We start from the raw sequence: 41,083 nt of genomic DNA on the forward strand, positions 1-41,083 counted from the left end.
GGCCCGGTGACCCGGCGCACCTCCTGCACCGACCAGGCGCCCTTGACCTCGAGCAGCAGGTCCAGGCGCGGACGGACGCGCAGCAGGTCGATCACCTCGGCGAACGTCGGCACCCGCTGCCCCGCGTACGCGGGCGAGAACCACGACCCGGCGTCGAGCAGCCGCACCTCGCGCAGCTCGAGGTCCGTCAGCTTGCCGCTGCCGTTGGTCGTCGCGTCGACGGTGTCGTCGTGCAGGACGACGACCTCGCCGTCCGCGGTGAGACGGACGTCGATCTCGAGCGAGTCCGCCCCCGCGCGCGCGGCGGCCTCGAACGCCGCGAGCGTGTTCTGCGGCGCGACGGCGCTGTTGCCGCGGTGCGCGACGACGCGCGGCCGGAGCGTGCCGTCGGCCTCGCTGAGCCCTGCCGTGCCCGTCACAGGTACGGCTCCACGTTCTCGGTGTACGCCGTCTCGATGCGCGGCGCGATGGCCTCGAACGCCGCCTTCGGGTCGGCGTCCTCGATGACGATCTGCTCCAGCGCCTCGTTGAGCAGCGCGTCGGCGCCCGGCACGAAGACGCGGACGTCGTCCTGCACGCGGGCCTTGTCGGCGAGCTGGTCGACGGCGGTGCGGAACTGCGGCGTCTGCTCGTAGGTCTGCTTCATCGCGTCGCTCTCGACGGCGGACGTGCGCACCGGCATGTAGCCCGTGGCCTGGGAGAACGTCGCCGTGTTCTCGGTGTTCGTGAGGAACTCGAGGAACATCGCCGCCGCGAGCTGCTGCTCCGGCGTCTTCGACGACGGGATGGCGAGGCCGGTGCCGCCGGTCGGGGTGCCGCCACCCTTCGGGCCGTCCGGCAGGTAGGCCGTGCCGACCTCGAACGACGCGGCGTCGAGCGCGCCCTTGAGCGAGCCGGTCGAGCCGATCGTCGAGGCGATCAGGCCGGACGAGAAGTCCGCCATCGCGTCGTCGGCGGAGAGCGTCGCGACGCCCGAGCCGTGGAACAGGTCGCGCACGAACTCGCCGCCCGCGACCGCCTCCGGGGTGTCGAGCGTGAGGTCGAAGCCGTCGGAGTAGGCGCCGTCCTGCCCCCAGATCATGTTCTCGAACCACCACGCGCCCCAGGACGGGCCGGTCGAGAGGCCGAAGGTCGAGCCGCCCTTCGGCACCTCGCCCTTCAGCTTCGCGTCCCACCCGACGAGCTCGTCCCAGGTCTCGGGGCCGCGGTCGGGCAGGCCGGCCTTCGTCCACAGGTCCTTGTTGTAGTAGAAGAGCGGGGTGCTGCGGGCGTACGGCACCGCCCAGTGCTGGTCGTCGTACTCGTAGTCCGCGTAGAGGGCGGGCTGGAAGTCCTCCGCGTCGGCGTCGAGGAACTCCATGACGTCGTCCACGGGCATGATCTGGTCGTTCAGGTGGTACCGGAACCACCACACGTCGGACGCGATGACGAGGTCCGGCAGCTCGTCCGTCTGCGAGGCGGCCTGGAAGCGCTGGGCGACCTCGTCGTAGTCGGCGCCGGCGGTCACGAGGTCGACCTCGATGCCGGACTCCGCGGTGAAGTCGTCGATGAGCTGCTGCTCGAGCTCCTGCGACTGGCCCGGGTGGTTGCTCCACCAGGTGATCTCCTGGGCGGGCTCCACCTGGGACCAGTCGACGGCCTCGGCCGACGCGTCGTCGGTCGCGGTGGCGCCGACGCTCGGGCCGCCGCAGGCGGTGAGGGTGAGGGCCGAGACCGCGGCGAGCGCCGCGACGGCGGTGCGGGTGCGGCGGGCAGGACGGTGGGACACACGTGCTCCTTGGTTCGGGGTGGTGCGGGGGTGGAGGTCGCGGGCGCTCAGCCCGTGACGGCGCCCGCGGTCAGTCCGGCGACGAGCCGTCGCTGGAGGATCAGGAAGACGAGCAGGATGGGCAGCGTCACGACGACCGTCGCGGCCAGCAGGACGCCCCAGTTCGACATGCCGTCGGTGTTCTGCAGCAGCGTGAGGCCGACGGGGAGCGTCATCTTGTCGGCGTGGTCGACGACGAGGAACGGCCAGAGGTAGTCGTTCCACTCGGTCACGACGGAGACCAGCGCGACCGCCGCGAGTGTCGGCGTGCTCATCGGCACGACGAACTTCCACAGCTTGCGCCAGTGCCCGGCGCCGTCGAGCTCGGCCGCCTCGAGGATGGACGCCGGCAGCGTGAGGAAGTGCTGCCGGAACAGGAACGTGCCGAACGCGCTGGCCAGGCCGGGCACGAGGATGCCCTGGTAGGTGTTGAGCCAGCCCAGGCTCGCCACCAGCGTGTAGTTGGGGATGATCGTGATCTGCGGCGGGATCATCAGCGTCGCGATGACCAGCCCGAACACGAGCTTCTTGAACGGGAAGTCGAGGAAGACCAGCGTGTACGCGCAGGCCAGGCCGAGCGCGACCTTGAGGCCCGCGCCGACGACGGTCAGGCCGATGCTGTTCGCCAGCAGCCGGCCGAGCGGGATCGCGCCCGCCGCCTGCGCGTAGTTGTCGAGGCTCGGCGACCCGGGCAGCCACTGCAGCGGCACCTGGTAGAGCTCTTCGGGCGTCTTGAGGCTCGCGAGGAGCAGCCAGACCAGCGGCAGGCCGAGCACGACGGTCGCGAAGAGCATCGTCACGTAGCCGCCGACCTGCGGCGACCGTCGTCGTGCCGGGCGTCCGGGGATCCGCCGGTCGAGCGTGACCGCGCTCATGCGTAGTGCACCTTCCGCTGGACGTACCGCATCTGCACCGCGGTGACGGCGAGCAGCACGAGGAACAGGACGGTGGCGACGGCGGACGCGTACCCGGCGCGGCCGTTCACGAAGCTCTCCTCGTAGATCGAGTACATGAGCGTCGTCGTGGAACCCAGGGGGCCGCCCTGGGTCATCGCCTTGATGATGTCGAACGACTGCAGCGACGCGAGCATCATCGTCACCAGCAGGAAGAACGTGGTCGGCGTGAGCAGCGGCAGCACGATCGAGCGCAGCGTGCGGGCGGGGGACGCGCCGTCGAGCGCGGCGGCGTCGCGCAGGTCCTGCGGCACGGCCTGGAGGCCGGCCAGGTAGATGAGGGCGACGTACCCGAGGTTCTTCCACAGGTAGACGACGATCACCATGACCAGCGGCCACGGGCGCGCCGTGTACCAGGCGGGCGAGTCGAGGCCGACCCAGCCGAGCAGCTCCTGGACCAGGCCGTAGCGCGGGTCGAACATGAACAGCCACAGGATGCCGACGGCGAAGCCGCTCAGCACGTAGGGGGCGAACGCGACCGTGCGCGCGACGCCGCGGCCCCGCAGCCGCCGGTTCAGCAGCAGCGCGAGGCCCAGGCCCAGCACCATCGCGCCGCCGACGGTCGTGACGGTGAAGACGAGCGTCGTGGTGACGATCCGGCCCGTGGTCGGCGCGGTGAACCACTCGACGTAGTTCCCGAGGCCGACGAAGCGGGCGGCGGGAGAGCCGAGGTTCCACTGCAGCGTCGAGAGGTACAGGCTCTCCAGCAGCGGGCGGTAGACGAAGACGAGGATGAGGGCGACGTTCGGGCCCGCGAGCAGCAGCGCCCACAGCAGGGCGTTCCGACGACGGCGGGCGGCGAGCCGGCTGCGCGTGCGGGTGGCGGCGGGTGGTGGGCCTGCGGGCGGGGTGCCCGCCCGGGCCGACGGGGCGTCCGGGAGGCCGGACGGCCGTGGGGTCACGACGGTGGTCACAGCCGCGACTCTAGGAACCGCCCTGTCCGAGATGTCCGGATGAGTCGGGGCGCCGACGAAGCGTTCGGGCAACGTTCATCGGCGCTGTCCCCGCAGGTCACCAGCGCTCCCGGCCCGTCACGCGGGCGTCGGCCGGACGTCAGCCGGGCGACAGGCAGGCGTCAGCCGGGCGTCGCCGCGGGGACACCTGCGCGCGGGTAGGCCCGGGTCTTCTCCGAGGTGCCCATCCCCCACCGCACGGCGCGGGTGGCGAGCGCGCCCGCCGGGCCGCCGAGGGAGCGACGGAACCAGGTGTCGACGTCGAGCTCGTCCCGCGCCCACGCGGGGAGGGTCGAGACCGCGCCGGCGACGAGCAGCGCGTACGGCGGGCGGGCCGCGCGCGGCAGCGGCGGTTCGCGCAGCAGGAAGCGGACCGTGTCGAGCGCGGCCGGCGACGCCTCCAGCTCCGGCCGGTACGCCTCGATCGTCTCGCGCAGCTCGGCCACCGTCCCAGGTACGACGACGGCGCCCAGCGCCCGCGCGACGCGCGCGACCTGCCCCACGTACTCGTCCGCCTCGACCGCCGTGAGCGGCCGCTCCCCGAACCGCTGGTGCGCGGTGAGGAACGAGTCCGCCTCCGCGGCGTGCACCCAGGTCAGCAGGTGCGGGTCGCCCGCCCGGTAGGGCCGCCCGTCCGGCGCCTTGCCGCGCACGCGGTCGTGCACCGACCGGACCCGGTCGATCGCGGCCTGCGCGTCGTCGGCGGTGCCGAACGTCGTCGTCGCGAGGAACGTCGCCGTCCGCTCCAGCCGGCCCCACGGGTCGCCGCGGTAGCCCGAGTGCCCCGCCACGCCCGCCATCGCCAGCGGGTGCAGCGACTGCAGCAGCAGGGCCCGCAGCCCGCCGACGAACATGGACGCGTCCGCGTGCACCCGCCCGACCGGGCCGTCCGGCGGGAACCATCGCGGACCCGGGGTCAGGTGGATCCGGTCGCGCGAGGCCTCCGCCTCCGGGCCCGCGACCTTCTCGAACAGCGCGTCACCCAGCCGCAGCCGCAGCCGCTCCACCGGGTTCGTCGCCGTCGTCATGCCGTCAGTATGGCGCTCAGGTGGTGTAGTCGGCGTTGATCCGGACGTACCCGGCGGTGAGGTCGCAGCCGAACACCGTGAAGTCCCCGGACGCGATGCCGAGGTCGACCTCGATGAGGACGTCGTCGCCCCCGAGGTACTCCTCCACGGCCCGGCGGCGCTCCGGCGTGGGCAGGTCGGGGAAGGTCTCGATGCCACCGAACGCGATCCGCACCCGCTCCTCGAGGATGTCGGGCTCGTCGCACTTGCCCACCGCCATCGCCACGCGGCCCCAGTTCGGGTCGGCGCCGTGCACGGCGGTCTTCACGAGCGGCGAGTTGACCACCGACTTGCCCACCCGCTTGGCCTGCGCGTCGTCGCGGGCACCGGTCACGCGCACCCGGATCAGCGTGGAGGACCCCTCGCCGTCGGACGCGATCGCGGTCACCAGGTCGGTGCAGACCTCCAGGAGCGCCGCGTGGAAGGCGTCGAGGTCGACAGCGCCCGCCAGCCCCGACGCGAAGACCGCCGCCGTGTCCGACGTGGACGTGTCGGTGTCGATGCTCACGGCGTTGTAGGTGCGCTCCACCACGGCGCGGAAGACGCGGTCGAGGTCGTCGGCGGGCACCTCGGCGTCGGTGTAGACGAACGACAGCATGGTCGCCATGTCGGGCTCGATCATGCCGACGCCCTTGGCGATCCCGACGATGCGGGCCTCCCCGACGCGACGCTCGGACACCTTGGGGAGGGTGTCGGTCGTCATGATCGCGCGGGCGACGGCGTCGAGGTCCACCGGACCGGCCGCGGGCAGGGCGGCCAGGCCGTCGCGCATGCCCGCCATCGGGTATGGCACGCCGATGACGCCCGTCGAGGCGACGAGCACCTGCTCCGGGCGGCACCCGGCCGTCCGGGCCGCCCACTCCTGGAGCTCCCGCGCGTCGTCGGCGCCGCGCGCGCCGGTGGCGACGTTCGCGTTGCCGGACACGACGACGACCGCCCGCAGCGCGCGGGTCTCGGCCTCCCGGCTCACGCGCACGCTGGGTCCGGCGAACCGCGACCGCGTGAACACGGCGGACGAGGTGGTGGCTCCGGGGGCGTACACGAGGCTGGCGTCCGGGACGCCGTCCTTGACGCCGACGTTGCCGGTCGTGCCGTGGAATCCGGCGACGGTGGTGGTCATCGTGTGCTCTTCTCGCGGGTCGGGACGGGTTCGTTGTCGATCGGGGCGAGCACGGCGCCGTCAGCGCCCTCGCGGAGGGTGAGCACGCGGTCGCACAGCGACCGCAGGGTACCGAGGTCGTGGCTCACGAGGAGCACGCCCGTCCCCGCCCGCGCGGCGCGGTCGACGACGGCGAGCAGGTCGGCGGCGGTGCCCGCGTCCAGCATGGACGTCGCCTCGTCGAGGACGAGGTACTCCGGCCGCAGGGCCAGGGCCCGCGCGACGCAGGCGCGCTGCAGCTCGCCGCCGGACACCTGGTGGGGGCGGCGCGCGAGCAGCCCGGGGCCCAGCCCGACGTCGCGCGCCAGCGCGACCGCGTCGACCGGCAGCCCGGCCAGGCGCGCCGGCAGCTCGATCGCCTGGCGCAGGGTCAGGCGGTCGTCCACCGCGGTGCGGGGGTGCTGGGACACCCAGCCGACCCGCCGGCGCTGCGCGGGCGGCAGGTCGAGGCCCGCGCCGTCGACGCGCACCCCCGCCACCGCGACGTGCCCGGCGCCGGGCACCTCGAGCTGGGCCAGCACCGACGCGAGGGTCGACTTGCCCACACCGGACGGGCCGGTGAGCCCGACGACCTCGCCCCGTCGGACGGCGAGGTCCGTGGGGCCGAGGACGGCGGCGCCGCCCCGCCGCACGGCCACGGCGTGCGCGGCCAGCGCGGGGGCGCCCGGGTCCAGGGCGGCCGCCTCGCGCGGCGCGGGCGCCACGCCGGCGACGACCTCGTCCGCCCTCCCCCGGGCGACGACCCGCCCGGCGGCCAGGCGCGTGACGGTGCTGCCGCTGCGCCGGGCCAGCGCGAGGTCGTGCGTCACGACCAGCACGCTGTGCCCGGCCCGCGCGTAGGCGGACAGCAGCAGCCCGACCGTCTGCGCCGCGTCGTCGTCGAGCCCGGACGTGGGCTCGTCCACGAGGAGCACGGGCGGGTGGTTGACCATGGCCGCGACGAGGTTCAGCCGCGCGAGCTGGCCACCCGAGAGCTGGTGCGGGTAGCGGCGCAGCCACGCCGGGTCGACGCCGGCGGTGTGGGCGAGATCGACGAGCTGCTGCCCGCCGCCGGTCACGCGGTGCGGGTGCGCGGCGCCGAGTCGTGCCCGGCCCGGCGCCGCCACCCCCTGCGCCTCACGGAGCTGGGCGGCGATCGTCGACGTCGGGGTGAACGCGGCGCCCGCCCCCTGGGGCGCGATCCCGACCAGCCTCCCGCGCACGGCCCGACGGTGGGTGCGGGCCGACGCGGCCAGCAGGTCGACCTGTCGGCGGCCCGCCGTCAGGACGGCGGTGCCGGCGGCACGCGACCGCCGCGGGAGCGCCCCGGTCAGCGCCGACAGCACGGTGGTCTTGCCGGCGCCCGAGGGTCCGAGCAGCACGTGCACCTCGCCGGGGACGAGGTCCAGGTCGACGCCGTCGAGCACCGGCACGTCCCCGTGGGTGACCGTCAGACCCCGCACGGAGACCGAGGCGGGGTCGTGCGCGACGTCGAGGTGCGGGGCGTCAGTCATGGTGCTCCTTCGTCCGGCCTGCCAGGCAGCCGGAGAGACAGACGGTGACGGCGACGAGCAGCCCCGCGGGGGCCGCGAGCGTCCACCACGCCCCGGAGAGCAGCGCCTGCTGCCCCAGGTCGAGGAGCACGCCCAGCGACGGCTCGTGCGGCGGCAGCCCCAGGCCCAGGAACGTCAGCGTGGACTCGTGCCAGACGGCGTGCGGGACCAGCAGGCCCAGCGCCACGGCGAGCTGCGCGGCGACCCGCGGCACCGCGTGGTGGCGCAGCAGCTGGCGCCGGGTGAACCCCTGCGCGACCGCCGCGCGGTAGAAGTCCGACGTCCCGACCGCCAGGAGCTCGGCGCGCACGAGGCGGGCCGTCTGGGTCCAGTGCGTGGCGGCGACCACCAGCACGATGGTGAGGAACGACCCGCGCAGCACGGACGCGACCACGATCCCGAGCAGCAGGTGCGGCACGGCGTTGACGCCGTCCACGACCCGCATCCCCCAGCGGTCCAGGCGCCCGCCCGCCAGCGCGCAGCCGGCGCCCACCAGGGCGCCCACGACCACGGCGCTGGTCGCGCCGGCGAGCGCCGCGAGCAGGGAGATGCGCAGCCCGTGCGCGGAGCGCACGAACAGGTCGCGCCCGGTGAGGTCGGTGCCGAACGGGTGTGCCCACGACGGGCCGGTGGCGCCGGTGGCGTAGTCGACGTGGTCGATGTCGACGGGCAGCAGCGGGACGACCACCGCGTAGGCCACCAGCAGGGCCAGACCCCCGGCGGCGAGCGCGTGCCACGGCACCGGGCGGACCAGCCGGGACGGACGGACGGGGCGGGCGGGGAGCGTGTCAGAGCGCATCGGCGTCCGTCCTCGGGTCGATCCGCACGAGGCAGAGGTCGGCCAGCAGCCCGCCGACCACGGCCACCACGACGAGCAGCACCGTCGACGCCGCGAGCAGCGTGAAGTCCTGGGCGAGCGCGGCGTCGACCAGCGCGCTGCCCAGCCCGGGCCAGGAGAAGATCTCCTCGACGAGCACCGACCCGGCCACGACCTCCGGCAGCCGCGCGCCCGCGATCGCGAGCGTCGGGACGGCCGCCGTCGGCAGCACGTGGCGGAGCAGCACCCGCCACTCCGCGACCCCGCGCAGCCGGGCGGCCTCGGTGGACGGGGTCCGCAGGTGCTCGGCCATGCCCCGGTGCAGGTGGAGCGCCATCCAGGGCAGCTGCGACGCCGCGACGGCGAGCACCGGCAGCACCAGGTGCGTGCCCACCTGCGCGGCCGTCACCGGGGCGCCCGGGTCGGTCAGCCCTCCGGCCGGGAACCAGCCGAGCCCGAGCGACAGCACGCTCATCAGCACCATCGCGACGAGGAACGCCGGCACGGCCGAGAGCGCCCACAGGCCGCCGCTGAGGAGCCGGGCGAGCACCCCGTGCGGGCGCAGTGCGGCCAGCAACGCCACCGGCACGGCGAGGAGGACGGCGACGACCAGCCCGGAGACCATGAGCAGCAACGTCCAGGGCAGCCGCGCCGCCACCACCGCTGCGACGGGCGCCCGGCCGGTCGTGGAGGTGCCGAGGTCTCCGCCGAGCGCCCCGGTGACCCACCGCCACCAGGCGTCGAGCCACGGTGTCCCCGCCACGAGCCCCTCCACGCCGCCGCGCGCCGCGCCGCCCGTGAACTCGTCGCGGGCACCCAGGAACGCCGACGCCGCGTCGGTGGGCGAGGCCGCGGCGAGCGCGAACACGGCCAGGCTCACGAGCACGACGAGCGGCACGGCCCACCCGAGCCGCCGGCCGGTCAGGCGCAGCGCGGCGACGGTCCGCGTCACCGGCGCGTCCAGTGCTGCACGTCGAACCACGGGCCCCACGCCACGCCGTGCTCGTGCGGCTCCAGCACGTGCCCCACGCCGTCCCACGCGTCGAGGCCGCGGGCGACGTACGTGTGCTCGAGCGCGAAGACGGTGACCAGGGGCGGGTTCTCCACGAGCCGCTCCTGCAGCAGCCGGTACGTCGCGGCGCGGGCGTCCGCGTCGGGCTCGCGGCGCGCCTCCTCCAGGAGGCGGTCCACCTCGTCGTCGGCGTAGCCGGACGGGTTGGAGTAGGCGTCGTCGGTGTCGAAGACGGCGTAGTCCGAGTGCAGTTGCCGGTAGACCTGGGCGTCCGGGTCGTACGGCATGTCGCCCCCGCCGAGCACGAAGGCCTTCTGGTCCATCGCGGTGACGGCGTAGGGGCGGTCGACGCCCTCCAGGGAGACGTCGATGCCGAGGCCGGCCAGGTCGGAGGCGAACGCCTGCGCCACGTCGCGGCGCAGCGTGTCCTCGGCGAAGTACATGACCGTGAACGCGAACGAGACCCCGTCCTTGGCGCGGGTGCCGTCCGCCCCGAGCGTCCACCCGGCCTCGTCCAGCAGCGCCGCGGCCGCGTCGGGGTCGTGCTCGAACGTGGCCGTCTGCTCGTAGGCGTCGCCCTGCGCGGGGGTGAACGGCGTGGCGATCGCCTCGCCGTGCCCGGCGAGGATCCCGTCGACCATCGCCTGCCGGTCGGTGGCGAGATTGAGGGCGGTCCGCACGTCCGGGTCGGCGAAGAAGGGCAGCGTCTGCGGCAGCGAGATCGCGCGGAAGTCGCCCGACGGGTTGGTCACGAGCTCCAGACCCGCGACGCCGTCGAGCTCCGTCGCCGTCCTCGGCGAGAGCTGGGCCCCGTCGACGTCGCCGGAGCGGACCCGCTGCGCGCGGGCGTTCTCGTCGGCGACGAACGCCAGGTGGATGGTCGTGACCTCGGGGGTGCCGCCCCACCAGTCCTCGCGCGCCTCCAGCGTCAGGGACTCGCCGCGACGCCACTCGGCGAGCACGTACGGGCCGGTGCCCACCGGCTCGTCCGCGAGGGGCGAGTCGACCACGGTGGCGCCGAGCGCCTCGGAGGCAGGGATGCCCAGCGTGAGCCGCGCCGGCAGGCCCGCGTACGGGTAGGCCAGCTCGAACCGGACGGTGGCGGGGCCGGTGGCCACGACCTCCTCGATCATCGCGTAGTCCGCGCTCATCCAGGACCCCTGGGCCGGGTCGCGCACGGCGTCGTACGCCGCGACCACGTCGTCGGCGTCGAACGCCGAGCCGTCGCTGAAGGTGACGCCCTCGCGGAGGGTGACCGTCCACGTCGTGAGGTCGTCGCCCGGCACCGGCATCTCGGTGGCCAGCCCGGGCTCGAGCTCCCCGTCCTGCCCCACCGCGACGAGCCCGTCGTACAGCTTCGACGTGATGCCCAGGGGGTACTCGAGGGGGTTGAGGGTGTCGTACTCGCCGGTCTCGGCGAGCCGGAGGGTGGTCGCGTCGTCGGTCGTCGTGCCGGCCGGGGCGTCGAGCGCGCAGCCGGACAGCGCGAGGACGACGACGGCGGTGGTGGCCGCCGCGCCACGGCGGCGCGGGCCGGCGGTGCGGGCGGGCAGGGCTGGCTGGGCAGGCTGGGCGGGCTGGGCAGGCGGTGGGGTGCTCAAGAGACGGAGATCCTCGGGTCGGCGACGGACTGCAGGACATCGGCGGCCGTGTTGACGGCAACGTACAGGCCGCCAAGGACGAACGTGACGCCGGCCACGGCGGGGAAGTCGGACACGGGCAGGCTGGCCGACAGGTACGAGCCGAGGCCGCCCCAGGTGAAGACGCCCTCGACGAGCAGCACCCCGCCGAACATGAACCCGAGCTGCAGGGCCCCCATCGACAGGGACGCGCCGAGGGAGTTGCGCAGCACGTGCCCGCGCAGCACCTGCGACTCGGTGAGGCCCTTCGCCGTGGCGGTCCGGACGTGGTCGGAGCGCAGGGTCTCGGTGAGGCTCGAGCGCAGCACGCGGCCGACCGCCAGCGCCGGGCCGACGGCGAGGGCGAGGGCCGGCATGACGACGTGCGCGAGCGCGTCGCCCGTGGCCGCGGGGTCGCCGGCGAGGACGCTGTCCAGCACGCTCATACCCGTGAGGCCGTCGGTGACACCGCCCCGCCCGGACGCCGGCAACCATCCCGCCAGCTTGTAGAACACGATGATGCCGACGATGCCGAGCATGAAGGTCGGCGCCGCCGAGCCGACGAACAGCAGCCCCCGGAAGAGCCCCGACAGCGGCCAGCGCAGCATGCTCGACACCGCGAAGAGCACGCCGAGCAGGAGCGCGAGGAGGAAGGCGACCAGCACGAGCTCCAGCGTCGCGGGCAGGTAGGCCATGATGTCCTCGGCCACCGGGCGGCGGGTGCGGAACGACGTGCCCAGGTCACCCGTGAGCAGGCCGCCGAGGAACGCGAGGTAGCGCTGGGGGGCGGGGTCGTCGAGGCCGAGGCGCTCGCGCGCGGCGGCGACGGCGTCCGGGGAGGCGTTGCCGCCGATCGTGGCCGCGACCGGGTCGGCCCCGGAGACCTCCTGCAGCAGGAAGAGCACCAGGGACAGCACCCCCAGCAGACCCAGCAGCGACGCGAGACGGACGCCGACGAAGCGCAGACGGGACATGGACATCACCTCCGGTGGGCGAGCCGGTGGCGCAGCGCGTCCCCGGCGAGGTTCGACAGCAGGCCGAGCAGCATCACGGCGACGCCGGGGACGAGCGGGATCCACCAGGCGTCGAGGATCTCCACCAGCGCCCGCGAGGTGTCCGCGCCGAGCTCCGGCGCGGGCGCCGGCTGACCCAGCCCCAGGAACGAGAGGGACGCCAGCACCATCACGACGTTGCCGATGTCGAGGCTGGCGGTGACGATCGCGGTGGGCACCACGCCCGGCAGCACGTGCCGCCGGACGAGCCGCACCCGGCCGACGCCGGCCATGCGGGCGGCCTCCACGTGCGGCCGGGCCATGATGCCGCGCACCTCGCCGCGCACGATCCGGGCGTAGTACGGCCACCAGACGATGCTCACCGCGAGGAACGTGTTGAACAGGCCCGGCCCCAGGGCGGCCGCGACGGCCACGGCCACCAGCATGGACGGCAGCGCGAGGAAGACCTCCGTGGTGCGCATCAGCAGCGCGTCGAGCCACCCGCCGGCCACCCCCGCGACCACGCCGACGAGCGACCCCACGGCCAGCCCGACCGCCGTGACCGCGATGGACAGCAGCCACGACGTCCGGAGCCCGACGAGGACCCGGGAGAACGTGTCCCGGCCGATCTGGTCGGTGCCGAGCAGGAACCCCTCGGAGAGCGGCGGGAGCTTGGGCGGGCCGACCGGCTGGACCGGGTCGTGGGGCGCGACGAGCGGCGCGACGACGGCCAGGACGGTGAGGGCCACGAGCAGGCCGATGAGCGTCCAGTCCAGCGCCCGGCGGGCGCGGGTGTTCGTGCCGCCGGACGCCCGGCGGGCGGTCAGGCGCCATCGCGGGGCCGGGTGCGGCGCGGCGGCGGGCGGGCCGGGCGCAGCCCCGGGGGGTGGACGGTCGTCGGTGCGGGTCAGGACGTCGGCCATCAGATCTCTCCTCGGCGGAGGCAGGCCACCTCGTGGCGGCGGGCGACGTCGGCGGACGGGCGCCCGTCGACGGCGGTGAGCTGGATCCCGACCACGGTGCTCGAGCACTCGGGGACGGCGACGGGGCACCGGGGGTGGAACGCGCAGCCGGTGGGCGGGTCGAGCGCGCTGGCGGGCTCGCCCGGCAACGGCTCCACCGTGACGCCCGGCTGCGGCACGGCGGCCACGAGGTTGCGCGTGTACGGGTGCTGCGGGCGGGCGATGACGTCCTCCGCCCGGCCCACCTCGACGATGCGGCCGAGGTACATGACCGCGATCCGGTCGCCGACGATGCGCGCGACGGCGAGGTCGTGCGTGACGAACATGACCGCGATCCCCAGCTCGCGCCGCATCTCGTTGACGAGGTTGAGCACGTTCGCCGCGACCGACACGTCCAGGGCGCTCGTCGGCTCGTCGCACAGCAGCACCCGGGGCGGCACGATGGTGGCGCGGGCCAGCACCACCCGCTGGCGCTGCCCGCCCGAGAGCTCGCCGGGACGGGCGTCGAGCACCGCCGGCGGCAGCCCGACACGGTCGAGGATCGCGAGGGCCCTCCGCTCCTTCTCCGCCCGGTCCGTGCGGCGCGGCAGGCGCTCGTGCAGCACCTCCCGGATCGTCATCCACGGCGTGAGCGACGAGCCCGCGTCCTGGAACACCATCTGCACGTCGGTGCCGCTCGGGCCGCGCACCGAGCCCGTGAACCGCTTCTCGAGGTGCCCCGCCACCCGCAGCAGCGTCGACTTGCCCGAGCCCGACTCGCCCACCACGGCCACCGACTCGCCGGGCTGGAGGTCGAACGTGACGCCCCGCAGCGCGCCGAGCCGCGCCTTGCGGCCGCGCTCGTCGCGGACCTGGAAGGTGCACGTCAGCTCCGCCGCCTGGATCAGGGGCGCGCCGCGGTCGGGCTCCGGCAGCGGCGGCAGCGGGTCGAGCAGGGTGCGCGTGACGCCCTGGTCGCCGAGCCGGGCGGACTCGAAGCACGCGACGCGGTGCCCCACGGCGCCGTGCTCGCCGGCCGCGTCCAGGGGCGGCGCGCCGACCCCGCACGACTCGACGGCGAACCGGCAGCGCGCCCTGAACGCGCACCCGCCCCCGCCGCCGGCTGCCCCCGTGGCCGACGTGGCCCCGGTGACCTCGGTGGGGAGGCTCCACAGCGGCCGCGTCCGGTCCGACTCCAGCGACAGCCGGGACCCGAGCAGCCCCAGGGTGTAGGGGTGCCGAGGGTGCTCCAGCACCTGCTCCGTGGACCCGATCTCCACGATCCGTCCCCGGTACATGACGGCGATGCGGTCGGCGACCTGCGCGGCGACACCCAGGTCGTGCGTGATCATCACGACGGAGCAGCCGACGTCGTCCCGCAGCCCCGCGAGCAGCCGGAGGATCTGCGCCTGGACGGTGACGTCGAGGGCGGTGGTCGGCTCGTCCGCCACGACCAGCTCGGGCCGGCCCGCCAGGGCCATGGCGATCATGACGCGCTGCCGCAGCCCGCCGGAGAGCTCGTGCGGGTAGGAGCGGTACCGGCGCTCGGGCTGCGGGATCCCGACCTCGCGCATGAGCCGGACGGCCTCGTCCGGCGACCCGGCCTTCTCGGCGACCTGCCGTCCGACGGTCATCGTCGGGTTGAGCGACGTCATCGGGTCCTGGAAGACCACGCCCAGGCGGCTGCGCCGGGCCTCGCGCAGCCGACCGGGCGACGCCGTCCGCAGGTCCAGCCCGGCCACCTCGAGGGTGCCGTCGATCCGGGGGCGGGACGACTCGGGCAGGAGCCCGAGCATCGCCATGCTCATCACGCTCTTGCCGGAGCCGGACTCCCCGACGACGCCGACGATCTCGCCGCGCCCGATCTCGAGGTCGACGCCGTGCAGGATCTGCGAACGGACCCCGTGGCGCTCGAGACTCACGTCCAGCCCGCGCAGCCGGGCGACGGGATCGGCGGTGCTGACGGTGCTGGCGGTGCTGACGGGGCCCGGGTCGGGCAGCGTGCCCGTGGAGGGCGGTGCGGCGACATCCATGGGACCGGCTCCTTCGTTGCTGGTGCGGCGGGGACGAGCGGGCGGGACGAGCGGGACGACGGGCGCGACGGGGGCGGGCGGGGCGGGGCCTAGGGGTGGCCGGCCTCCGCGGGCGCTCGCGGGCGCAGCGCGGCGCGGCGGGCGGCGTCGAGGGCCGTGACCTCGGCGACGCGGCGCTGCCGTGACCGGGCGGTGATCGCGAGCAGGGCCGCGACGACGAGCGCCAGCCCGGACGCGCCGAGCCACAGCACCTGCGACCCGTAGGCGTCCAGCACGAACCCGCCGGCGACCGGCCCGACCGCCGTCGCCAGCGAGTGGGTGAGCCCGTAGACGCCCTGGTAGCGCCCGCGCCGGAGCGGGTCGGCGAGGTCCGCCGTCATCGACGTCGCCTGGGGGTGGGAGCCCATCTCGCCGAGGGTCCAGATCGCGACGGTCACGAAATATATCGGCAGGGTGGCGGCCAGCGACTGCAGGCCGACGCCCACCGCCGTGAGGGTGATCGCGAGGACGATCACCAGGTCGCGCGACCAGCGGTTGAACAGCCGCGCGGTGGGCAGCTGCAGCAGGCACAGCAGCACGCCGTTGAGGGTGAGCAGGATGCCGAAGTGGCTGGACGGGTGCCCCTGCTCGGTCATGACCAGCGGCAGCGTGGTGGTGGACTGCACGTAGACGATCGAGTACACGAACATCACCGCGGCGAAGGTCATGAAGGTGCGGTCGCGGAGCACGGACAGCAGGCCCCCGCCCCCGGCCCGGCCGAGCTCGCGCGCGGCGCCGTCCGTCGTCGGCGCCTCCTCGGGCAGCTGGACGCGGGTCTCGGGGACCTTGGCGGCGATGACGCCCACGGACACGAGCACGAGCCCGGCCTGGCACCAGAACAGCAGGGAGAAGGACACCTCGGCCATGAACCCCGCGGCGAGCGGGCCGATGGCGTACCCGAGGTTGACGGCCCAGTAGTTGTAGTTGAACGCGGTGCGCCGGTGCTGCGGCTCGACGAGGTCGCCCACCATGGTCTGGATGACGGGACCGCAGGTGCCGTTGAACAGGCCGTACGCGGTGAGCAGGACGGCGATCAGGCCGGCGCTGTCGGCCATCGGGATGGCCACGAGGGCCACCACGCTCAGCAGCTCGCCGGCGAGGAGCACCCGCCGGCGCCCGACCTTGTCGGCGAGCACCCCGCCCGCGAGGGACGAGACCACGACCCCGACCCCGTACGCGGCGACCACGAGCCCCGCCTCGCCGGCGGACATGCCGACCGAGGAGGTGAGGAAGATCGTCATGTAGGGGACGACGAACCGTCCGATCCACACCACGAGCTGCGCCGTCCACAGCCACCAGAAGGCCGAGGGAAGGTCGCGCAGCCGGGTGTGTCCGGCGGTCACGGGCGGGGGCATGGCGTCTGTCTCCTTCGGTGCCGGGCGGGGTGCCCGCGTCACTCGGCGGCCGCGGGCTCGTCGATGCGGAGGGTCGCGAAGTCGAGCGTGGCGGGGGCCGCGATGGAGTGGGACGACTCGACTCCCTCCAGCCAGTCCTGGGCCACCATGAAGTCCGTGGACCAGGCGAAGACGGGCGCGCACCCGGCCTCGTAGGCGGCGGCGCCGGCCTCGACGTACGTCTCGGCGGACCCGGTGGTGAGGGCCTCGTCGAGCAATCCGGTCGTCGTCTCGTCGGAGCACTGCAGGTGGTTGAGCCCGCCGTCCGCGTCCCAGAAGACGTGGCCGTGCATGTAGGCGTTGTTGGAGTCCGGCCACGTGGCGGGCGCGATGAGCACGTCGGGGGCGTCCTCCGGGTGCTCGGGGAAGTCGCCGAAGACCTCGGAGGACTGGTGGCTGGTGACCGTCGCGGTCATCCCCAGCGCCTGCAGCTGGGCGGCGACGATGTTGGCCATCTGCTCGGCGTCCGAACCGCCGGCGTTGTAGCCGATCTGGATCGCGGTGCCCGGGGCCAGCGACCCCACCCACTCCTCGAGCGCCGCCGGGTCGTGCACGAGCTCGCGGGTGTCGACGTCGACGGGCAGGGCGCCCTTCGGGTAGTAGCCCTGGGCCACCTCGGAGCTCACCCCGGTGACCTGGTCGATGAGCGCCGCCCAGTCGATCCCCTCGAAGAGGGTCCGGCGGGCGTCGGCGTCGGCGAGGAGGTCGCGGTTCGGGTTCATGTACATGACGCCCACCTGGAAGGACGGCAGCGCGAACGCCTCCAGCGCCTCCGAGTCGAGGTACTTCTGGCGCGACGCCGTCGGCACCCCCGACAGCAGGGCGTGCAGGTCGCCGTTCTCCAGCTCGAGCTGCATCGCGGAGATCTCGGTGTAGACCGGCAGCTCCACGGTGGTGAACGTGGGGTCGAGGTCGCCCCAGTACTCGTCGAACCAGGTGAGCTCGTAGCCCTCCCCCACGACCGCCTCGGACAGGACGTACGGGCCGGTGCCCGCCGAGTGCGTCGACAGCCAGGTCTGCGCGAAGTCGTCGCCCGCGTGCTCCTTCAGCGCCGTCGGGCTGATCATCCGCGGCCCGTACGGGGAGGCCAGGTAGTCGAGGAACGCCGAGTTGGGCTGCTCCAGCGTGACCGTGACGGTGTGGTCGTCCACCTCCTCGACGTCCGCGACGCCCTGCACCATGTAGGCGGGGCCGGCGTCCACGTCGAGGCGGCGCTGGAACGACGCCTCGACCGCGGACGCGTCGAACGCCGTGCCGTCGTGGAACGTCACGCCCTCGCGCAGCACGAAGGTGTACTCGGTGAAGTCGTCGCTGACCTCCCACGACTCCGCGAGCGACGGCACCACGGTGGCGGCGTCGTGGTTGCCCGCCTCGTAGCGCACGAGACCCTCGTAGGCGTTGGTGGTGATGGCCAGGCCGTTGCCCGAGTAGTACACGTCCGGGTCCGGCGGCTGGCCGATGTCGTTGAGCACCCCCAGCCGCAGCACGCCGTCGGTGGGGGCGGCCGCGGTGGCGGAGGCGTCGCCGGACTCCCCGCCGGCGCAGCCGGAGAGCAGGACGGTGCCGACGGCGAGGAGCGCCAGGGTGCGCCTCGCCACGACGGGCACACGGCGCGTGCGTGAGGTCATGGTGGTCTTCTCTCTCTGAGCTGGCTCGGCAGGGCGGTGCGGGGACGGTGCAGGGACGGTGCGGTCGGCGGTGCGTCAGTCGGCGGTGCGTCAGTCGGCGGTGCGGAAGACCTGGTTGCGGCGGTTGCCGTCGGCGTCCAGGCCGATCGCGTAGGGGTGCAGGTAGTCGGGCTCGGTGAGGCCCTGGCGGTGCATCGCGATGCCGGTCATGGCCTCGCGGACGGCGCGGTTGGCCAGCAGGGCGGTGATCTCGCCGCGGTCGTCGTAGGGCGGGGAGACCTCGACGACGTCCATCGCGACGATCCCGACCTCGGCGGCGAGGCGCCGCACGGCCCGGAGGATGTCGTTCGAGGTGATGCCGCCGGGCTCGGGGGTGCCGGTGCCCGGGGCGTAGGCCGGGTCGCAGACGTCGATGTCGAGCGAGATGTACAGGTGGTCGGCCTGGTCGAGGGCCTCGTCGACGGCGCGCTCCAGGACCTTGTCGAAGCCGTCGCGGACGATCTCGGCCATGAAGTGCGTGCGCATGCGCTGGTCGTCCATCCAGTCGAGCGTCTGCTGGTCGGGCCAGTAGCCGCGCAGCCCCACCTGGACGAAGTTCTTGCCCGGCACGGCGCCCGAGTCGATGAGGTGGCGCATGGGCGTGCCGTGCGACGCGAGCGACCCCGGCATGTCCGACCCGGTGTCCGCGTGCGCGTCGAAGTGGACGATGCCGACCTTGCCGTGCCCGTAGTGGTCCGCGACCGCCGTCGCCGACGGCCATGTGATCGCGTGGTCGCCGCCCAGGACGATCGGGACGGCCCCGGCGTCGACGACCGTGCCGATGAACTTGCGCACCTCCTCGAACGTCTTCGCGGTGTTTCCCACGAAGACGGGGGCGTCGCCGTAGTCGGCCATCACCAGCTCGTCGAACGCGTCGACGTGGGTGTCGAGGGAGAAGTGCGGGCGCCCGTAGCCGCCCTTGTAGTCGCACGCCCGGATGGCGAGCGGCCCGTGGTTGGTGCCGGTCCGGCCGGTGGCGGTCGAGTCCCACGGGACGCCCAGGACGGCGACGTCGACCTGGGCGGCCCGCAGGTCCTCGGGCGTGAGCGCCACCGGCAGCTTGGCGAACGTCTGGATCCCCGCGAACCCGCCCTCGGCCTTGCGGTTCGCGAACAGCAGCCCCGGGGGACGTCCCTCGTTGAAGTCGTCGGTGGCGCCGTGGCCCTCCAGCCCCTGGCCCAGGCGGCGAGGCTGCTCCCAGAAGCCGTCGGGCCACCGGTCGTGAGAGTGGTCGTGGTCGTGTGACATGCGTGTCCTCGGGTCGTCGGGGTGGGGGTCGTCGGGGTGGGGCGTCGGGTGGTGCTCAGGCCGGGGCGTCGCGGAAGACCTGCGTGCGCTGCCGGCCGTCGGCGGTGCGGTTGAGCGCGTGGGGGTCGGCGTGGTCGGGGCCCGTGAGGCCGAGCCGGCGCATCGCGGTGCCGGTCATGGCCTCCCCGATCGCGCGGTTGGCCAGCAGCACGGTGATCTCGCCGTCGTTGTCGTAGGGCGGCGCCACCTCGACGACGTCCATCGCGACGATCCCGACCTCGGCCGAGAGCCGCCGCACGGCCCGCAGCACGTCGATGGAGGTGATGCCGCCCGCGACCGGGGTGCCCGTGCCGGGCGCGAACGCCGGGTCGCAGACGTCGATGTCGAGCGAGATGTACAGGTGGTCGGCCTGGTCCAGGGCCTCGTCGACGGCGCGCTCGAGGACCTTGTCGAAGCCGTCGCGGACGATCTCCGCCATGAAGTGGGTGCGCATCTGGCGCTCGTCCATCCAGTCGAGCGTCTCCTGGTCCGGCCAGTACCCGCGCAGCCCCACCTGGACGAAGTTCTTGCCGGGCACCGCGCCGGAGTCGATGAGCTTGCGCATGGGGGTGCCGTGGGAGGCCAGGGCGCCGTTCATGTCGGTGCCGACGTCGGCGTGCGCGTCGAAGTGGACGATGCCGACCTTGCCGTAGCCGTAGTGGTCCGCGACGGCCGTCGCGCACGGCCACGTGATCGCGTGGTCGCCGCCCATGATGATCGGGATCGCGCCCGACGTGACCACGGTCCCCACGAACTTCCGGACCGACTCGAAGGTGCCCGCCGTGTTCCCGACGTGGATCGGCGAGTCGCCGTAGTCGCACATCGTGAGGACCTCGAACGGGTCGACGCGCACGTCGAGGTGCTTGCTCGGGAAGCCGTAGCCGGCGAACGACGGGACCTGCCGGAGCGCGAGCGGACCGTGGTTCGTGCCGGACCGGCCGCCCGCCGTCGAGTCCCACGGCACCCCCAACACGGCGACGTCGACGCCCGCGGCGACGAGGTCCTCCGGCGTGAGCGCCATCGGGAGCCGGGCGAACGTGCGGATGCCCGAGTGGCTGCCCGAGTGGCGACGGTTGACGTGGAACAACCCGGGCGTGCGGCCCTCGTTGTAGTCGTCCGTGGCGCCGTGCCCGTCCAGTCCTTCGCCCAGCCGGCGCGGCTGCTCCCAGAAGCCCTCGGGCCACCGGTCGTGGCTGTGCTCGTCGCCGCCGTGCGCGTGGTCCTGACCGTCGTGGTCGTCGTGCGCGCCGGCCGTCGTGTCCTGGTCGGCGCCGTCCGTGGTGTCGTGCTCGGAGGTCATGGCGGCGACGCTAGGGCGCTGCCTAATCGTTTATCCAGGCTTCGAGGGGAGCCGAAACGCACGTTTTACCCCAGGCGCCACGGCTCGAGACCGCGACACGTGCCCGCACCTCGGACGTAACCGAGGTGAAACGATTTGTCAGACGCCGTCGCGAGCGAGCGTCCCCGCGGTGGACTCCCGCAGGTGCACCGGCGCCGGCACCGTGCGCACCGACCCGACCGCCTCCGACGGATCCTCCTCGCCCTCGATCAGCGCGACGAGGCGCTGGACGCAGGCGACCCCCAGCGCGTGGGCCGGGAGCTCGATCGCCGAGACCGGCGGGTCCTCACTGAGCAGAGCCGGCTCGTCGGCGCACGCGGCGACCAGCACATCGCGGCCGGGTTCCCGGCCCGCCGCCCGGAGGACCTCCGTCGCACCGCGGACCACGAACGACGACGCCCCCAGCACGAGGTCGACGTCGGGATGAGCGGCCAGCACCGGACGCAGCAGCTCACGGTGGAGCGCCACGGAACGCTCGCCGAACGTGGTCTCGACCAGCACCGGCGTCACGCCCCGCTCATCGCACCAGCGGGTCACGACGTCGCGCAGCAGGATGCCCCACCCGCTGTGCGCGTCGGGGGCGGCGAGCAGCGGGCGGCGGGCGCCGCGCGCCGCCGCGGCGTCGAGCAGGGTGCGGACGGCCGTCTCGTGGTCGGCCGCGACCACCGCGCACCGCGACAGCTGCGGCGGCACGTGCTCGCCGGCGACCACCGGGACCGACATCGACATCAGCTCGCGGGCACGCCGGTCGTCACCGATCGGGTCCACGACCACGATGCCGTCGACCCGCGGGGTCGTCGCGCGAGGCTGGGAGGCGTCGGAGGAGAGCACCACGACGTCGAGATCGTGCTGGTGCGCCGTCTCGATGGCGCCCGCGAGGAACTCGCGGAAGTACGGCTTCGCCAGGGCCGCCGCGGCGTGCTGGTGGTGGATCCCGATCGCCTGGGCGCGACCGGTCCGAAGGCCGCGCGCGAGGGAGTTCGCCACGTAGCCCAGTTCGTCCGCCGTCTGCTGCACCCGGGTGCGGGTCGCGTCGGTCATCCGGCCGCGACCGGTCAGTGCGTGCGACGCTGTCGCGACCGAGACGCCGGCGGCGGCGGCGACCTCCTTCAGCGTGACCGGGCCCGCGGCACGCCACCTGCTCGTCATGCGCAGACCCTACCCGCGAGCGCCGGCCAAGGACGGGCGTGCCGACCTCCCGCCCCGCGTCACGCGTCCATCGGCGTGAGCACGGCGATGCGCCACCCGTCGTCCGTGCGCACGAGCTGGTACACGAACCGTTCGGTGCCATCGCCGGGCCCGTCGTGGTGCCACGTCACGTCGGCCCACACGCTGTGCGTCGTGGCGGCCGCGACCCGCACGTCCGACGTCATGCCCGTGACGCCCTCGTACTGGCTCCACGACGACCCGAAGAACTGCTCCGTCTGCGCGCGGCTCGTCACCGGCAGCGACTGCCCCGGAAACAGGATCAGGGCCGGTACCGCGTACAGGTCCGCGACCGCCGCCTCGTCACGGTCCAGCAGCGCCTGCCGGTAGCGGTCGAAGAACTCCGCGGCCACGGCGTCCGGTGCGTCCGTGCGGTCGGTGGTCATGGCGTCACCTCTCTGCGTCTCTGCTCGGTCGGCATGTCGACCGTACGCGCGACAACCGACGCGCCGCCCGCCCCGCCGTGGACGACCGCACGAGGCACTGGCTGCACGACCGCGTCGATCACTAACCCTCGGGCGCCGGATCATCGGCTGACGCGGACCGTCGGGTGAATTCCTCCGCCACCAGGAGAGTTGCTCCCGCGAACTCTTGCGGCTGAGTCGGCGCGATGGTGAGCTCCTCGCGTGGAGTCGGCGGTCGAGGCGGAGCTGCGCAGGCAGATCATGGCGTGGGTAGGCGAGCGGGCGGAGGCCAACGGCGGCTTCCTGCGGCGCGACGAGCTGCTCGACTTCCACCTCGACGGCGAGAAGCTGCCCGTCATCGACTACTCGCGCGGTATCCGCAATCCGGCGTCGTTCGGCTCGACGCTCTCGATCGTGAGTACGCCCGGTCGATATCACGACAGCGAGATGTCCGAGGATGGACTGCTCCGTTACGCCTACCGCAAGGGCGACCCCTGGTCGGGCGACAATCGCAAGCTCCGCCAAGCGATATCCACCGGCATGCCGCTCATCCTGTTCCGCAAGGAGATCGCGAACGTCTACACGCCCGTGTTTCCGGTGTACGTCATCGACGATGAGCCGGAGAACCGACAGTTCCTCATCGCGTTGGACGAGTCGTTCACCTTCCTGCACGACCCGCGCCACCTCACCCAGCCGCAGCGCGAGTACGCCCTCAGGCTCGCGCGGCAGCGCCTGCACCAGCCGGCGTTCCGCACCCGCGTCCTCGTCGCGTACGAGACGCGGTGCGCGATCTGCGAGCTCAAGCACGGGTCCCTGCTCGACGCCGCCCACATCGTGCCGGACGGGCACGAGCTCGGCGCGCCGACGGTGACCAACGGTCTTGCGCTGTGCAAGATCCACCACGCCGCGTACGACCAGAACATGCTCGGCGTGACGCCGGACTACGAAGTACGCATCTCGTTCGGACTCCTTGAGGAGGTCGACGGGCCGATGCTGAAGCACGGCCTGCAGGAGATGCACGGGCGGCGGCTGACCTTGCCGAGACGGCGCGGCGACCGTCCCGATCGCGATCACCTGGCCTGGCGCTACGAGAGCTTCGACGCGACAGTTCCGCGGACCACGACGTGATGCCCGTCGTCGGGCACCAGATCGCCGCCGGAGGCTATGGCCCAAGGTCCGGGGACGGCCGGGCGCAGCAATGAGTTTCGCCCCGTCCGTCGGTCACCACCGACACGCGGGACGTCCGGCCGGGCCGTCGCCGCGGCAACCGGACAGGAGACCGACCATGGCCACCACGATCCTGGACACCGTGCCGTCGGTCGACGGCCCTGGGCTGACGCCGTGCTGACGCGGGTCGCGGACGGTGTGTGGGCGCACCAGAGCGGGCTGCTCCAGAACAACGCGGTGGTGGTGCGCGGCCCGAGCGGCGTGCTCCTCGTCGATCCCGGGCTCACCCACGACGAGATGGCGTGCCTCGCGCACGACCTCCGCGACCTGGGCGAGCCGGTGGTGGCGGGGTTCGCGACGCATCCCGACTGGGACCACGTGCTCTGGCACGCCGAGCTCGGCGACGCGCCCCGCTACGGCACGGCCCGCTGCGCGGCCGAGCTGCGACGCCTGCTGTCGGACCCGGGCTGGGAGGCACGCGTCGTCGAGGGTCTGCCGCCCGAGATCGCGGACGACGTGCCGCTGGACGGGTACGGCCTCGTCACCGGCCTGCCGGACGGGGCGACGCGGATCCCGTGGGACGGCCCGCACGTCCGGGTCATCGAGCACCCGGCGCACTCCCCCGGCCATGCGGCACTGCTGATCGAGGAGCGCCGCGTCCTCGTGGCCGGCGACATGCTCTCGGACGTCTTCGTCCCGATGCTCGACGTCTTCGACGACACCAACGACCCGATCACCGACTACCTCCGCGGGCTGGAGCTCCTGGAACGGGTGGCCGGCGACGTCGACGCCGTGGTCCCGGGGCACGGGTCCGTCGGCGGGGCCGACCAGCTGCGTGCGCGGATCGCGCAGGACCGCGCGTACCTGCACGACCTGCGGGACGGCCGTGCTCCCGACGACCCGCGAATCGGCCCGAGGGCCAAGCCCGGCTGGGAGTGGGTGAGCGACATCCACGAAGGGCAGGCCCGGAGCGTCGCCCAGCGACGCGAGGCCGGCGGGTCGCGCGGCTAGCGCGCGGCGGCGTCGGACGCCGTGGCGTCGAGGTAGCGCACGATCCGGTTGACGGCGTCCCGGCCGGCGCGGTTGGCGCCGATGGTGGAGGCGGACGGCCCGTAGCCGATGAGATGGACGCGCGGTTCGCCGTCGACCTGCGTGCCGTCCATGCGGATGCCTCCGCCCGCGGTGCGCAGGTGCAGCGGCCGCAGGTGGTCGAGGGCGGCGCGGAAGCCGGTGTTCCAGAAGATGACGTCGACGGGGACCAGCTCGCCGTCGGGCGTGACGACGCCGTCGGGCTCGATCCGGGTGAACATGGGCCGCCGGTGGAGCACGCCGCGCGCCTCGGCGGCCCGCAGCGACGGTGTCTTGATCAGGCCGGTGACGGACACGACGCTCAGCGGCGGCAGGCCCTCGCGGACCCGGTCGGCGACCATCGCCACCGCGCGCGAGCCGTCCTCGGGGTCGAACGAGTCGCGCCACACGGGCTCCCGGCGCGTGAACCAGAACGTCTCCGCCACGTGCGAGACCTCCTCCAGCAGCTGCACCGCGGAGATCCCGCCGCCGACGACGGCGACGCGCTGCCCGCCGAAGTCCTCCGCCCGCACGTAGTCGGCGGTGTGCAGCTGGCGGCCGCGGAACGTCTCCTGCCCCGGGTAGGCGGGCCAGAACGGCTTCGACCACGTGCCCGTCGCGTTGACGATCGCCCGCGCGGCGACGACGCCGGACCCGCCGCCACCCTCCCAGCGGACGAGCAGCCCGCCGTCGTCCTCCTCCTCCTCCTCGACGCGGCGCACGCGCACCGGCCGGACGACGGCGAGGCCCAGCTCGTGCTCGTAGTCGCCGAAGTAGGCGGGCAGCACGTCGACGCTCGCCGCCTCCGGCTCCACGTCGGGCTGCTCGATGCCGGGCAGGTCGTGGATGCCGTTCACCGTGCTCATCCGCAGCGAGCGCCAGCGGTGCCGCCACGCTCCGCCGGGCCCGTCCTCGGCGTCGAGCACGAGGGAGGTGCGCTCGCCGGTCTCCGCGCCGACCGCGGGCACGAATCCTCGCCGCCGCAGGTGGTACGCCGCGGACAGACCGGCCTGCCCCGCGCCGATCACGACGACGTCCGCAGCCTGCGGCATGTCCTCGGTCGTCGTCACGTGTCCCAGAACGCGCCGCACGCGACCAGGATTCCGGGTGGCTGCGGTCGCCCGTGTCTCGCCATGCGGGAGGGCGCCGGGGCGGGCGTGACCGCCGCCGACGCGGGCGCTAGACAAGCCCCGGCCACGCCCCCGACACGGATGGACTCCCCATGACCGTCGTTCCCCCGCCCGTCGTCACCGCCGACGAGCTCCGCACCGCGATCGGGGACGGGTCCACCGTCGTCGTCGAGGTGCGCCGCGGCGGCACGGCCCCGACGCCCGGCGATGGCGCCCGCATCCCCGGCGCGCACGCCGTCGACCTCGCCGAGCTCACCGGCGTGGTGCGGCCCGGCACGGGCGCGACCCCGCTGCCCGACGCCGCGCAGGTCCGCGCCCTCGTCGAACGGTGGGGCGTGCACGACGCCAGCACGGTCGTCGTCGCCACCGCCGACCACCCGTCCACGGCCACGCGCGCGTGGTGGGTGCTCCGCTGGGCCGGCCTGGCGGACGTCCGCTTCCTCGACGGCGGCCGCGCCGCCTGGGTCGCGGCCGGGGGCGCGCTCACCACGGAGCGCCCCGCGGAGGGTGGCGGCACCGCGACCGTCACGCTCGGTGCGCTGCCGACGGTCGGCTCCGACACCGCCGCCGACGCCGCGCGCCGGGGCCGGCTCGTCGACGCGCGGGGCGCGGAGGCCCACGCCGGCACGCCCGACGACGGCGACGGGGCGCGCACCGGCCACGTCCCGGGGGCGGTGAGCCTGCCGGCGGCCGGGGCGCTGCGCGGCGGCGGGCTCGCCGACGAGGCGACGCTCCGCGCCCGGTACGCGCCCTACCTGGACACGGCACCGGCGGGCGAGGCGCCGCTCGTCGCGTCGTGCGGCAGCGGCGTGGCGGCGACGGTCGACGTGCTCGCCCTCGCGGTGCTGGGCGTGACCGTGCCGCTGTACCCGGGGTCGTTCACCGGCTGGGTCTCCGAGGGGCGTCCGGTCGCGAAGGGCGCCTGAGGTCAGGCTGTCAGCCCACCCGACCCGGGCCGCCGGACAGCGTGCCGGGGAACAGCTCCCGCAGCTCCCGGTCGTCCTCGGCGGTCGGCCGCCACCGCGTCGCGAGCAGGTTCTCGTCGAGCTGCTCGGGCACCGTGACGCCCGCGATCACCGAGGCGACGGTGGGCTGCGCGAGCAGCCACCCGATCGCGACGGCGCTGGGCGTCACGCCGCGCTCGGCGGCGAACTTGGCGAACCGGTCGAGCGCGTCCCAGGGGGCCTCGCCGAGCAGGTACGTCTTGAGGTTCGTGATCTTGGCGTCCGCGGGCGCGTGGTCCCTCGTGTACTTGCCGGTGAGCAGCCCGTTCTGGAGCGGGAAGTACGGCAGCAGCCCGAGCCCGTAGTGCTCCAGCGCGGGGATCAGCTCCTCCTCCGGCTTCCGCCACAGGAGGCTGTACTCGTCCGTCGTCGAGACGAACCGCGAGTACCCTCGCGCCGCCGCGACGTGCTCGGCGTCGGCCACCTGCCAGGCCTTGAAGTTCGACGCGCCCACGTACCGGACCTTGCCGTCGCGCACCAGCACGTCGAGCGCCGACAGCGTCTCGTCGATCGGCGTCCGGGAGTCCCGGAAGTGGATCTGGTAGAGGTCGATGTAGTCCGTGCGCAGGCGCCGCAGGCTGTCCTCCACGGACGCGACGACGTACTTGCGCGCCCCGGTGAGGCTGTACGACGGCCCACGGTCGGCAGCCAGCGAGCGCCCGAACTTGGTGCCGACGACCACCTGCTCGCGGCGGCCGCGCAGGGCGTTGCCGAACAGCTCCTCGGACAGGCCGGTGCGGTCGCCGTAGCCCTCGGCGAGGTCGAAGTACGTGACCCCGAGGTCGATGGCGCGGTCGACGATGCGGTTCACCTGGTCCTGCCCGACGGCGCGCATGCCGGTGCGGCCGAAGGTGCTGGCGCCGACGGCGAGCTCCGACAGGACGAGGCCCGAGCGGCCGAGCGTGCGGTAGCCGTCGGGAAGGGTGGCGGAAGCGGGCACAGCGGTCTCCTCGAACTGGTGGGTGGGTCAGCCGTTGTCGGTGTCGAGGAGCCCCTGGAAGGTGGACGCCTCGTACTCGGTGCGGAAGAGGCCGCGCCGCTGGAGCTCGGGGACGACGAGGTCGACGAACGCGTCCGCGGGGCCGCGGTGGTACGGCGGGAACACCTGGACGCCGTCGAGCACCCGCTCGGCGAAGTTCTCCTCGATCCAGTCGGCCACGTCGCGCGCGTCGCCGACGACGGCGGGCTGCTGGTCCTCACGGGAGCGCAGCACGTACTGGTACAGCTCGCGGAAGGTGGCCTCCTCGCCGAGCTGCGTCGCGACGATCTGCCGCAGGAGCAGGCGGTCGTCGCGCACGTCGCCGGCGCCGCGCTGCACGCGGCCGCGGTACAGGCCCTCGAGCGCGTCGGGCTCGAGACCGTCGATGTCGACGACGTCGAGCACCCGCTCGGAGTCCCGCACGCGGGACAGGTCGACGCCGAGCGCCTTGGAGAACACCTCGGGGATCTCCTCGGCGGCCTGCAGCGCCACGACCTCCCGGAACTTGGCCCGCGCCTCGCGACCCGTCCCGGCCACGTAGACCGTGACGCCGGGGACGATCTTGAACTTCTCCGGGTCGCGACCGGCCGACGCCACGCGGGCCTTCTGCGCCGCGTACTCGGCCCTGCCCCGGTCGAGCCCGAAGTACGGCGAGAACCGGATCTGCGCCAGGTCGGCGCCGTAGGCGAGCGACTCCTCGGACAGCCCGACGTGGACGTTCGGGATCCGCTGCTGCACGGGCCGGGGCACGTTGAGCGGCCCGCGCACCTCGAAGAACTCGCCGCTGTGCTCGATGCGGTGCCAGCTGCCGGGCCGGACGAGGGTGTCGTCCGCCTTGTCGTCGAGCAGGAAGTCCTCGTCCCAGCTCTCGTAGAGCAGCCGGTTGACGACCTCGGTGAACTCGCGGGCCCGCGCGTACTTGGTGCCCTCGGTCGGGACGGGGTTGCGGCCGAAGTTGCGCGCCGGGTCGCCCTCGCGGTCGATGCCGAAGACGACGTTGAGCGCCGTCCGTCCGCGCGAGAAGTGGTCGAGCGTCGCGAGCTGCCGGGCGGTCGCGTACGGGTGCTCGAAGGAGCTGTTGACCGACATGAGGAACCCGAGGTGCTGCGTGACGGCGGCCGCGTACCCGGCGTAGACGAAGTTGTCCCACCGGTAGATGCGGTTGAGCCGGTCCGGCTCGCTGCCGAGCGCGCTGCCGGAGAAGACGTAGTCGAGCTTCCCCCGCTCGGCGGTGCGGGCGACGTCGACGATCACGCTCGGGTCCACGAGGCCGCGGTTGTCGGCCTCCGGCAGGCGCCACCCGTTGAGGTCCCAGCCGGTGCCGTACGCGGCCAGGCCGATGCGGAGCTTCCGGTCAGCCACGAGCGGCCTCCTCGGCGGGCGCGGCGAACTGGTTCGGCGGCACCGGCAGCCCGAAGTGCCCGCGGAACGTGTCGGACTCGTACTCGGTGCGGAACACGCCCTTGTCCTGCAGGATCGGCACGACCTGCGACGTGAACCGCTCCAGCTGGTCGAGCATGAACGGCGACTGGATGTTGAACCCGTCCGCGGCGCCGGCGTCGAACCACTCCAGCAGCGTCGTGGCGACGTCGTTCGCCGTGCCGATCGCGAGCGGGAAGCCGCCCCCGAGGGAGCTGTGCAGCAGGTCGCGTCCGCGCACGGTGCCGGCCTCGACGGTGCGGTCGGTGCGCTCCGCGACCAGCGCGAGCAGCCGGCGTCCGGCGTCGTTGAACGACGCCGCCACCGCGGGCGTCACGACGCCGTCGAGCCCCAGCGGGCGCAGGTCGGCGCCGACGCGCTCCCCCACCGCGCGCAGGCTGCGCGTCCCGAGCGGCAGGCCGCCGCGCTGCGTGGCGAGCGCACGGAAGCGGTCGCTCGCGTAGTACTCCTCCGGCTGGTCCCCGGCGACGGGGTCGGAGTCGATCGGCAGGCCGGCGTTGAGGCGGTCGAAGAGGTCGATCGCCTCCTCGCGGGTGTCCCCGATGACGGGCGTGATGCCCGGCATGAAGAAGATCGGCTCGTCGCGGCCGCGCAGGCGCCGCGCGCGCTCGCGGATGTCGGCGTTGAACGCCGCGGACGTCGCGAGGTCCGGCGGGCCGGTGAAGTTGACGTCGCAGTACTGGGCGGTGAGCTCGCGGGACAGCTCGGACGCCCCGGCGTAGAGCAGGGGGACGTGCCCCTGCGGCGGGCGCAGCATCGGCAGCGTCCCGGCCACGGAGAAGAACTCGCCCTGGTGCTCCAGGCGGTGGATCTTGGTCGGGTCCAGGTACTCGCCGGACTCCTTGTCCTGCAGGTACGCGCCGTCCTCGATGCTGTCCCACAGGCGGCGGATCACCTCGATGAACTCGGCCGCGCGCCGGTAGCGGCTCTCGCCGCCGAGGTCCGGGAGGCTGAAGTTCTTGGCCGCGAGGTCGTTCGCCCCCAGCACGACGTTCCAGGCCAGGCGCCCGTGGCTCAGGTGGTCGAGCGAGGCGGTGAGCCGCGCCAGGGTGAACGGCTCGTAGAACGTCGGGTGCGCCGTGACGGCCAGCCCGATCTTCGACGACTGCAGCGCCAGCTGCGACGCGAGCGTGAACGGCTCCAGCCGGCCGCCGTTGTGCGTCGTCCCGTAGTGCTCCTTGTAGACGTCGCCGGGCAGCGTGTCGCCGAGGAAGAAGAAGTCGAACTTCGCGTCCTCGACCAGTTGCAGCACCCGGCTCGGGTACTCGAGGTCGAAGGCGTCCGGCGTCGCCGCCTCGGGCAGCCGCCAGCCGCCCCAGTGGGTGCCGTTGAGCCAGTACATGTACCCGAGGTGCAGCTGGCGACGGGCCGGCTCTGCCATGTCGTGTTCCTTTCGAGGTGGTGCGTGACGGTGTGGTGCGCGGCGACCCGGGGCGGCGCTCACGACCGGCCGGGGACGGCGTCGGCCGCCCCCGGGATGGCGGCGAGGAGCTCGCGGACGTAGTCCGTCGCGGGGTCCGTGATGACGTCGAGGGCGGGCCCGCGCTCGACGATGTCGCCGTAGCGGAGCACGAGGATCTCGTCCGAGATCTCCGCGATGACCCCGAGGTCGTGCGAGATGAAGAGGTAGGTCAGGGCGAGCTCGTCCTGCAGCGACGTGAGCAGGTCGAGGATCTGCCGCTGCACGGTGACGTCGAGGGCGGAGACGGGCTCGTCGAGCACCAGCACCTCGGGCCCGGGGGCGAGCGCGCGGGCGATCGCGACGCGCTGGCGCTGCCCGCCGGACAGCTCGGCGGTGTACCGGTCGGCGAGCGCCGCCGGCAGGCCCGTGACGTCGAGCAGCTCGTCGACGCGCCGCGCACGGTCCTCCTTGCCGCCGATGCGGTGGCCCGCGAGCGGCTCCTCGAGGATCGACCGCACGGTGGTGCGGGGGTTGAGAGACGCGAACGGATCCTGGTAGACCATCTGGACCGTGCGGTAGAGCGGCGCCTGGCCGCGCCCGCGCCCGTGGTGCACGACGGGCCGGCCGTCCACCGTGATCGTCCCCGCGTCCGGGGCGCCGAGGCCGGCCAGCAGCCGCACCAGCGTCGTCTTGCCGGAGCCGGACTCCCCGACGATGCCGAGCGTCGTGCCGCGCCGCACCTCGAAGCTCGCGTCCCTGACGGCGGTGACGGCGGCACGCCCGCGGTGCGCGCGGAACGTCTTCGACACGTCCCTCGCCTCGACGACGACGGGCGCGTCCGCGGGGACCCGCTCCTGGCGCCGCTCGCTCCGGGCCCGCGCGGCGTCGGCCCCGGAGAACCCGAGCGACGACGACCGCAGCAGCTGCTCCGTGTACGGGTCGCCGGGGTGCGCGACGACCTCGTGCGTGCGGCCGGAGCGCACCAGGCGACCGTCCTTGAGGACGGCGATCTCGTCCGCCCGCTCGGCCGCCACGCCCAGGTCGTGGGTGACGAGCAGGACGGCGAGGTCGTTCTCCTCCACCAGGCCGTCCAGCAGGTCGAGGATGGTCCGCTGTACGGTGACGTCGAGCGCCGTCGTGGGCTCGTCGGCGATGAGCAGGCGTGGCTGCGTCGACATGGCGGCGGCGATGAGGACGCGCTGGCACATGCCGCCGGACAGCTCGTGCGGGTAGGCGTGGAAGATCTTGTCCGGCTCGCGCAGCCCGACCTGCTCGAAGAGGTGGATCACCCGCTCGCGCCGCTCCTGCTTGGTCGCGAGGCCGTGGGCGCGCAGCGGCTCCCCCGCCTGGACGCCGACGGGCAGCAGCGGGTTGAGGCCGAGCAGCGCGTCCTGCGGGATGTAGCCGATCTCCTTGCCGCGCACCGCGCGGCGCTCCCGCTCCGGCAGGCCGGTGAGCTCGCGCCCGCCGAGGGTCACGGTGCCGCCGACGACGCGTCCGTTCTCGGCGAGCGTGCCGGTGACCGTGCGGCCGAGGGTCGACTTGCCCGACCCCGACTCCCCCACCAGCGCCAGCACGCGGCCCGGCTGCAGGGAGAGGCTGACGTCGTCGACCACGCGCGTGGCCGGGCGGCCGCGCACGGCGAACTCGACGCTCACGCCGTCGAGCGTGAGCAGCGGCTCGCGCTCGGTGCTGGTGTCAGGCGACGACACTGGTCCTCCCTCGGTTGAGCGACCGCCCGATGCGGTAGACCGCCAGGACGGAGACGACGACCACGAGCCCGGGCAGCAGGCTGAGCCACCACTGGGTCGCGATGAAGGTGCGTCCCTCGGCCACCAGCAGCCCCCACTCCGGCGTCGGGGGCGGCGCGCCCAGGCCGAGGAAGCTCAGGGACGCGACGGTGAGGATGGCGCTGCCGATCTCCATCGTGGCGAAGGCGAGCACCGACCGGGACGCGTTGGGCAGCACGTGCCGGGCCAGCCGGTAGGCGTAGCCGTGGCCGGCGAAGACGGAGGCCTCGACGTACCGGGCGTTGCTCACCTTGAGCACCTCGGAGCGCATGAGGCGCGCGAACGTCGCGGTGCTGTTGATGCCGATGGCGATCGCGATGTTGATGGTGCCGTGGCCGAGCGCCGAGATGATCGCGAGCGAGACGATGAGGCTCGGCACCGACAGCATGATGTCGATGAAGCGCATGAGGACGCTGTCGAGCCACCCGCGGACGGCGCCCGCGACGAGCCCGACGACGGACCCGCCCACCAGCCCGATGAGCACCGCGACCACGGCGGCCTGGATGGACAGACCGGTGCCGTGCACGGTGCGCGTGAACTGGTCGCGCCCGAGGTCGTCGGTGCCGAACAGGTGGGTGGCGCTGGGCGCGAGCAGCATGGCGTCGCCGTCCTGCGCGAGCGGGTCGCCGGGCGCGAACACCGACGGCGCGACGGCCGCGACCAGCACCACGACCAGCCACAGGTACGAGACGACGAGGCTCGGGGTGCGCAGGACGTCGAGCAACCACAGCCGGGCTCGGGTGCCCCGGCCGACGCGCGCGGGCCCCGCCGGCGCCGCGCCCCCGGGTGCCCGACCGAGCGCGCTCGTGCGTTCGATGACGCTCATCAGCCGTCCAATCGGATCCGCTTGTCGATGACCGGGTAGACCAGGTCGACGAGGAAGTTGACAGTGACGAAGATCAGCGCGCTCACGGTCACGGCGATGAGGACGACGGGCATGTCCCGGCCGTTGACGGAGTCGACGATGAGGCGCCCGACGCCGAGGCGGGCGAAGACCGTCTCGGTCAGCACGGTGCCGCCGACCATCACCCCGACGAGGGTGCCGAGCGCGGTGACGACGGGCAGCGCCGCGTTGCGCAGCGCGTGCCGCACCACGACGTCGAACCGGCTGAGGCCCCAGCTGCGCGCCGTCTCGATGTACGGCGAGGACAGCGCGCCGCGCAGGTTCGCCGTGAGGAGCTGCGCGATGGTGCCGCCGCCAGCCACCGCGATCGACAGGGAGGCGACCAGGAGGCCGAGGAACGAGTCGTCGCCGAACGCGTCGATCCAGCCGAGCCGGAAGGCCACGACCTGCACGAGCACCAGGGCGACCATGAACGGCGGCAGCGACACCGCGACGGGCGGCAGCGAGATCAGCAGCTCCCGCATCCAGCGCCAGCTCGTGAGCTCGATGACCACGGCGAGCGACACCCCGAGGAGCACCGCCAGCGCCAGCCCGACGAACGCGAGCTGCAGCGTCGCCGGGAACGACTCGAAGAAGACGTCGACCGCGGGTCGCCGCTGGTAGAGGCTCTGCCCGAAGTCGCCCGTCACGGCCCCGGACAGCGCGTCCCAGTACTGCACGAGGACGGGCCGGTCCAGGCCGAGCAGCTCGCGCTGCTCGGCCAGGAGCGTCTCGATGTCGCCGCCGGAGGCGCCCATGGTGAGGCCGCCCGCGGCGTCGCCCGGGACGACGTAGAGCAGGAAGAACGCGCCGGTGAACGCGCCCCACACCACCACGACCGCGTACGCCAGCCGCCGCAGGCTGTACCTCACCATGTCGGGTCCTACTTCTCGGAGAGCCAGGCGTTGTACAGGTACTGGTCGAGGCCGACCGGCTGGATGTCGTGCACCGTGGGCTGGAACGCCCAGATGTCCGTGTCGTTGACGATCGGCAGCACGTAGGCGTCCTCGACGAGGAGCTGGCTCGCCTCGTCGACCACGGCCTGGCGCTCCGCCTTGTCGGTGAGCGTGTTCTGCTCCTGCAGCAGCGCGTCGAGCTGCTGGCCGGCCTTGTCGTCCTCCGCGATGAACGAGCGGTCCGAGCCGGTCGCGACGCCGTAGTTGGCCCGCAGGACGTCGGGGTCGGGGGTCGAGTGGTACCAGTACGCGATGTCGTACTCGCCGGACAGCAGCTTCTCGTTGGCCTCCGCGTCGAGCGGCGGGTCGAGCACGAGCTCGATGCCGAGCTCCTTCCACTGCGCCTGCACGACCTGCTCCGCGGCGCCGTCGCGCGGGAAGCGCAGCGACAGCCGCTCCCCGTCGGCGTTCACCCGGATGCCGTCGGCGCCGACCTCGCTCCACCCGGCCTCGTCGAGCAGCTTCTTCGACAGCTCCGGGTCGTAGGTGAGGTACTCCGACTGGTCGGAGAAGTACGGGTTCGCCTCGCTGAGCGGCCCCTTCGCGACCTTGTCGTAGCCGCCGGAGACCAGCTTGGTGAACTCCTCGCGGTCGATCCCGTGCTGGAGCGCCTGGCGCACCCGGACGTCCTGGAGGAACGGCGACGACGTGTTGACGGGCCACTCCGTGCCGGTCGCCGGGTTCACCGTCTCGGTGATCGTCAGACCGGCGCCCTCGAGCTGGGACACGTACTTCGCGTTGACCCAGTAGATGAACTGCAGCTCGTCCCCGGCGATGACGGCGCCGTTGCGCACGGAGTCCTCGGGGATGATCTTGTAGACCACCTCGTCGAGATAGGCCGGCCCGCTGCGGCCGAAGTACTCGGGGGCCCAGTCGTAGTCGGCGCGCTTCTTGAGCACGATCCGCTGGTTGGGCGTGTACTCCTCGAGGGAGAACGGGCCGCTGCCGTCGATCGCCTTCTGCCGCTCCTCGACGGGCAGCTCCGCCGTCTTGGCCGACACGATCCCGGCGTGCGCCCGCGACAGGCTCACGAGGAACGCCGCGTTGGGCTTCTCGAACTCCACCTCCACGACGTTCTCCGCCGGCGTGCGGATCTCCTTGATGCCCTCGACGATCGTCTTCGCGCTGGAGTGGATGCCGGGGCGGGCGAGGCTCTCGAAGTTCTTCTTCACCACCTCGGACGTGAGCTTCGTGCCGTCGTGGAACGTGACGTCGTCGCGCAGGGTGAACGTGTAGACCCGCGCGTCCTCGACCGTCCAGTCCGTGGCCAGCCACGGCTCGATCTCCTGGGTCTCCGGGTTGAAGAACACCAGCGAGTCGGTGAGGGCGCGCGCGACCGTGCGCCACACCTGGTTGACGACGGCGGCGTCGACGCCGTTGGGGTCGGCGCTGAGCCCGATGCTCAGCGTGCCGCCCGGCCGTTCGCTCTCGGGCACCGTCTCCTCGGCGGCGTCACCGCCGCCGGCGCAGGCCGCGGCCAGCAGGGTCACCAGTGCGGCGACGGCGGCGAGGCGCCACCGTCGGGGTCCGTGGGTCGTCGACACGGTCGTCCTCCTGCGGTTCGGGCGTGCGCACGCCAGCACCTGGCGCGACGGAGCAGGAGGCTGGGCCCGCGGGGCGGAGGAGTCAATCGTCGGCCGCGATTGCTCACGATCTGAGACGCGCGTCCCACGCTCCGCGCCGGGGCGGACCCGGCTACCGTCGGTGACCATGGCTCCCACGACGGACGGCGGCCGCACGGCGACGGTGATCGGGGGTGGCGTCGGCGGTCTGGCCTCGGGCCTCGCGCTGGCGCGGCACGGCTGGGACGTCACCGTCGTCGAGCGCGCGACGTCGCTGGACCCGGTGGGCGCGGGGATCGTCGTCGCCCCGAACGCGGTGCGGTCGCTGGACGCGCTGGGAGTCGGCGACGCGACGCGCGGCCTGGCCGCGCTGCAGGGCGAGCTCGGGCTGCGTCGTCCCGACGGGCGGTGGCTGGTGCGCGGCCGCGCGGAGGGCGCGACGTCGCTGTTCGGCGACCGCACGCTCATGCTCCACCGCGCGCAGCTGGTGGCGCTGCTCGCGGGCGCTCTTCCGGCCGGGGCGCTGCGGCTCCGTACGACGGCGACCGTCACGGATCCGGGCACGACGTCCCGCCCGGCACGCGTGACGACGACCGACGACGCGGGGACGACGACGGAGGCCGACGCGGACCTCGTCGTCGCGGCCGACGGCATCGCGTCCGCCACGCGCACCCGCTGGTGGCCGAGCGCTCCCGCCCCGGTGTCCGGCGGGTCGACGGCGTGGCGGTTCGTGACCCCGCGCGTCCCGGGCGTCGTCGGCTCCGAGATCTGGGGCCGCGGGATCGTCGCCGGGGTCATGCCGCTGGCCGACGGACGGGTCTACGTGTACGTCTCGGTGGCCGACGCCGCCGGCGTCCCGCGCGACCTCGGCGAGCTGCGCGCCCGCCTCGCCGACTGGCACGACCCGGTCCCCGCGCTGCTCGCCTCCGTCGACGACGCCACCGCGCTGCGGCACGAGCTGCGGCACCTGCCCGCTCCCCCGGCGTCGCTCGCGACCGGCCGGGTCGCCCTCGTGGGCGACGCCGCGCACGCGATGCTGCCGAACCTCGGGCAGGGCGGGTGCCAGGCGCTCGAGGACGGGGTGGTGCTCGGCGCGCGTGTCCGCCCGGACGACGACGTCGCGGGCGCGCTGCTGCGCTGGTCGGCCGAGCGACGGCCGCGCGTCGCGCGGGTCATGCGGATGTCGGCCCGGGTCGCCGGCCCGACCCTGTGGACCTCACCCGTCGCCACCGCCGCCCGCGACGCCGGGATGCGCGCCGTCGGCCCGTGGACGGCGGCGCTGGGCCCGCGGGCCCTCCGCCCGGTCATGGCCTGGCGGCCGCCGGAGGACTGACCGCCGAGGTCGGTCCGTCACGCCGGCGCGAACAGCTCGGGCCGCTCCTCCTGGATGTGCGTGATGTCCTGCAGCACCACGCGCAGGTGCTCCCGCAGCCGGACGACGGCCGCCGGGACGTCCCCGGCGGCGAGCGCGTCGACGACGGCGGCGTGCTGCGCGACGAGGTCGGTCATCTTGCCGCCCTCGGGCAGGGAGAGCCGCCGCGCACGATCCATCTGGGCCTTGGCCGACGCGACGATGCGCCACGCGGACTCGTGCCCGCACGCGCGAAGCAGCAGCTGGTGGAACTCCTCGTCGAGGTCGAAGAAGCGTGACGCGTCCCCGTCGCGGTCGGCCTCGCCCTGGCGCACGATGTGCGCCCGCAGCTCGGCCACGTCACCCGCGCCGACGTTCGTCCCGCCGACCTCCAGGGACGTGCACTCGATCGCCTCGCGCACGAACTGAGCGGCGACGACGTCCTCGTACCGGATCGGCCCCACGAAGCTGCCGCGCTGCGGGAAGACCTCCACGAGCCCCTCCTCGGCCAGCAGGATGAGGCTCTCGCGCACGGGGGTGCGACTGACGCCGAGCCGCGAGCCGATCTCCGCCTCGGACAGGGGCGCGCCGGGCGCGAGCTCGAGGTCGATGATCTGCCGGCGCAGCCAGGTGTGGACGAGCCGGCGGGTGTTCTCCCCACGGACCCGCGCGGTCAGGAGCGGCGACGACGACGGCATGGCCCGATTGTGCCGTAGTTCCGGCCGTCGTGTTCTAGCGCACTAGTATGCTAGCGTGCCGCCGGTCCACTGCGAGGAGGCAGCAGCATGAGCAGCACCCCGACCCGCGCCGTCGATCCGAAGACGTTGCGCAAGACCGTCGGCGCCTCCGTGATCGGGACGATCGCGGAGTACTACGACTTCTTCATCTACGGCACGGCCTCCGCGCTCGTGTTCAACAAGATCTTCTTCCCCGAGACGGACCCGCTCGTCGGTACCCTCGCCGCGTTCTCGACCTATGCCGTCGGGTTCTTCGCCCGCCCCCTGGGCGGGCTCGTGTGGGGACACATCGGCGACCGCCTCGGCCGGAAGAAGGCCCTGGTCTTCACCCTCCTGCTCACCGGGCTCGGCACGTTCGCCGTCGGCCTCATGCCGACGTACGAGCAGATCGGCCTCTGGGCGGCGGCCATCCTCGTGGTGGTCCGGCTGATCCAGGGCTTCGGCGTGGGCGGCGAGCAGGGCGGCGCCGTCCTGCTCACGGCCGAGGCCTCGCCGCGGGACCGCCGCGGCTTCTACGCGAGCTTCGTCCAGCTCGGCTCACCGGTCGCGTACCTCATCCCGACGGCGCTGTTCGCGAGCCTGCAGCAGTGGATGGACCCGGACGCCTTCCTCGCCTGGGGCTGGCGCGTGCCGTTCCTGCTCTCGATCGTCGTCGTGGCCGTCGGCCTGTTCATCCGCTCCCGGGTCGACGAGTCCGAGACGTTCAAGGCCGCCCGGGACCGCAAGGCCGCGTCCCACGCGCCGCTGCGCCAGCTCTTCGCGCACCGTCGCCGCGAGGTGGTCGGCGGCTTCTTCGCCAAGTTCGTCGAGGCCGCGATGTTCCCCTTCTACACGATCTTCCTGGTCGCGTACGCCGACAACAACGGCTACGACTCGGGCCTCGTGCTCGAGGCGGTGATCATCGCGATCCTCGTGGAGATCGTCATGATCCCGGTGTGGGGGCGCCTCACCGACCGGATCGGGCGTCGCCCCCTCTTCCTCGGGTTCGCGGTGCTGAACCTGGCCCTCATCGTCCCGGCGTTCCTCGCCGTGCAGTCGGAGAACCTGGCTCTGATCGTCGCGCTGCTCGTCGCCGGCCTCGGCCTCGGCCACTCCGGGACGTACGCCCCGCAGGCCTCGTTCTTCCCCGAGCTGTTCGACTCGTCGGTCCGCTACTCGGGCGTCTCGGTCGTGTGGCAGTTCGGCTCGATGGTCGCCTCCGGGCCGTTCACGGTGGTCGCGACGGCGCTCCTCGTCGCCGCGGACGGCGGCTTCTGGCTCGTCGCGGTCTACACGGCGGTGCTGGTCGTCTGCTCGATCGTCGCGCTGCTGCTCCTGCCCGAGACGGCGCCCGCCCGCCGCGGGGGCCAGGAGTACGCCGACTGGCCGCTCTTCGACGAGTCCCCGGCCGAGCCCGTGGCCCGACAGCAGTAGTCCGCGCAGGGTTCCCCGGTCGCTGTCGTCCTACGCTGACACAGTCCCCACATCAGCCGCCGAGGAGCTGAGTCCCGCGTCGTCCGACCCCCGCCCCACGAAGGACGTTCCCAGCGCTGCCGCGCCCGAGGGACAGCTCCACCGGAGCCTGTCCCTGCGGCACCTCGTCGTCTACGGCCTGCTGTTCATCGGGCCGACCGCGCCCATGGGCACGTTCGGCGTGCTGGACGCGCGCAGCAACGGCGCGGTCGCCCTCGTGTTCGTGGTCGCGACCGTGGCGATGGCGTTCACCGCCTGGTCGTACGCCCGCATGTCCGTCGCGGTCCCGAAGGCGGGGTCGGTCTCGGCCTACGCGACCGCGGGGCTGGGGCGGCGACCGGGCTTCATGGCCGGGTGGATGATCGGCCTGGACTACCTGTTCATCCCGAGCCTGGCCGCGCTCTTCTGCGGGATCGCCAGCCACGCCCTGTTCCCCGCGGTGCCCGTCTGGGCGTTCACCGGCGTCGCCGTGCTCCTCATCACGGGCCTGAACCTCGGCGGGGTCCGGCTCGCCGCCACGGTGGGGTTCGTCGCCCTGGTCGTCGAGATCGTGGTGCTCGCCGCCTTCTGCGTCGGCGCGGTCGTCGTGCTGGTGCACGAGGGCCCGGCCAGGCCGTGGCTGTCTCCCCTGACGGGGCTGGACGGGTTCACGCTCGCCGGCACGCTCGGGGCGGTCTCGGTGGCGGCGCTCGCCTTCCTGGGTTTCGACGCGATCGCCACGTTCGCCGAGGAGAGCACCGGCTCCCCGCGGCAGATCGGGCGGGCCCTGATCTTCTGCCTCGTCCTCGCCGGGGCCCTCTTCGTGCTCCAGACCTACCTGGGCGCGCTCCTGACGACGGCGACTCCTCAGGAGCTGGCCGCGAACCCCGAGCAGCAGGGCACGATCTTCTACACGACGATCAGCGAGGAGATGGGGGCGTGGCTCGGCACCACCGTCACGACGGCGCGCGCCATCGGCCCCGTGCTCTCCGCGCTCGTCGCACAGGCCGCGGTGAGCCGCCTCATGTACGGGATGGCGCGCGACGGACAGCTGCCGGCACGGCTCGGGTCCGTGAGCCGCCGGACCGGCGTGCCCCGCCTGGCGACCCTCGTCTCGGCGGTCGCGACGCTCCTCATCGCCGTGGCGGCGGCGGTCCGGCCCGACGGCCTCGACCTGCTGTCCTCGATGGTCACGGTCGGCGCCCTGACCGCGTTCGTCTTCCTGCACGTCGCCGTGGTCGGCTACTACGTCGTCGGCGGGCGCACCGACCGTCGCGCCCTCCACACGGTCGTCCCCGCCGTCGGCCTGGCGATCGTCGTCACCGTGCTCGTCCTGGCGAGCCACCTCGCCCTGGAGGTCGCGGCCGGATGGCTCGTCCTGGGCCTGGTCATCATGCTCGTGCGGGGCAGGCGGCGTGACGCGTCCGCCGTCGGCGAACCTGGAAATTGAGTCGGGGTGGCTCAAGTTGAACCGGTCAGCAGCAACTCACCTGGAGGAGGACAGCATGACCACCACCCTGACCCGCACCCCGTTCGCCGACGCCTGGCTCCGCGACCTGTGGACCCCGCGCCTCGCCGACCTGTCCCGGACGGAAGGCCCCGTGCCCGCCGCCGACGTGTACCGCGACGGCGAGGACCTCGTCGCCCGCCTCGACCTGCCGGGCGTGAACCCGGCCGACGACGTCACCGTCGAGGTCGAGGGACGCAAGCTCGTCGTGCGCGGCGAGCGCAAGGACCAGCGCTCGGAGGAGTCCGAGGGCCGACGCATCTCGGAGGTCCGCTTCGGCGCCTTCCGCCGCGTCGTCACCCTGCCGAAGGCCGTGGACGGCGACGCCGTGACCGCGTCCTACGACGCGGGCGTCCTGACGGTCACCGTCGCCGGCGTCTTCGCCGGCACGACGCCGCAGCGCATCGAGGTCACCAGCGCCTGATCCCAGGCTGATCTCAGGCACCGCCCGACGG

The 41,083-nt window shown here is 73.7% G+C and carries 35 protein-coding genes (1 of these 35 cut by a window edge); 7 read left to right on the forward strand and 28 right to left on the reverse strand.

The window, feature by feature from the left end:
• From ACFQ80_RS06795 to ACFQ80_RS06885, 19 genes are all read right to left on the reverse strand, one after another.
• Positions 1-419, reverse strand: partial view of a glycerophosphodiester phosphodiesterase gene (locus tag ACFQ80_RS06795; protein WP_430563080.1) — the 5' portion only. Its footprint begins 358 nt before the window's first position; only the first 419 of its 777 coding nucleotides appear in the window; it begins with the start codon at positions 417-419; its stop codon lies off the left edge, out of view.
• Positions 416-1,768, reverse strand: coding sequence for an ABC transporter substrate-binding protein (locus tag ACFQ80_RS06800; protein WP_430550986.1), 1,353 nt, complete (start codon positions 1,766-1,768; stop codon positions 416-418). Before ACFQ80_RS06800 ends, ACFQ80_RS06795 begins: the two co-directional genes overlap by 4 nt.
• Positions 1,769-1,815: 47 nt before the next feature.
• The gene (locus ACFQ80_RS06805) at positions 1,816-2,682 is read right to left on the reverse strand and encodes a carbohydrate ABC transporter permease (RefSeq protein ID WP_430563081.1); all 867 of its coding nucleotides are present in this window, start codon (positions 2,680-2,682) and stop codon (positions 1,816-1,818) included.
• Positions 2,679-3,674, reverse strand: coding sequence for a carbohydrate ABC transporter permease (locus tag ACFQ80_RS06810; protein WP_430563082.1), 996 nt, complete (start codon positions 3,672-3,674; stop codon positions 2,679-2,681). The genes ACFQ80_RS06805 and ACFQ80_RS06810 overlap by 4 nt, the downstream gene beginning before the upstream one ends.
• Before the next feature lie 161 nt (positions 3,675-3,835).
• The gene (locus tag ACFQ80_RS06815) at positions 3,836-4,741 is read right to left on the reverse strand and encodes an oxygenase MpaB family protein (protein WP_430563083.1); all 906 of its coding nucleotides are present in this window, start codon (positions 4,739-4,741) and stop codon (positions 3,836-3,838) included.
• 16 nt (positions 4,742-4,757) lie between these two features.
• Positions 4,758-5,900 carry a bifunctional glutamate N-acetyltransferase/amino-acid acetyltransferase ArgJ gene (gene argJ, locus ACFQ80_RS06820; protein WP_430550982.1) on the reverse strand — a complete coding sequence of 381 codons (1,143 nt, stop codon included), beginning with the start codon at positions 5,898-5,900 and terminating at the stop codon, positions 4,758-4,760.
• The gene (locus ACFQ80_RS06825) at positions 5,897-7,432 is read right to left on the reverse strand and encodes an ABC transporter ATP-binding protein (protein ID WP_430563084.1); all 1,536 of its coding nucleotides are present in this window, start codon (positions 7,430-7,432) and stop codon (positions 5,897-5,899) included. The genes argJ and ACFQ80_RS06825 overlap by 4 nt, the downstream gene beginning before the upstream one ends.
• Positions 7,425-8,270: an ABC transporter permease gene (locus tag ACFQ80_RS06830; protein ID WP_430563085.1), complete on the reverse strand. Its 846-nt coding sequence runs from the start codon at positions 8,268-8,270 to the stop codon at positions 7,425-7,427. Before ACFQ80_RS06830 ends, ACFQ80_RS06825 begins: the two co-directional genes overlap by 8 nt.
• Positions 8,260-9,240 carry an ABC transporter permease gene (locus ACFQ80_RS06835; RefSeq protein ID WP_430563086.1) on the reverse strand — a complete coding sequence of 327 codons (981 nt, stop codon included), beginning with the start codon at positions 9,238-9,240 and terminating at the stop codon, positions 8,260-8,262. The genes ACFQ80_RS06830 and ACFQ80_RS06835 overlap by 11 nt, the downstream gene beginning before the upstream one ends.
• Positions 9,237-10,901 (reverse strand): ABC transporter substrate-binding protein, encoded by a 1,665-nt coding sequence (locus tag ACFQ80_RS06840; protein ID WP_430563087.1) that lies wholly within the window; start codon positions 10,899-10,901, stop codon positions 9,237-9,239. Before ACFQ80_RS06840 ends, ACFQ80_RS06835 begins: the two co-directional genes overlap by 4 nt.
• A complete protein-coding gene (locus ACFQ80_RS06845) occupies positions 10,898-11,893 on the reverse strand; it encodes an ABC transporter permease (RefSeq protein ID WP_430563088.1) in 996 nt (331 codons plus the stop codon). Before ACFQ80_RS06845 ends, ACFQ80_RS06840 begins: the two co-directional genes overlap by 4 nt.
• Positions 11,894-11,898: 5 nt before the next feature.
• On the reverse strand, positions 11,899-12,834 hold the full coding sequence (locus tag ACFQ80_RS06850; protein WP_430563089.1) for an ABC transporter permease: 936 nt from the start codon (positions 12,832-12,834) through the stop codon (positions 11,899-11,901).
• Entirely contained in the window at positions 12,834-14,885 is a 2,052-nt protein-coding gene (locus ACFQ80_RS06855; protein WP_430563090.1) for a dipeptide ABC transporter ATP-binding protein, read from the reverse strand. Before ACFQ80_RS06855 ends, ACFQ80_RS06850 begins: the two co-directional genes overlap by 1 nt.
• An 89-nt stretch (positions 14,886-14,974) precedes the next feature.
• Positions 14,975-16,279 (reverse strand): MDR family MFS transporter, encoded by a 1,305-nt coding sequence (locus ACFQ80_RS06860; RefSeq protein WP_430563091.1) that lies wholly within the window; start codon positions 16,277-16,279, stop codon positions 14,975-14,977.
• Positions 16,280-16,317: 38 nt separating this feature from the next.
• Complete coding sequence (locus ACFQ80_RS06865; protein ID WP_430563092.1) at positions 16,318-17,946, reverse strand: ABC transporter substrate-binding protein; 1,629 nt, start codon at positions 17,944-17,946, stop codon at positions 16,318-16,320.
• A 90-nt stretch (positions 17,947-18,036) separates the two neighbouring features.
• Positions 18,037-19,233 (reverse strand): agmatinase, encoded by a 1,197-nt coding sequence (speB, locus tag ACFQ80_RS06870; RefSeq protein WP_430563093.1) that lies wholly within the window; start codon positions 19,231-19,233, stop codon positions 18,037-18,039.
• Between the two features lie 55 nt (positions 19,234-19,288).
• Positions 19,289-20,572, reverse strand: coding sequence for an agmatinase (speB, locus tag ACFQ80_RS06875; RefSeq protein WP_430550971.1), 1,284 nt, complete (start codon positions 20,570-20,572; stop codon positions 19,289-19,291).
• A 138-nt stretch (positions 20,573-20,710) separates the two neighbouring features.
• On the reverse strand, positions 20,711-21,760 hold the full coding sequence (locus ACFQ80_RS06880; RefSeq protein ID WP_430563094.1) for a LacI family DNA-binding transcriptional regulator: 1,050 nt from the start codon (positions 21,758-21,760) through the stop codon (positions 20,711-20,713).
• Between the two features lie 59 nt (positions 21,761-21,819).
• Positions 21,820-22,203: a DUF4440 domain-containing protein gene (locus tag ACFQ80_RS06885; RefSeq protein WP_430563095.1), complete on the reverse strand. Its 384-nt coding sequence runs from the start codon at positions 22,201-22,203 to the stop codon at positions 21,820-21,822.
• A gap of 240 nt (positions 22,204-22,443) precedes the next feature.
• Between ACFQ80_RS06885 and ACFQ80_RS06890 the strand changes: the two genes are divergently transcribed.
• Both ACFQ80_RS06890 and ACFQ80_RS06895 read left to right on the forward strand, forming a co-directional pair.
• On the forward strand, positions 22,444-23,349 hold the full coding sequence (locus ACFQ80_RS06890; protein ID WP_430563096.1) for an HNH endonuclease: 906 nt from the start codon (positions 22,444-22,446) through the stop codon (positions 23,347-23,349).
• Positions 23,350-23,562: 213 nt separating this feature from the next.
• Positions 23,563-24,399 carry an MBL fold metallo-hydrolase gene (locus ACFQ80_RS06895; RefSeq protein ID WP_430563097.1) on the forward strand — a complete coding sequence of 279 codons (837 nt, stop codon included), beginning with the start codon at positions 23,563-23,565 and terminating at the stop codon, positions 24,397-24,399.
• On the opposite strand, the gene ACFQ80_RS06900 is transcribed toward ACFQ80_RS06895, so the two are convergent.
• Complete coding sequence (locus tag ACFQ80_RS06900) at positions 24,396-25,508, reverse strand: FAD-dependent oxidoreductase (protein ID WP_430563108.1); 1,113 nt, start codon at positions 25,506-25,508, stop codon at positions 24,396-24,398. The two genes, ACFQ80_RS06895 and ACFQ80_RS06900, sit on opposite strands and share 4 nt — an antisense overlap.
• A gap of 170 nt (positions 25,509-25,678) precedes the next feature.
• Here ACFQ80_RS06900 and ACFQ80_RS06905 point away from each other — a divergent pair, with 170 nt between their 5' ends.
• The gene (locus ACFQ80_RS06905) at positions 25,679-26,512 is read left to right on the forward strand and encodes a sulfurtransferase (protein WP_430563098.1); all 834 of its coding nucleotides are present in this window, start codon (positions 25,679-25,681) and stop codon (positions 26,510-26,512) included.
• Positions 26,513-26,522: 10 nt separating this feature from the next.
• Here ACFQ80_RS06905 and ACFQ80_RS06910 read toward each other — a convergent pair whose 3' ends face one another.
• Genes ACFQ80_RS06910 through ACFQ80_RS06940 form a run of 7 tightly spaced genes read right to left on the reverse strand, consistent with a single transcriptional unit; the run spans position 26,523 to position 35,584 of the window.
• Positions 26,523-27,530, reverse strand: a complete 1,008-nt coding sequence (locus tag ACFQ80_RS06910; protein WP_430563099.1) for an aldo/keto reductase — start codon at positions 27,528-27,530, stop codon at positions 26,523-26,525.
• A gap of 27 nt (positions 27,531-27,557) precedes the next feature.
• Positions 27,558-28,931 (reverse strand): NtaA/DmoA family FMN-dependent monooxygenase, encoded by a 1,374-nt coding sequence (locus tag ACFQ80_RS06915; RefSeq protein ID WP_430563100.1) that lies wholly within the window; start codon positions 28,929-28,931, stop codon positions 27,558-27,560.
• Positions 28,924-30,390 (reverse strand): LLM class flavin-dependent oxidoreductase, encoded by a 1,467-nt coding sequence (locus tag ACFQ80_RS06920; protein ID WP_430563101.1) that lies wholly within the window; start codon positions 30,388-30,390, stop codon positions 28,924-28,926. Before ACFQ80_RS06920 ends, ACFQ80_RS06915 begins: the two co-directional genes overlap by 8 nt.
• 59 nt (positions 30,391-30,449) lie before the next feature.
• Positions 30,450-32,123 (reverse strand): dipeptide ABC transporter ATP-binding protein, encoded by a 1,674-nt coding sequence (locus tag ACFQ80_RS06925; RefSeq protein WP_430563102.1) that lies wholly within the window; start codon positions 32,121-32,123, stop codon positions 30,450-30,452.
• Positions 32,110-33,027, reverse strand: a complete 918-nt coding sequence (locus tag ACFQ80_RS06930; protein ID WP_430563103.1) for an ABC transporter permease — start codon at positions 33,025-33,027, stop codon at positions 32,110-32,112. The genes ACFQ80_RS06925 and ACFQ80_RS06930 overlap by 14 nt, the downstream gene beginning before the upstream one ends.
• Complete coding sequence (locus tag ACFQ80_RS06935) at positions 33,027-33,959, reverse strand: ABC transporter permease (protein WP_430550956.1); 933 nt, start codon at positions 33,957-33,959, stop codon at positions 33,027-33,029. The genes ACFQ80_RS06930 and ACFQ80_RS06935 overlap by 1 nt, the downstream gene beginning before the upstream one ends.
• Positions 33,960-33,967: 8 nt before the next feature.
• Positions 33,968-35,584 carry an ABC transporter substrate-binding protein gene (locus tag ACFQ80_RS06940; RefSeq protein ID WP_430563104.1) on the reverse strand — a complete coding sequence of 539 codons (1,617 nt, stop codon included), beginning with the start codon at positions 35,582-35,584 and terminating at the stop codon, positions 33,968-33,970.
• A 166-nt stretch (positions 35,585-35,750) separates the two neighbouring features.
• Between ACFQ80_RS06940 and ACFQ80_RS06945 the strand changes: the two genes are divergently transcribed.
• A complete protein-coding gene (locus ACFQ80_RS06945; protein WP_430563105.1) occupies positions 35,751-36,935 on the forward strand; it encodes an FAD-dependent oxidoreductase in 1,185 nt (394 codons plus the stop codon).
• 17 nt (positions 36,936-36,952) lie between these two features.
• Here the strand turns inward: ACFQ80_RS06945 and ACFQ80_RS06950 are convergent, their stop codons facing one another.
• Entirely contained in the window at positions 36,953-37,651 is a 699-nt protein-coding gene (locus ACFQ80_RS06950; RefSeq protein ID WP_430563106.1) for a GntR family transcriptional regulator, read from the reverse strand.
• Between the two features lie 87 nt (positions 37,652-37,738).
• Between ACFQ80_RS06950 and ACFQ80_RS06955 the strand changes: the two genes are divergently transcribed.
• From ACFQ80_RS06955 to ACFQ80_RS06965, 3 genes are all read left to right on the forward strand, one after another.
• Positions 37,739-39,103 (forward strand): MFS transporter, encoded by a 1,365-nt coding sequence (locus ACFQ80_RS06955; protein WP_430550952.1) that lies wholly within the window; start codon positions 37,739-37,741, stop codon positions 39,101-39,103.
• 154 nt (positions 39,104-39,257) lie between these two features.
• Positions 39,258-40,571: an APC family permease gene (locus tag ACFQ80_RS06960; RefSeq protein WP_430563109.1), complete on the forward strand. Its 1,314-nt coding sequence runs from the start codon at positions 39,258-39,260 to the stop codon at positions 40,569-40,571.
• 55 nt (positions 40,572-40,626) lie between these two features.
• Positions 40,627-41,052 (forward strand): Hsp20/alpha crystallin family protein, encoded by a 426-nt coding sequence (locus tag ACFQ80_RS06965; protein ID WP_430563107.1) that lies wholly within the window; start codon positions 40,627-40,629, stop codon positions 41,050-41,052.
• The last annotated feature ends 31 nt before the right edge of the window (positions 41,053-41,083 follow it).

Source organism: Isoptericola sp. NPDC056578 (assembly GCF_042793275.1).
Taxonomy (GTDB): Bacteria; Actinomycetota; Actinomycetes; order Actinomycetales; family Cellulomonadaceae; genus Isoptericola.

Excerpts from the sequence above, each read along its gene's own strand:
- ACFQ80_RS06920 (WP_430563101.1), bottom strand. The coding sequence starts at position 30,390 with ATGGCAGAGCCGGCCCGTCGCCAGCTGCACCTCGGGTACATGTACTGG.
- ACFQ80_RS06860 (WP_430563091.1), bottom strand. The coding sequence starts at position 16,279 with ATGCCCCCGCCCGTGACCGCCGGACACACCCGGCTGCGCGACCTTCCC.
- ACFQ80_RS06945 (WP_430563105.1), top strand. The coding sequence starts at position 35,751 with ATGGCTCCCACGACGGACGGCGGCCGCACGGCGACGGTGATCGGGGGT.
- ACFQ80_RS06935 (WP_430550956.1), bottom strand. The coding sequence starts at position 33,959 with ATGGTGAGGTACAGCCTGCGGCGGCTGGCGTACGCGGTCGTGGTGGTG.
- ACFQ80_RS06880 (WP_430563094.1), bottom strand. The coding sequence starts at position 21,760 with ATGACGAGCAGGTGGCGTGCCGCGGGCCCGGTCACGCTGAAGGAGGTC.
- ACFQ80_RS06905 (WP_430563098.1), top strand. The coding sequence starts at position 25,679 with ATGACCGTCGTTCCCCCGCCCGTCGTCACCGCCGACGAGCTCCGCACC.
- ACFQ80_RS06950 (WP_430563106.1), bottom strand. The coding sequence starts at position 37,651 with ATGCCGTCGTCGTCGCCGCTCCTGACCGCGCGGGTCCGTGGGGAGAAC.
- ACFQ80_RS06850 (WP_430563089.1), bottom strand. The coding sequence starts at position 12,834 with ATGGCCGACGTCCTGACCCGCACCGACGACCGTCCACCCCCCGGGGCT.
- speB (WP_430563093.1), bottom strand. The coding sequence starts at position 19,233 with ATGTCACACGACCACGACCACTCTCACGACCGGTGGCCCGACGGCTTC.
- ACFQ80_RS06930 (WP_430563103.1), bottom strand. The coding sequence starts at position 33,027 with ATGAGCGTCATCGAACGCACGAGCGCGCTCGGTCGGGCACCCGGGGGC.
- ACFQ80_RS06830 (WP_430563085.1), bottom strand. The coding sequence starts at position 8,270 with ATGCGCTCTGACACGCTCCCCGCCCGCCCCGTCCGTCCGTCCCGGCTG.
- argJ (WP_430550982.1), bottom strand. The coding sequence starts at position 5,900 with ATGACCACCACCGTCGCCGGATTCCACGGCACGACCGGCAACGTCGGC.
- speB (WP_430550971.1), bottom strand. The coding sequence starts at position 20,572 with ATGACCTCCGAGCACGACACCACGGACGGCGCCGACCAGGACACGACG.
- ACFQ80_RS06885 (WP_430563095.1), bottom strand. The coding sequence starts at position 22,203 with ATGACCACCGACCGCACGGACGCACCGGACGCCGTGGCCGCGGAGTTC.
- ACFQ80_RS06815 (WP_430563083.1), bottom strand. The coding sequence starts at position 4,741 with ATGACGACGGCGACGAACCCGGTGGAGCGGCTGCGGCTGCGGCTGGGT.
- ACFQ80_RS06805 (WP_430563081.1), bottom strand. The coding sequence starts at position 2,682 with ATGAGCGCGGTCACGCTCGACCGGCGGATCCCCGGACGCCCGGCACGA.
- ACFQ80_RS06955 (WP_430550952.1), top strand. The coding sequence starts at position 37,739 with ATGAGCAGCACCCCGACCCGCGCCGTCGATCCGAAGACGTTGCGCAAG.
- ACFQ80_RS06865 (WP_430563092.1), bottom strand. The coding sequence starts at position 17,946 with ATGACCTCACGCACGCGCCGTGTGCCCGTCGTGGCGAGGCGCACCCTG.
- ACFQ80_RS06855 (WP_430563090.1), bottom strand. The coding sequence starts at position 14,885 with ATGGATGTCGCCGCACCGCCCTCCACGGGCACGCTGCCCGACCCGGGC.
- ACFQ80_RS06900 (WP_430563108.1), bottom strand. The coding sequence starts at position 25,508 with ATGCCGCAGGCTGCGGACGTCGTCGTGATCGGCGCGGGGCAGGCCGGT.
- ACFQ80_RS06825 (WP_430563084.1), bottom strand. The coding sequence starts at position 7,432 with ATGACTGACGCCCCGCACCTCGACGTCGCGCACGACCCCGCCTCGGTC.
- ACFQ80_RS06845 (WP_430563088.1), bottom strand. The coding sequence starts at position 11,893 with ATGTCCCGTCTGCGCTTCGTCGGCGTCCGTCTCGCGTCGCTGCTGGGT.
- ACFQ80_RS06965 (WP_430563107.1), top strand. The coding sequence starts at position 40,627 with ATGACCACCACCCTGACCCGCACCCCGTTCGCCGACGCCTGGCTCCGC.